The organism is Aeromonas sp. 600479, assembly GCF_049175515.1.
GTDB lineage: Bacteria > Pseudomonadota > Gammaproteobacteria > Enterobacterales > Aeromonadaceae > Aeromonas > Aeromonas veronii_A.
The window spans coordinates 287270-342031 of the sequence record NZ_JAAKVF010000003.1 but is presented as its reverse complement, the minus strand read 5'-3'; the positions used below and the strand labels follow the sequence as shown (position 1 = coordinate 342031).

Annotated in this window: 45 protein-coding genes and 2 tRNA genes (1 of these 47 running past the window's edge); 23 read left to right on the top strand and 24 right to left on the bottom strand. The window is 60.7% G+C overall.

Going from position 1 to position 54762, the window contains the following annotated elements; translation table 11 throughout:
- Positions 1-302: 302 nt before the first annotated feature.
- Positions 303-1640, bottom strand: a complete 1338-nt coding sequence (gene astB / locus G5149_RS06095) for an N-succinylarginine dihydrolase (protein ID WP_019446732.1) — start codon at positions 1638-1640, stop codon at positions 303-305.
- Positions 1641-1995: 355 nt separating this feature from the next.
- Here astB and topA point away from each other — a divergent pair, with 355 nt between their 5' ends.
- Positions 1996-4617 (top strand): type I DNA topoisomerase, encoded by a 2622-nt coding sequence (topA, locus tag G5149_RS06090; RefSeq protein WP_337072400.1) that lies wholly within the window; start codon positions 1996-1998, stop codon positions 4615-4617.
- Positions 4618-4726: 109 nt separating this feature from the next.
- Positions 4727-4891: a hypothetical protein gene (locus G5149_RS06085; RefSeq protein WP_162851498.1), complete on the top strand. Its 165-nt coding sequence runs from the start codon at positions 4727-4729 to the stop codon at positions 4889-4891.
- Between the two features lie 16 nt (positions 4892-4907).
- Here G5149_RS06085 and G5149_RS06080 read toward each other — a convergent pair whose 3' ends face one another.
- The 11 genes from G5149_RS06080 to G5149_RS06030 form a co-directional block, all read right to left on the bottom strand.
- Positions 4908-5264 carry an MGMT family protein gene (locus G5149_RS06080; RefSeq protein ID WP_337072399.1) on the bottom strand — a complete coding sequence of 119 codons (357 nt, stop codon included), beginning with the start codon at positions 5262-5264 and terminating at the stop codon, positions 4908-4910.
- Between the two features lie 66 nt (positions 5265-5330).
- A complete protein-coding gene (locus G5149_RS06075; protein ID WP_421212048.1) occupies positions 5331-6884 on the bottom strand; it encodes a methyl-accepting chemotaxis protein in 1554 nt (517 codons plus the stop codon).
- Positions 6885-7095: 211 nt separating this feature from the next.
- A complete protein-coding gene (locus G5149_RS06070; RefSeq protein ID WP_421212046.1) occupies positions 7096-8961 on the bottom strand; it encodes a beta-N-acetylhexosaminidase in 1866 nt (621 codons plus the stop codon).
- Positions 8946-9818: a BadF/BadG/BcrA/BcrD ATPase family protein gene (locus tag G5149_RS06065; protein WP_421212044.1), complete on the bottom strand. Its 873-nt coding sequence runs from the start codon at positions 9816-9818 to the stop codon at positions 8946-8948. The genes G5149_RS06070 and G5149_RS06065 overlap by 16 nt, the downstream gene beginning before the upstream one ends.
- Entirely contained in the window at positions 9811-11544 is a 1734-nt protein-coding gene (locus G5149_RS06060) for a glycoside hydrolase family 9 protein (RefSeq protein WP_421212042.1), read from the bottom strand. The genes G5149_RS06065 and G5149_RS06060 overlap by 8 nt, the downstream gene beginning before the upstream one ends.
- Before the next feature lie 114 nt (positions 11545-11658).
- A complete protein-coding gene (locus tag G5149_RS06055) occupies positions 11659-12651 on the bottom strand; it encodes an ABC transporter ATP-binding protein (protein WP_005353824.1) in 993 nt (330 codons plus the stop codon).
- 11 nt (positions 12652-12662) lie between these two features.
- Positions 12663-13682 carry an ABC transporter ATP-binding protein gene (locus tag G5149_RS06050; protein WP_005362143.1) on the bottom strand — a complete coding sequence of 340 codons (1020 nt, stop codon included), beginning with the start codon at positions 13680-13682 and terminating at the stop codon, positions 12663-12665.
- Positions 13679-14599, bottom strand: a complete 921-nt coding sequence (locus tag G5149_RS06045; protein ID WP_123172573.1) for an ABC transporter permease — start codon at positions 14597-14599, stop codon at positions 13679-13681. Before G5149_RS06045 ends, G5149_RS06050 begins: the two co-directional genes overlap by 4 nt.
- A 1-nt stretch (position 14600) precedes the next feature.
- The gene (locus G5149_RS06040; protein WP_005353818.1) at positions 14601-15584 is read right to left on the bottom strand and encodes an ABC transporter permease; all 984 of its coding nucleotides are present in this window, start codon (positions 15582-15584) and stop codon (positions 14601-14603) included.
- Between the two features lie 118 nt (positions 15585-15702).
- Positions 15703-17388 (bottom strand): ABC transporter substrate-binding protein, encoded by a 1686-nt coding sequence (locus tag G5149_RS06035; RefSeq protein ID WP_005347706.1) that lies wholly within the window; start codon positions 17386-17388, stop codon positions 15703-15705.
- A 415-nt stretch (positions 17389-17803) separates the two neighbouring features.
- Positions 17804-21241: an ATP-binding protein gene (locus G5149_RS06030; protein ID WP_421212039.1), complete on the bottom strand. Its 3438-nt coding sequence runs from the start codon at positions 21239-21241 to the stop codon at positions 17804-17806.
- A 249-nt stretch (positions 21242-21490) separates the two neighbouring features.
- Between G5149_RS06030 and G5149_RS06025 the strand changes: the two genes are divergently transcribed.
- A tRNA-Gly gene (locus G5149_RS06025) sits at positions 21491-21566 on the top strand.
- A 57-nt stretch (positions 21567-21623) separates the two neighbouring features.
- Positions 21624-21697: transfer RNA gene (locus tag G5149_RS06020), tRNA-Cys, on the top strand.
- Between the two features lie 48 nt (positions 21698-21745).
- On the opposite strand, the gene G5149_RS06015 is transcribed toward G5149_RS06020, so the two are convergent.
- Positions 21746-22039: a hypothetical protein gene (locus tag G5149_RS06015; RefSeq protein ID WP_005347702.1), complete on the bottom strand. Its 294-nt coding sequence runs from the start codon at positions 22037-22039 to the stop codon at positions 21746-21748.
- 212 nt (positions 22040-22251) lie between these two features.
- On the opposite strand from G5149_RS06015, the gene G5149_RS06010 reads away from it, so the two are divergent.
- The 5 genes from G5149_RS06010 (at position 22252) to G5149_RS05990 (ending at position 26795) form a co-directional block, all read left to right on the top strand.
- On the top strand, positions 22252-22452 hold the full coding sequence (locus tag G5149_RS06010; RefSeq protein WP_005334863.1) for a YbfA family protein: 201 nt from the start codon (positions 22252-22254) through the stop codon (positions 22450-22452).
- Positions 22453-22660: 208 nt separating this feature from the next.
- Complete coding sequence (locus G5149_RS06005) at positions 22661-23143, top strand: GNAT family N-acetyltransferase (protein ID WP_421212037.1); 483 nt, start codon at positions 22661-22663, stop codon at positions 23141-23143.
- Between the two features lie 179 nt (positions 23144-23322).
- Positions 23323-24618 carry a methyl-accepting chemotaxis protein gene (locus G5149_RS06000; protein ID WP_005347688.1) on the top strand — a complete coding sequence of 432 codons (1296 nt, stop codon included), beginning with the start codon at positions 23323-23325 and terminating at the stop codon, positions 24616-24618.
- 161 nt (positions 24619-24779) lie between these two features.
- Complete coding sequence (locus G5149_RS05995) at positions 24780-25334, top strand: DUF3332 domain-containing protein (protein WP_421212034.1); 555 nt, start codon at positions 24780-24782, stop codon at positions 25332-25334.
- 87 nt (positions 25335-25421) lie between these two features.
- Positions 25422-26795: an HD-GYP domain-containing protein gene (locus G5149_RS05990; RefSeq protein ID WP_421212033.1), complete on the top strand. Its 1374-nt coding sequence runs from the start codon at positions 25422-25424 to the stop codon at positions 26793-26795.
- A 77-nt stretch (positions 26796-26872) separates the two neighbouring features.
- Here the strand turns inward: G5149_RS05990 and G5149_RS05985 are convergent, their stop codons facing one another.
- The 6 genes from G5149_RS05985 to G5149_RS05960 all read right to left on the bottom strand — a co-directional run bounded on the left by G5149_RS05985 (position 26873) and on the right by G5149_RS05960 (position 32723).
- Positions 26873-27931 carry an FUSC family protein gene (locus G5149_RS05985; RefSeq protein ID WP_421212031.1) on the bottom strand — a complete coding sequence of 353 codons (1059 nt, stop codon included), beginning with the start codon at positions 27929-27931 and terminating at the stop codon, positions 26873-26875.
- Between the two features lie 62 nt (positions 27932-27993).
- Positions 27994-29772, bottom strand: coding sequence for a bifunctional molybdopterin-guanine dinucleotide biosynthesis adaptor protein MobB/molybdopterin molybdotransferase MoeA (locus G5149_RS05980; RefSeq protein ID WP_421212029.1), 1779 nt, complete (start codon positions 29770-29772; stop codon positions 27994-27996).
- The gene (gene mobA / locus G5149_RS05975) at positions 29769-30413 is read right to left on the bottom strand and encodes a molybdenum cofactor guanylyltransferase MobA (protein ID WP_421212027.1); all 645 of its coding nucleotides are present in this window, start codon (positions 30411-30413) and stop codon (positions 29769-29771) included. The genes G5149_RS05980 and mobA overlap by 4 nt, the downstream gene beginning before the upstream one ends.
- The gene (locus tag G5149_RS05970; RefSeq protein WP_421212025.1) at positions 30385-31080 is read right to left on the bottom strand and encodes an energy-coupling factor ABC transporter ATP-binding protein; all 696 of its coding nucleotides are present in this window, start codon (positions 31078-31080) and stop codon (positions 30385-30387) included. Before G5149_RS05970 ends, mobA begins: the two co-directional genes overlap by 29 nt.
- A 34-nt stretch (positions 31081-31114) precedes the next feature.
- The gene (locus tag G5149_RS05965; protein ID WP_005347674.1) at positions 31115-31816 is read right to left on the bottom strand and encodes an ABC transporter permease; all 702 of its coding nucleotides are present in this window, start codon (positions 31814-31816) and stop codon (positions 31115-31117) included.
- Between the two features lie 64 nt (positions 31817-31880).
- Positions 31881-32723, bottom strand: coding sequence for a substrate-binding domain-containing protein (locus G5149_RS05960; protein ID WP_337072387.1), 843 nt, complete (start codon positions 32721-32723; stop codon positions 31881-31883).
- A gap of 255 nt (positions 32724-32978) precedes the next feature.
- Here G5149_RS05960 and G5149_RS05955 point away from each other — a divergent pair, with 255 nt between their 5' ends.
- Both G5149_RS05955 and G5149_RS05950 read left to right on the top strand, forming a co-directional pair.
- On the top strand, positions 32979-34334 hold the full coding sequence (locus G5149_RS05955) for a sigma-54-dependent transcriptional regulator (protein ID WP_128815377.1): 1356 nt from the start codon (positions 32979-32981) through the stop codon (positions 34332-34334).
- Positions 34335-34359: 25 nt separating this feature from the next.
- Positions 34360-36462, top strand: coding sequence for a sensor histidine kinase (locus tag G5149_RS05950; RefSeq protein ID WP_421212022.1), 2103 nt, complete (start codon positions 34360-34362; stop codon positions 36460-36462).
- 80 nt (positions 36463-36542) lie between these two features.
- On the opposite strand, the gene G5149_RS05945 is transcribed toward G5149_RS05950, so the two are convergent.
- Positions 36543-37409, bottom strand: coding sequence for a helix-turn-helix transcriptional regulator (locus tag G5149_RS05945; RefSeq protein ID WP_013723539.1), 867 nt, complete (start codon positions 37407-37409; stop codon positions 36543-36545).
- Positions 37410-37424: 15 nt separating this feature from the next.
- On the bottom strand, positions 37425-38282 hold the full coding sequence (locus tag G5149_RS05940) for a formate dehydrogenase accessory sulfurtransferase FdhD (RefSeq protein ID WP_100645365.1): 858 nt from the start codon (positions 38280-38282) through the stop codon (positions 37425-37427).
- Between the two features lie 233 nt (positions 38283-38515).
- On the opposite strand from G5149_RS05940, the gene G5149_RS05935 reads away from it, so the two are divergent.
- The 10 genes from G5149_RS05935 to G5149_RS05890 all read left to right on the top strand — a co-directional run bounded on the left by G5149_RS05935 (position 38516) and on the right by G5149_RS05890 (position 48849).
- Positions 38516-39424, top strand: coding sequence for a hypothetical protein (locus G5149_RS05935; RefSeq protein ID WP_139742613.1), 909 nt, complete (start codon positions 38516-38518; stop codon positions 39422-39424).
- 373 nt (positions 39425-39797) lie between these two features.
- Positions 39798-40376, top strand: a complete 579-nt coding sequence (locus G5149_RS05930; protein WP_421212019.1) for a DUF3305 domain-containing protein — start codon at positions 39798-39800, stop codon at positions 40374-40376.
- Positions 40369-40962 carry a DUF3306 domain-containing protein gene (locus G5149_RS05925; protein ID WP_421212017.1) on the top strand — a complete coding sequence of 198 codons (594 nt, stop codon included), beginning with the start codon at positions 40369-40371 and terminating at the stop codon, positions 40960-40962. The genes G5149_RS05930 and G5149_RS05925 overlap by 8 nt, the downstream gene beginning before the upstream one ends.
- 118 nt (positions 40963-41080) lie before the next feature.
- Entirely contained in the window at positions 41081-42817 is a 1737-nt protein-coding gene (locus G5149_RS05920; protein WP_421212055.1) for a 4Fe-4S binding protein, read from the top strand.
- Positions 42818-42827: 10 nt separating this feature from the next.
- A complete protein-coding gene (locus G5149_RS05915) occupies positions 42828-43445 on the top strand; it encodes a TorD/DmsD family molecular chaperone (protein WP_040065378.1) in 618 nt (205 codons plus the stop codon).
- A 131-nt stretch (positions 43446-43576) separates the two neighbouring features.
- The gene (locus G5149_RS05910; RefSeq protein ID WP_043162611.1) at positions 43577-43780 is read left to right on the top strand and encodes a transcriptional initiation protein Tat; all 204 of its coding nucleotides are present in this window, start codon (positions 43577-43579) and stop codon (positions 43778-43780) included.
- Positions 43781-43803: 23 nt separating this feature from the next.
- A complete protein-coding gene (locus G5149_RS05905; RefSeq protein ID WP_005353754.1) occupies positions 43804-46680 on the top strand; it encodes a formate dehydrogenase subunit alpha in 2877 nt (958 codons plus the stop codon).
- A 4-nt stretch (positions 46681-46684) separates the two neighbouring features.
- Complete coding sequence (gene fdh3B / locus G5149_RS05900; protein ID WP_236767392.1) at positions 46685-47311, top strand: formate dehydrogenase FDH3 subunit beta; 627 nt, start codon at positions 46685-46687, stop codon at positions 47309-47311.
- Positions 47308-48279, top strand: coding sequence for a formate dehydrogenase subunit gamma (locus G5149_RS05895; protein ID WP_005334792.1), 972 nt, complete (start codon positions 47308-47310; stop codon positions 48277-48279). The genes fdh3B and G5149_RS05895 overlap by 4 nt, the downstream gene beginning before the upstream one ends.
- A gap of 159 nt (positions 48280-48438) precedes the next feature.
- A complete protein-coding gene (locus G5149_RS05890) occupies positions 48439-48849 on the top strand; it encodes a DNA breaking-rejoining protein (RefSeq protein WP_421212014.1) in 411 nt (136 codons plus the stop codon).
- Between the two features lie 87 nt (positions 48850-48936).
- Here G5149_RS05890 and G5149_RS05885 read toward each other — a convergent pair whose 3' ends face one another.
- The gene (locus tag G5149_RS05885; protein WP_421212012.1) at positions 48937-49701 is read right to left on the bottom strand and encodes a substrate-binding periplasmic protein; all 765 of its coding nucleotides are present in this window, start codon (positions 49699-49701) and stop codon (positions 48937-48939) included.
- Positions 49702-49976: 275 nt separating this feature from the next.
- Between G5149_RS05885 and G5149_RS05880 the strand changes: the two genes are divergently transcribed.
- Positions 49977-51692: an NAD-dependent malic enzyme gene (locus G5149_RS05880; protein WP_199428280.1), complete on the top strand. Its 1716-nt coding sequence runs from the start codon at positions 49977-49979 to the stop codon at positions 51690-51692.
- A gap of 87 nt (positions 51693-51779) precedes the next feature.
- On the opposite strand, the gene G5149_RS05875 is transcribed toward G5149_RS05880, so the two are convergent.
- Positions 51780-52121: an RT0821/Lpp0805 family surface protein gene (locus G5149_RS05875; RefSeq protein ID WP_421212009.1), complete on the bottom strand. Its 342-nt coding sequence runs from the start codon at positions 52119-52121 to the stop codon at positions 51780-51782.
- Entirely contained in the window at positions 52118-53557 is a 1440-nt protein-coding gene (locus tag G5149_RS05870; protein ID WP_421212008.1) for a hypothetical protein, read from the bottom strand. Before G5149_RS05870 ends, G5149_RS05875 begins: the two co-directional genes overlap by 4 nt.
- A gap of 306 nt (positions 53558-53863) precedes the next feature.
- Between G5149_RS05870 and G5149_RS05865 the strand changes: the two genes are divergently transcribed.
- Positions 53864-54762: the 5' portion of a uracil-xanthine permease family protein gene (locus tag G5149_RS05865; protein ID WP_421212006.1), read on the top strand. Its footprint extends 340 nt past the window's final position; the window shows 899 of its 1239 coding nt (coding positions 1-899); it begins with the start codon at positions 53864-53866; its stop codon lies off the right edge, out of view.

Here is a 54762-nt window from a genome sequence, read left to right as displayed (position 1 = left end):
GGAGAAGGATTCGAACCTTCGAAGGCAGAGCCGTCAGATTTACAGTCTGATCCCTTTGGCCGCTCGGGAACCCCTCCCCAAGTGCGAGGCGCATACTAACAGATCTTCGCTCTTTGTGAACCCCTTGAAGCGTTTCTGGCAGCAAAAAATGACTGTTCGTCGATTTTTTGATACATCCAGCTCAAAAATCAAGCTTATCAGCAAGTTGCATGCTGATTTTCTGCACAAAAGAGCATCCGTGCAAGGGGGTGAGGTAGATAAGAGAAGACTGCCAGTGTCGGCAGTCTTCCCGATCATCACATCTAGCGCTGGAACGGGTAGACGGAACCCAGTTTCAGGATTTGGGTCAGCTCGTCCAGCGCGCTGCGAGACTCCTGCACCAGGGTCGGATCACGCAGGTCATCGAGGGTCAGGCGGTCGCGGTAGTGGCGATCTACCCAGCCATCGAGGCGGGCAAACTGGCTGTCGTTGATAAGGCAGGCCGGATTGACCGCAGCGAGTTCCTGATCGTTCATGGCAACCCGCAGTCGCAGGCAGGCCGGGCCGCCACCATTACGCATGCTCTGTTTCACATCCATATAGTGGACCGCCTTGATCGGAGTCTCCTGCGTCAGCAGCTTGCCAAGATAGGCCGACACCGCCGGATTATCGCGGCACTCGGTGGGGGCGATAATGGCCATCTCGCCGCTCGGCAGGGTGAGGATCTGGGTGTTGAACAGGTAGGATTTCACCGCATCCAGCACGGATACCTCGGCAGTCGGCACTTCGATAAAGTGCAAATCCCCCTCGCCAAACTTGTCGCTGATCTCTGATAGCACGGCTTCGGTGTTGAGGAACGCTTGCTGGTGGAAGAAGAGCACATTCTGGTTGCCCACTGCGATCACGTCGTTGTGGAATACCCCCTGATCGATCACCTCCGGGTTTTGCTGAATAAACACCACGCTCTCCTCGCCAAGGCCATGCAGGCGGGCAATGGCCTGGCTTGCCTCCAGAGTCTGGCGGGCCGGATAGCGCTTCGGCGCCGGGCGGGAGTAGTCAAAGGCGCTGCGGCCATAGACAAACAGCTCGACCCCCGCCTCGCCGTAGGCGCGGCAGAGGCGGGTGTGGTTGGCCGCCCCCTCGTCACCGAAGTGATCATTTTCCGGCAGGTGGAGGTGGTGGCTGAAGTGGCGATCATTGTTGAACACGGCGCGCAGGATACGGCCAGTGACGTCCGGCTCCAGTGATCGGTGAAACTTGTTGGTCAGGTTGGCGGGTGTGAAGTGAATGCGGCCATCCCGGGTATCGGCACTCGGGGAGACGGTGGCGGCGTTGGCGGTCCACATGCTGGAGGCCGAATAGCAGGCGGCCAGTACGGCGGGAGCCTGTTTGGCGGCCTGTTCCAGCACCCGGGCATCGTTGCCGGTGAAGCCGAGGCGGCGCAGGGTGGCAAGATCGGGGCGCTCTTGTGGCGCCAGTACACCCTGGGTCATGCCAAGCTCGGTCAGCGCCTTCATCTTGAGCAGCCCCTGTTTGGCGGCCTCTTTCGGATTGGAAGCCTCCTGGGCATTGCTCTGGGAGGCAACGTTGCCGTAGGAGAGGCCTGCATAGTTATGAGTCGGGCCGACCAGACCGTCGAAATTGACCTCGAAGTGCTTCATTGAGTACATCCTTTCGATTTTTATGATGGGTAGCGGTTCCTTCCGCGCACAATGCGTCGGGGTTGGGCCATTATAAAGAGATTTTATGTTTTTGTAACAAGCCGGTAACCAGCAGACGTTTTTATGTCGTTTCAGATATAAAAAGAGGGGCGGTATGGCAGAAAATTGAAAAAGCGGTTGCGTCCGGCCTGTTGCCTTCGCATTAATAAATAAAGAAGCAATAAAAGAAGCCGTGTGGTTCGGGCTGGTCAGGCAAATTTGCTCACAAGATTGCTTTTTCGCGCCAAATCTCTTATACAGCCCCACAAAACCGCACACCAACCCCGTCGGGTGCAATGAGGATAATAGTTACAGCATGGGCAAATCACTGGTCATAGTGGAGTCTCCGGCCAAGGCCAAGACGATCAACAAATATCTGGGCAAGGACTACGTGGTGAAATCCAGCGTTGGTCATGTTCGCGATCTGCCCACCAGCGGCAGCGCCAGCACCGAGCCCAAGAAACCCGTCATTCGCGGTATCAAGTTGAGCGAAGCTGAAAAGGCAGCCAAGGATCGCAAGGCCCTGTTTGCCCGGATGGGTATCAATCCGACCGCTGGCTGGCAGGCTAACTACCAGATTTTGCCCGGCAAGGAGAAGGTGGTCAGCGAGTTGCAAAGTCTGGCCGAGAAAGCCGACACCATCTATCTCGCAACCGACTTGGATAGAGAAGGAGAGGCGATCGCCTGGCACCTGCGCGAGATCATTGGTGGCGACGACAGCCGCTACAAGCGCGTGGTGTTCAACGAGATCACCAAGAGCGCCATCAAGGAGGCGTTCGCCCAGCCGTCCGAACTCAATATTGACCGCGTTAATGCCCAGCAGGCTCGTCGTTTCCTCGACCGAGTGGTGGGTTATATGGTCTCTCCACTGCTGTGGAAGAAGCTGGCGCGCGGTCTTTCCGCCGGTCGAGTGCAATCCGTTGCGGTGCGTCTTATCGTCGATAAAGAGCGCGAAATCAAGGCGTTCGTACCGGTCGAGTTCTGGGATCTCAATGCCGACCTGCTGACTGCCGACAAGAGCGATCTGCGTATGGAAGTGGTCAGCCGCAACGGGGCTGACTTCAAGCCGGTGACCCAGGCCGAGACCTTTGCCGCTGTCGCAGCCTTGGAAGGGGTCGACTACAAGGTCGTTAACCGGGAAGACAAGCCGACCGGCTCCAAGCCGTCCGCGCCGTTTATCACCTCCACCCTGCAGCAGGCGGCCTCTACCCGTCTGAGCTTCGGGGTCAAGAAGACCATGATGATGGCCCAGCGTCTCTATGAAGCGGGTTACATCACCTATATGCGTACCGACTCCACCAACCTCAGCAAAGAGGCGGTTGAAGCGGTGCGTGAATATATCGGCGAGCATTATGGCGCGGCCTATCTGCCAGCCGAGCCGAATCTGTATGGCGCCAAGGCCAATGCCCAGGAAGCGCACGAAGCGATCCGTCCCTCCAACGTACAGGTGACTGCCGAGATGCTGGAAGGGATGGAGCCGGATGCCATGCGTCTGTACGATCTCATCTGGCGTCAGTTCGTTGCCTGCCAGATGACCCCCGCTCAGTACGACTCTTCCACCCTGACCGTCAAGGCGGGTGAGTTCGAGCTCAAGGCCCGTGGTCGTACCCTGCGCTTCGCCGGTTGGACCAAGGCGCTGCCGCCGATGGGTCGCAAGGGTGAAGATAGCCAGCTGCCTGCGGTCACCGTGGGCGAGGTGCTGAAACTGGTCAAGCTGGATCCGCGCCAGCACTTTACCAAGCCGCCTGCCCGTTTCACCGAAGCTGCGCTGGTGCGCGAGCTGGAAAAACGCGGCATCGGCCGTCCCTCTACCTACGCCTCCATCATCTCCACCATCGTTGATCGTGGTTATGTGCGGGTCGAGAGCCGCCGTTTCTTCGCCGAGAAGATGGGTGAGATCGTCACCGATCGTCTGGTGGAGAACTTCGTCGAGCTGATGAACTACGAGTTCACCGCCAAGATGGAAGACAAGCTCGATGGCATCGCTGAAGGGAGCCTGGAGTGGAAGAAGGTGCTGGATGCCTTCTACGCCGAGTTTACCCAGGAGCTGGAGAAGGCTGACAAGGCGCCCGAAGAGGGCGGCATGCGTGCCAACCAGATGGTGATGACTGACATCGACTGCCCGGATTGCGGCCGCAAGATGGGCATTCGTACTGCCACCACCGGTGTTTTCCTTGGCTGCTCCGGCTATGCCCTGCCGCCGAAAGAGCGCTGCAAGAAGACCATCAACCTGGTCTCTGCCGACGAGTTTGTCTCCGCCACTGACGGTGAAGAGGCGGAAACCGAAGCGCTGCGTGCCAAGCACCGTTGCGGTGTCTGTGGCACAGCGATGGATGCCTACATCATCGATGACAGCCGCAAGCTGCACGTCTGTGGTCGCAACCCGGACTGCGATGGCTACGAAATCGAGAAGGGCCAGTTCAAGCTCAAGGGCTACGAAGGGCCGAGTATCGAGTGCGACCGCTGCGGCAGCGAGATGCAGCTCAAGAACGGTCGTTTCGGCAAGTACATGGGCTGCACCAACGAGACTTGCAAGAACACCCGCAAGATCCTGAAAAACGGCGACATCGCGCCGCCGAAAGAAGATCCGGTACCGTTGCCGGAGCTCAAGTGCACCCAGTCCGATGCTCACTTTGTGCTGCGTGACGGTGCTGCCGGTCTGTTCCTGGCAGCCAGCAACTTCCCCAAATCCCGCGAGACTCGCGCGCCGCTGGTGGAAGAGCTCAAGCGCTTCAAGGATCGCATCTCCGCCAAGCACAAGTATCTGGCGGGAGCCCCGCTCACCGATCCGGACGGCAACCCCGCCATCGTGCGCTTCAGTCGAAAGACCAAGGAGCAGTACGTGATGAGCGAGGTCAACGGCAAGGCGACCGGTTGGACCGCTCACTACGACAACGGTACCTGGCAAGAGAGTTTGCCGAAGGCGAAGAAAGCCTGATGACAAAGAGGCCCCGACCAGGGGCCTCTTTGCTTATGGATAAGGGTATACTGAGACAGCTGCAAGGAGTGCAGCAGTCGTCAATCGCGAAGTAGACAAGGAGGTTGAGATGGAGATTAACGAGATCCGGCCGGGCATGAGCTGCATGACCCGGGAAGGGGCTGCCTATGTGCTGGAGGTGGACCGACAGAGCCTGCTTGTGCTGCTGCAGCGCGAGGACGAGACTATACCGGTGCAGGTGCGCAGTGAGGAGATCCTGGCACCGCTGGAGTGATCTGGCAGTGCCCCCCTCAAAACGGCAGTAGAAAAAGCAGCTCGGCCAGGTCGGGCTGCCATTGCCACTCCTTCATTCTGACCCGCCCACCAATCACGGGCACGCCCTCTTCCTGCAGCAATCCCGCCTGTCTGTCGAAGCCAGCCGACCCTTTTGGTAAGGAGATGGTGCCTGCTGCGCCCAGCACCCGATGCCACGGCAGTACCTTGTCGGTTTCCCGCAGCACCTTGCCTACCAGTCTTGCCCGTCCGGGCAACCCCGCCAGATCGGCCACCTGACCGTAACTGGCCACCTTGCCGGCAGGGATCAGGGCGATGATCGCTTCGATACGGGCTGTTTTGTTCAATGGGGATGGACTTGGTTCAATGCTCATAGACCCGATTCGTCAAAAACAACAGAAGCGCCATTGTGGCGCTTCTGTCATGGGGCTGGCAATGATTCAGCCGAAGGTCTGGCTAAGCCCCTTCAGTTGCTTGGCCCGTTCCAGCAGAGCCTGACTTGAGTGATCGACATCCAGCATCTTCTGACTGTTGGCGTGGGAGTACTCGGAGATCTGGTGGATGCTGCGGCTGATCTCCTCCACGACCGCTTGTTGCTGCTCAGCAGCGGTGGCGATCTGAGTGGAGTGTTCGGTGACCAGCTCTATCTCTGCCAGCACGGTATGGAGGCTGCTGGCGCCCTGGCGGGTCATCTCGGCACATGCGCGGGTCTGTTGCAGGTTCTCCTGCATCATCCCCTTCCAACGTCCCAGCGTGTGCTGGATCTGCTTGATGCTGCCCTGGATCTGCTCGGTCGCCTTGTGGGTGCGGGTCGATAGAGTTCGCACCTCGTCGGCCACCACTGCAAAACCACGGCCCTGCTCCCCGGCGCGAGCCGCTTCGATGGCAGCGTTGAGGGCCAGCAGGTTAGTCTGCTCGGCGATGCCCTGGATCTCGCCCATCACACTGCCAATCCGTTCGGATTCGCTGGCGAGCTCTACCGCCGAGTTGAACGCCAGCTCTGCCTGTTTGGCGAGCTGTTCGATCTGTTGTTCGGTCTGGTTCAACTGCTGGTTGGTTTGTTCACAACGATTGCGAGCTTCGTTGACCTGACCGTTGGAGTCCTGAATGTTGCGGGCGATCTCGTGAGCTGTGTTGGCCATCTGAGTCATAGCCGTAGCCATCTGCTGGGTCTGGGCATCTTGCTCGTTGATATCGAGACAGGCTTGATGAGAGGCCTGCTTCAGATTGATGGCCAGGGTTTGCAGAGGTGCCGTGGCATCATTGATCCGCCCCAACACGGTTCGGATGCGGGCCTGCAGCATCTTGATATGAAAATCGGCAATGGCGCCGGGATTGTCACCGGAGTAGACCAGCCGGGTCAGACTGTCATATTCGCGGCCCAGTTGCTGCAGATAGTGGGGCAAGGCGAAGAGCTCGCGCCAGTAGGCTCCGCCAAGAAGCAACAGGGGCAGCAGCATCAGCAGGACGGTCATGGCCCCTTGGCTGGCGAAGGCCCAGCCCATTATGCCGAGCAGCAACAGGGTAATGGCCGGGGTGCGCACTCTGGCAAGAGAGGGAAGGTTGCTGCTGTTGCCGCGCTCGGCCTTGAGCAGGGCTTGGTAGGTCTGAGCGGCGATGCGCTTGAATTGGGGCTCGGGCTTGCAGCGTACCGACTGGTAGCCGCTGATCCTGTTCCCCTCGTAGATGGGGGTGACGTAGGCATCTACCCAGTAGTAACGACCATCCTTGCAGCGATTTTTGACGATGCCGCGCCAGGGTTTCCCCTCCTTGAGGCGGGCCCAGAGATCGGCGAAGGCGGCCTTGGGCATGTCGGGATGGCGCACCAGGTTGTGATTGTGGCCAACCAGCTCGTCGGCGCTATAGCCGGCGATGGTGCAAAAGGCCGGATTGGCGTAGGTGATCACCCCGCGCAGGTCAGTGGTGGAGACCAGTTGTACGTCGGCAGGAAACTCCACTTCGCTATCCAGGGTATGGACGTCTCTGCGGGCCATAGGAATACGCTCCGATGCTCTTGTTGACAATGTTGTCGTTGTTATTGTGGCAGATCTGGAGGTGGCCGCAGGCTCGCGCCAGCAGGCGCCAGACCAGTTTCATAGGGGGCTGAATTTTGCCAATAATGGCGGATGAATGGTAGGGGGTTGTGAGATTTTGTTGGCTAATTGTAAAAAAGGCGGCCAATTGGCCGCCAAAGTAGAGACAACATTACCTCTGTGGCATCCGGTAGCGCACCTGCAACTGATCGAGGATCTGCAGCTGGCCCGGCAGGCGGGCGGTGAAGTGCTCCCAGCCCTTGTGGGCGGGCTCGCTCCAGGCCACCTCGGCCGTGGCCAGCATGCGCGGGAACAACATGTAGTCGAGACGATCGCGGCTGGTGATCAATTCTGACCACAAGGGGCTCAGTACCCCGAGGATGTTATCGTTGGCATGGAAATCGGCTGGCGCAGGATCGCAAGCATAGACCTGCTCCAGATTGAGGGTTCCCGCCCAGTAGAGGCCGGGTTCATGAATATCGGCGCTCCAGGCGAGATCGAGATAGAGGAACTGGGCGGGCGCCATCACCACCGGATAGCCGGCCGCGGCGGCGTCCAGCCCCGCCTGAAAACTGGTCCAGGCACAGACGGCAGCTTTGCGGCTCACCTTGTCGCCATGCAGGATCTCCTCCCAGCCGATCATCTGTTTGCCTCTGGCGGCCAGATAGCGCTGGCAGTGGCGCAGCAGATGGCCCTGCAGCTCGCGACAGTCGGCGTATCCCTGTTCGGCCATCAGCTGCTGGCAGGCGGGGCTGTCGGTCCAGACCCCGGTCGGCACCTCGTCACCCCCCATGTGGATCTGCGGGCCGGGGAAGAGCTCGCACACCTCGTCCAGCACGGCCTCTAGGAAGCGGTAGGTGCCGGGCAGGGCGGGGTTGAGCACGTTGTCATCGAAATGCTGAACCGAGCGGTAGCGGGAGTGATCCGCCGTTTCGATCAGCAACTCGGGCAGCGCCTTGATGGCGGCGTGGCAGTGGCCCGGGATGTCGATCTCGGGAATGACGGTGATGCCGAGCTCACTGGCATAGTTCACCAGCTCCTTCACCTCGCTCTGGGTGTAGTAGCCGCCATAGGGTTCGGCGCCGCCGCTGAGCTGGGGGCCGATCGCCAGATCGTGGCCGCGCCAGGCACCCACGTCGGTCAGTGCCGGGAAGGCTTTGATCTCGAGTCGCCACCCCTCGTCATCGGTCAGATGCCAGTGGAAGCGGTTGAACTTGTAGAGGCTCATCAGCTTGAGCAGGCGCTTGATGGTGGCCGGAGTGTGGAAGTGGCGGGCGCAGTCGAGAAAAATGCCGCGAAAGCCAAAGCGCGGGGCATCCTCCAGTGTGATGCAGGGCAGGCTCTCCCCATGTTGCAGATACCACTGGGCTAGCGTCACCAGCCCATGGCGCCAGCCCGTTTCGTCGGCGGCGGCAATTACCACCTCCTGCGGCGTGATGGTGAGTTGGTAGGCTTCAGGGGCTAGCTTGGCCTCGGTTAGCCGGATTTCTGCGTCGTGATCCTGCTCCAGTGCCAGCGACGTCAGCTCGTTGAAGTGGGCCAGCAGCTTCGGTACATCGCGGGGGGCGCTGACATGAGCCCGCTCGGCCAGCCGGAAGTTCCCCTCCAGCAGTACCAGATGGGCCGGTTGCGGCACTATGCCGGGCAGGGGCTCGACATCCGGTAGATCGGGTCGGGTTACCGGCGGGTTTTCCAGTCCAAGATCCTGAGCGGCCAGTGTCACCGGCAGCAGCTGGGCACCTGTGGTCGCCTCCGGCAAGCTGAGGAAAAAGCCCTGCGGCATGTCGGAGAGCTTCTTGATGGGCGTCTGGCGGCAGCAAAAGCGCAGCTCGCAGCTGCCAGCGTTCGGGATCAGCACCTTGTAGCTGCCGCTCTGGCGCTCCAGCTCGCCCCCTTGCAAGGAGTCGGGGTCGATATGGCGAGCTAGACAGAAGTGCAGCTTCCACCGGGTATCCGGTATGTGGGAGAGGGTGAAGGTGAACCAGACATCCTCGCCGTCACGTCGGGCGACCTGGGTGTGGATCAGGGGTGTAGACATGGAAAATCCTCTGATTGGGCAAACAGGATGGCGCCATCGAGCGCATCTGCCTGGGGGGGGATCAGGTTGAGCTGGCCGAGACGGGGAGCGAGGCGGGTGCCAATCCCCCCCAGCAGGGCGATCTGTCTGGCACCCAGCTGGGTCATCCCCTCCAGCAGGATCCGCAGTTGTTCGCAGGTTTCGTCCAGCAGCTGATTGGCGAGCTCGTCACCATCGCTGGCGGCATCGAATACCCAGGGGGCAAAGTGGCCATAGTCCGCCGGAATGGCGCGGGCGGCCCAGCGTACCACTTCAGCCTGATCCCGCTTGAAGCGGTCCATCAGGCGGATGGCGAGGGTGCTGGGGGGCAGAATGCCGTCGTGGCAGAGCAGGGATTGTTGGATGGCGCGCAGCCCCAGCCAGGCGCCGCTGCCTATGTCTGAAATGGGGGAGCCGCGGCCGGAGCAGGTGCGAATGCGCCCCTCCTGATAGACCAGCCCCACCGAGCCGGTACCGGCGATGAGGATGGCCCCCTCACGGCCGCCAAAGGCGCCGAGGCAGGCACCGAAGGCATCGGAGGTGAGTCTGACGCTGGCAAAGGGGAAGGGCATCTCGAGCAGGGCGTGATAGCAGTCGGCCAGCTCGGCGGAGGCGAGCGCAAGCCCGACCCCCATCTGCTGTTCACTTTCGATAGCGATCCCGGCGGCAAGACGGGCGCTGGCGATGGCGGCCAGCACATTGGCGTGGGCATGGGGGATGCCCAGCTCCAGATTGGAGCCGGCCGCGCGCCCCTCTCCGAGCAGCTTGCCCGCCCGATCCCGAATGCGGGCGCGGGTGTGGGTGCCCCCGCCATCGACGCCGACCCAGAACTCAATCATGGCGACCTCCCTGCTCATGTCGATCACTCTGCGCACTCTGCCAGCTGATGGCAAGGGCAAACCAGGCGGCGTGGGGGATCCACTGCTCGCCCCAGCGCCAGTTCTGATCCAGCCGCTCCCTGTACTCCTCCGGAATAAAGGCCACGTCGTTTTCGTCATCAAACCCTGAGGTGATGCCGTTGCAGATCCCCCCCTGCGCATTGGGATACCCGGCGGTATAGGCGGGGTTGTTGATGCCGTGGCCCGCCAGCATGCAGGCGTTGAAGGGGTTTTGCCCGAGGATCCAGTCGAGTTGGCGCTGGCCATAAGTGAGCAGTGGCTGGCTCTGGCGGGGGAAGTGGCGGGCGCCAGCAAAGGCCATGGCCGCCAGCGAGGCGAGGCGGGCGTTCTCCCCCTGCCACCAGTAACCGGATTCGTTGTTGTGGGGCATAAAGAAGCTGACGCGCGGCGCTTCATCCACCCCTTTGACATATTGGCGGGCGAGGGAGAAGGGGTTGCCCGCGCGGGCACAGAGCGCCAGCTCGGCGGCCAGCGCCTGCTCCACCACGGTTTGTACCCTAGCCTTGTATTCCTGATCCGGCTCTACGCCCAGATATTCCAGCAGTGCCAGCACCGGCAGACCCGCCTCAGCGGCGTGGTAGTAGGGGCGCGAGCCATCCTCGTTGGCCGACCAGTAGTGACCCAGCTCAGGATGAGGGCGCTGGCGGGCACAGAGTTTGCTGGCACGGGCTCTCGCCTCATTCAGCCACTCGGCGCCGAAAGTGCGGGTCAGCTCCACCGCTGCCAGCAGGGCGCAGTAGTCGTCGATGATGTTCTCGACCCCGTCATCGAGGTAGGCAAGGTTGTGTTCGCACAGATGCAGGTAGCCGCGTTTGGCTGCCTCGGCGTAGCGGCTGGCATCGAAGTCGCCGCTGACGCTCTCGCGGGCGGCGCGGGCCAGCGCGGCGATGGCCATGCCGCCCCCTTGGCGAAAACCCGCCTGCCAGTTGGCGGACTTGAGCCCCTGCTGGGTGGCATAGGCGCACAGCTCGCGCTGGGCGGGATCCTTGCTCCACTTGTCGAACAAAGTCATGTAGAAGAAGCCCGACTCATCCTGCATCCGGCAGAGGAAATCGGCGCCGTGCAGCGCCTCGTCATTGAGCCGCTTGCGGAGGTTCACCCCGTCGATATCGCGGCGTGGGGCCAGCAGTTCCCGGCACTTGAGCAGTGACCACACCACCATGGGGGTCTGCTGGGGGTTGAGGTAGTTGGCGTAGGAGAGGTGGCTCAGGTACTTGCTCATGTCGCCGCTGGCATCGAACCAACCGCCGTGCACATCTTTGTGCTGGTCGGTGCCAAACAGGCGGGCATTGCGGTCGGCCCGATCGAAGGTGCCGCTGGCGCGCTGCCCTTTGAAGTAGTGAATGACATCGGAGAGGCAGCGGCTGGCCAGCAGATCCTGGCCGATGGCAAAACGGGTCGAGCGGACTATGCCTTGGGCAGTGATCGCCTCCAGCCGATAGTGGCCGGGCTCCTTGAAGGCGGAGAAGTCGGCGCGCCAGTAAGCGCGCCCTTGCCAGCCTGGGACGCTGCCAGCCGGTTGCAGCGGGGTTTCAAACAGGATCTGGCCATCATCGAGGCGTTGCAGCCTGACATAGCCGCCGAGATCAGGGGCGGGGGAGGTTTGCAACAGGGCGACCTTGTGTCCGTCGCACTCGTAGCCCACCTGATTGATCAAGAGTTCCATCAAGGTATTACTCCTGTGGTTCACCGCCGGGCGGTGAGGCACATCACGGGGCTGTGGCCGCCCCGTATCGAGGCATGGCCGGACAGGGTTGTCCGGCCGGTATCGGGTTCACCTTCACTCGTAGAGGTAGCAGCGCACGAAGTGGTTGTCGGCAAGCTTGGTGATAGGGGGGAGCGCCTCCTTGCAGCGGGGCATTGCCTGATTGCAGCGCCCGGCAAAGGGGCAACCGCAGGACTCCGGCGTCCAGAGCGGGATCTCCCCCTTGCGGCCACCCTCCAACTCGGCGTGGATGCTCTTCTCCGGATCGGGCACCGCCGAGATAAGCAGCTGGGTGTAGGGGTGCTGCGGGTGGTGCAGTATCTCGTCCACCTCACCCCACTCCACCATGTGCCCTACATACATGACAGCCAGATCTTCCGCCACATAGCGGGCGGTGGCGATGTCGTGGGTGATGTAGAGCATGGAGACGCCGAGCTCATTCTTCATCTGCTCCATCAGGTTGAGGATGCCGATGCGAATGGAGACGTCGAGCATGGAAGTCGGCTCGTCCGCCAGCACCACTTCCGCCTCCACCGCCAGATTGCGGGCGATGTTGACCCGCTGGCGCTGGCCGCCGGAGAGCTGGTGCGGATACTTGGCCGCCGTTGCTTTGGCAGGGGTCAGGCCGACCTTTTCCAGTAGGGCGTAGACCATGTCGGGCAGCTCTTTTTTGTCGATCACCTTGCTGTGCAGCAGCAGGGGGCGGGCGATATGGTGATAGATGGTGTGGGTCGGGTTGAGCGAACCGAACGGATCTTGCCACACCATCTGCACGCTCTGGCGATAGTCCAGCAGGGCGGTGCCCTTGTTGAACTCCTCCAGATCGTGGCCGCGATAGAGAATGCGCCCGGCACTGAGCTTGTACATCTTGGCGATGATCTTGGCGATGGTACTCTTGCCGGAGCCCGACTCCCCGACCACCGCCAGGGCGCGGCCCCGGTGCAGGTTGAAGGTGATGTCGGAGAGTGCCCGCATCTTGCCACTCTTGATGGCATTGGAGTTGATGGGGAAGTCCTTGTAGAGGTGCTGGACTTCGATGATGGGTGCATCGGTTTTGGCGATTTGCATGACAGACATCCTTAACAGCCAGCGGCCTTGTCCAGATAGATCACGGAATCTTGTTGCAGTCCCTGCTCCTCATAGAGGTGGCAGGCGGTCTGTTGCCCGGGGCGGATCTCGGCCAATCTGGTGTACTCCTGACGGCAGCGATCGTGCACCTTGCCGCAGCGGGCCTGAAAACGGCAGCCGACCGGTACCTCCAGCAGGTTGAGCGGGGTGCCCGGGATCCCCTCCAGCACCTTCTTCGGTCCGTGCAGGGGCGGGAAGGAGTTGCCGAGCCCTCTGGTATAGGGGTGTAGCGGCGCGGTCAGGATCGCCTTGGAAGGAGCCACCTCCACCAGCTCACCGGCATACATGATGCCGATGCGATCGCAGAACTCCACCATCAGGGAGAGGTCGTGGGTGATGAACAGAATGGAGAAGTTGAACTTCTCTTTCAGGGCATAGACCTTCTGCAGGATCTCCCGCTGCACCACCACATCGAGCGCCGTGGTTGGCTCATCCATGATCAGGAGTTCGGGGTTGAGCGCCATGGCGATGGCGATCACCAGCCGCTGGCGCATGCCGCCGGAGAACTGGTGCGGGTAGTCCTTGAGCCGGCTCGGGTGGATATCGACGATGGTGAGCAGCTCCTGGGCGCGCTTGATCGCCTCGTAACGGGTCATGCCGGGGTTGTGGGCCAGCAGCACGTCGCAGAACTGCTCCTCCATCCGCAACACAGGGTTCAGGGCGTTCATGGCGGACTGGAACACCACCGACACCTGTTGCCAGCGGTAGGAGCGCAGCCGCTCGTCACCGTAATGGAGGATGTTCTCCCCTTTGAACAGGATCTCGCCACCGCTGATGTAGGCGGGCGGCTTGTGCAGCCGGGCCACCGAGAAGGCGACGGTGGATTTGCCGCAGCCCGACTCACCGGCGAGACCGAAGATCTCGCCCTGTCTGATATCGAAGCTCACCGAGTTGACGGCGCGCACGTCGCCATTTTCGGTGATGTAGTCGACGCAAAGATTGCGTACTGACAGCAGGGGATGCTTGTTCATGCTGTCTTCTCCTGTGCGGCAGAGAGTGGTGTGGCGACCGGGGTGGCAAGTTTCTTCCAGCGGCTCAACCCTTTGTGGGAGCGCAGCTGCGGGTTGGCAATCTCGTCGATGGCGAAGTTGAGCAGGGCCAGACCGGCACCCAGGGTGGCGATGGCAAAGCAGGGCGCCAGGATCTCCCACCAGGCGCCGACCAGAATGGCGCTGGAGGTCTGGGCGTTGTAGAGCATGATGCCCCAGCTCACCACGGTCGGGTCGCCGAGACCCAGGAACTCCAGGGTCGCTTCGGTGACGATGGCGTAGATGATGGAGCCGATAAAGCTCACCCCGATGATGGAGATGAGGTTGGGCAGGATCTCCACCAGAATGATGCGCCAGGCCGGCTCCCCCAGCACTTCGGCGGCGATGACGAACTCCTTCTCGCGCAGGGCCAGGGTCTGGGCGCGGATGACCCGCGCGCCATAGGCCCACGAGGTCAACCCTATTATCACGGCAATCACCGCCGGTGACGCCTCCCCGATAAAGCTCGCCAGCACCAGTAGCAAGGGAAGGTTGGGGATCACCAGCACCACGTTCATCAGGAAGGTGAGGCATTCATCCACCAGACCACCGAAGTAACCGGCGGTGATGCCGATGGCGACGGCCAGGGTGCAGACCAGCAGGCCTGCGCTGAAGCCCACCAGCAGCGAGATACGGGCGCCGTTGGTGAACTGGGCCCAGATATCGTGGCCCATGCGGGTGGAACCCATCACGAACTCGGCACTGGGTGGCTGGTGCGGGCGAGCCACCCGTTTGGTCGGCTCGTTGCTGGCCAGAATGGGGGCAAAGATGGCCATCAGTACGAAGGCAACCACGATGGCGAGGCCACAGGCAGCCTTCTTGTTGCCCAGCAGGATTTTGAGAATGGTCGGCATACGCATCTTATTTGCCTCCTGTACGCAGACGGGGATCCAGGAAGACGTAGAGCACGTCGGCCAGGAAGTTGAAGCTGAGCATGGTGATGGTCATGATGAGCAGCTGCCCCTGAATGAGCGGGTAGTCGCGGGCCAGAATGCCCTGATAGAGGGTCAGGCCCAGGCCGGGATAGTTGAAGATCACTTCGGTGATGAGGGAGCCACCGATGACGAAGCCGAGCGCCATGGAGAGGGCGGTGACGCTGGGCAGAATGGCGTTGCGGGCGCCGTAGTTGAAGATCACCCGGTTGCTGGAGAGCCCCTTGGCCTTGGCCATGGTGATGTAATCCTCGCCCAGCAGGTTGATCATGTTGTTGCGCATGGTGATGAGAAAGCCCCCCACCTGCACCACGGCCAGGGTCAGCACCGGCATGATGGCGTGGGTCATGATGCTCTTGATGTGCTCCCAACCCCAGTCAGCCTTGATCTCCGGGCTGTAGGCGTAGCCGATGGGCAGCCACTCGAGGCTGACCCCGAACAGGAACAGGGCGAGCAGGGAGACCACCACCGGCGGAATGGCCTGCATCACCAGGGTGAGCGGGGAGAGAATGCTGTCCATCCGGCCGCCGCGATACCAGGCGGCGAAGATGCCGACGATGGAACCGATGGAGAAGCTCAGGATGGTGGAGGTGCCGACCAGAAACAGGGTCCAGCCGATGGCACGGCCCAGCACGTCAGAGACCTGCTGCGGGTAGAAGCGCACCGAGGTGCCGAGATCCCAGGTGAAGACACTCTTCACATAGGTGAGAAACTGGGTGCCGATGGGGCCGTCGACAAAGCCGAAGGTGGCTTTGAGGGCTTCTAGGGCGGCGGGTTCCATCATGGCGCCAGCGCGGGCAAACATCACGGAGACAGGATCCCCTGGCATGGCACGGGGTAACAGGAAGTTGATGGTGGCGGCTACCAGAAAGGCAACCAGGTAGAAGGAAAAGCGTCTCAGTATGAATCCCATGATAGTACCTTTTACTGCAAGTCTGCCCCGCGTCGGGTATAGCTACCCCAACCCCGGCAAAGTCGGGCAAGAAGGGGATTAACGGGGAAGATGGCCCCCCGCAGGGGGCCGGGATTGTTTAGCTGTTTGGCTTGAGGGACAACACGTGCAGCAGACGCTCAGGGGTGTCCGGGTGGAGCTGAGGTTTGGCTACCGGGTTATCAGCACTGAACCAGCCGTTGAAGCGCTTGGTGCTGTACTCGTACCAGGTCGGGTTGTTGAAGACCGGAATGATGGTCTGGTTGGCACCAACACGATCCTGGATGGCGAACATGATCTCCTTCTGCTTGGCCGCATCGGCGGTCTGGGTGAAGTCATCGATCAGCTTGTCGAGCTCGGGGTCCTTGTAACGGGGCGCGGCGAAGCGGTTGCCACGCTCACCCATGTTGCGGGAGTGGAACGCGGTCTCGAAGTACTTGTGCGGGTTGGCACCGGCAAAGTAACCCTGCAGGGCTACGTCGAAGTCACCGGTGATCAGGTTCTCGGTCCAGACGGTTGCTTCCGGGGTGGCGGTCTTGGCGTTCAGGCCCAGTGCCTGCAGCCCTTCTACACCGATCTGTACTGTGTTGACCCAGTCGGTCCAGCCGTTCGGTACCAGTACCTTGAACTCGATCTTTTTGCAGCTCGGGGTGTCGAGGAACTTGTCGCCGTCACAATCCTTGTAGCCTGCCTCTTTCAGCAGGGCCTTGGCCCCTTCCAGATCGAACTTGTTGTACTTGCCGTACTTCTTGTCCACTTCCGGGTTGTTCCAGGAGTCAAAGGCTTTGCCCAGACCTGACGGGTACTCGTTGACGGTGGGGTAGCCGTAGCCCGCGATATCCACCATGGACTGGCGGTCCATCGCCATGGAGAAGGCGCGGCGGAAGTTGATGTCGTTGAAGGCTTCGTGGTTGCCCGGGTTCTTGGTCTGGAAGTTGACGTTGAACGCCACGGTACCGGAGGCCGGGAACCAGTATTTGTTGTTCTTCGGATCGTTGCCGACGTAGAGGCGCTCGATATCCGGCACGAAGGAGCCGAACCAGTCGATGTCACCCTTCATGACAGCAGCCAGCACCTGATCGTTGGTGGCCATTTGCGGCATGCGGATACAGTCGATGGCGAGGTTGGCGTTATCCCAGTAGTGCGGGTTGCGGCACTGGGTATAGAGCTGGGCGGAGAAGTTGTCCACTTCGGTGAAGGGGCCAGTACCAACCGGCTTGTCGTTGGTGAAGGCAACCGGATCTTTCACCGATTTCCACTGATGCTCCGGCACGATAGGTACCAGCACCAGATCGTTCACCACGTTGGTGTTGACCTCGGTTAGGTCGAATTTGACCTTGTTGGGGGCCAGCTTCTCGACGCTCTTGATCTGGGTCCAGATTGAGCGCTCATCCAGCGCCTTGTTGGCCTTGACCAGATTGAAGGAGAAGATGATGTCATCGGCATCAAAGGCTTCGCCGTCAGACCACTTCACGCCGTCACGCAGATCGAAGGTGACGGATTTCAGGTCATCGCTGAACGCATAGTTGGTGGCCAGACGATAGACGGGTTTGCCCCCTTGCATATCGTTGAAGATCACCAGCGGTTCATAGATGAAGTGACGGGTGGTGTGCAGCAAGCCCGCTTGCAGGAAGGGGTTGAAGTTCTTGACCCAGGCGGTTTCCTGCTGTGCGACCATGGTCAGCACGGTTTTGTTTTCTGCGGCCATGGCGTTACCGGCGGCACCGGCAAGCATCATGGTTCCCAGCATTACAGCGGTAGAGATTTTGGATACTTTGGCAAGCATATGTTTTCCTTTCTTATTTTTTGGCATTCCCGAGGGTTCGCCTTGTTTTGTGTGAGCACCGGTTTCGCATGCTGATGAAATCGGCCCTCTGTGTTGGTCAGGTGTCTAACCTTTGTCGTTCTGTTTTCCAACGCCCTAAGCAAACCAGAATTAACAGGAAAACAACAACTATTGATTTCGTTGTTTTCGTAAAAATTAACGGTGTTACGTCAATCTCGTCAAAATCGATTTTTATCTGTTTAAAATCATTGGTTTGCGTTATTTGCTCTCGCGTAAAAAGTGGCTGTGAAAATGGCGTATATGACAAATTTGTGAATTGGATCTGCTCTCGGTTTCGGGATCGGGCGGGGCTTTGTTTTGCATAAAAAGAAACCAGATGGCCAATTGTGATCCGGCGCCCGTTTAGGGCGCCGTGTCACGGTTTGCGGTTGGCGAGTTGACGCAGGGTCTGTGCGCTGTGCTGCAACTGCTGGCGCTGGTGGTCATTGAGCGGGCAGTGGCCCAGCACATACTCGGTGGTGGCCACCACCGTCTTCCAGCGTGGTGACTTGGGCAGGGTGTCCAGACTCAGGTATTTGTCGAGGGTACGGGTCTGCGGGCTGGATCTGTCCATATAGACCCGCCACAGCTTGCTCTTCTCTGCCAGCACAATTTTGCCCTTGCCGGTCCCCTGCTGCCAGGCATCCAGGGTGAGCTGCATGGTCTCTACCAGCGCCCGGCGCAGCGGCTCGTCATCCTGCTGGCGAATGAGGTCGTCGGCCAGCGAACGGAACTCGCCACCCAGGCGGCTCAGCTCGCCCAGCAGCTGTTCATCTTCGATGATGGCTTGCCGCGAGAGGTTCTTGAGGGCGTTCTCCAGCGCCATTACCCGGTTCTCATCCTGACGCAGCTCGGTACTCAGAGTGAGGGCGAAAGCGGCCTGTCCTCCGAGCGTGATAGGCAGAGCGCGGGCGTTGAGCACATCTTTTTGCCCGGCCACCAGAAACTCCAGATTGTGTTCCCGCTCGCTGGCAAGGTCGGGCCACTGCTGTTGCAGCGGGGTGGCGAGCCACTCATTGAGGGGCTGCCCCTCCATGGCTTCCGGCTCCTGCCCCAGCAGGCGCGCCAGCACCCGAGAGGCAAACAGCACTGTGCCCTGCTCGTCGATAAAGATCATGGGGTCGGCCCCTTCGCCGAGCAGGGCCAGCAGCCGCTGCTGATCCTGATGCAGTCGATCCTGCAGGGTGAGGCGATGTTCGATCTCCTGCTTCAATAGCCGGTTCTCTACCAGCGAGGCGCGTCCGGCCTTGGCCTCGAGCAGTGCCTTGACCCGGGCAAACAGCTCTTCTTTGCAGAAGGGTTTGACCAGATAGTCGTTGGCACCGGCCCCGAAGCCCTCCTCGATATCCTTGGGCTGGTTGAGGGCGGTGAGCAGCAGCACCGGCAGCATATCTTTCGGGTGTTGCTGGCGCAGGCGACGGCAGACGTCAAAACCGGAAAGGGTCGGCATCATCACATCGAGCAGGATGAGGTCCACCGGCTCCTCGGCCAGCTTGGCCAGCGCATCGTGGCCGTCACTGCTGGGCAGGATGCGGTAGCCGCAGGGCTGCAGCAGATGGCGCAGGATGTGCAGGTTGATGGGCTCGTCATCCACCACCAGAATGAGCGGCGCATCCTCGGGGGGAGGGGGCAGATCGTCGCTCTCCCAGTCCGGCAGGATCAGCGGTTGCTGGCGCACCAGCTGATGCTCGATCTGGCGGCTGTCGAGGGTCAGATTGGCCGCTTTGCCGGTGGCAAGGGGCAGGGTAAAGGCGAAGGTAGAGCCAACGCTCGGCTCGCTCTCGACAAACAGCTCGCCCCCCATCAGGTGCACCAGCTGGCGGGTGATGGAGAGGCCAAGGCCGGCCCCCTGCTTGCTCACCTCCGGGCTCATCTGCACCAGCGGCTCGAAGATGTGCTCCAGATGATCGGGGGCGATGCCGATGCCGGTGTCGGTGACCTTGATGCGCAGGAAGTTGTTCTCGACGATGGCACTGAGCACCACCTTGCCCTGCGGCGTGTACTTGATGGCGTTACCCACCAGGTTGTAGAGCACCTGTTCGAGCCGCTGCTCGTCGGCCAGCACCGGCGGCAGTTCGGCCGGGCTGATATCCACCAGAGTGAGGGGTTTGGCCTGCACAAGATGCTGGCAGAGGTCCAGCACCAGCCGGATAACCCCCTTGGATGAGACGGGCTGGGAGTGGATCTCCAGCTGGCCGTAGCGCATCTGGTGGTAGTCCAGCAGATCGTCCACCAGACGGGCCAGGCCGTCGGCGCTCTTGATGATGAGCCCGAGCTGCTTTTGCTGCCCTTCGGTCAAATCCTGCTGGCTGGCGAGCATGGACTCGGCCATTCCCTTGATACCGTGAATGGGGGTGCGCAGCTCGTGGGAGGTGTTGGCCAGCAGTTCATCCTTGAGCTTGTCCGCCTGCTGCAGGCTGAGGTTCTGCCTGTGGGTCAGCTTGACCTGCTGTTGCAGCTCCTGGGTCTGCTGTTCGATCAGTTCGATCTTGTCCTTCACCGAGCGCTGCATATGGCGAAACGCCTCGGCCAGCCGGTCGATATCATCGCCGGTGCGCTCGATGGCGATGGGGTGATCCAGCGCGCCGTCGGCCACCTGCTCGGCTGCTTCGGTCAGCGATCGCAGCGGCGCCGTGATGGAGTGGGAGAGCCAGCGGGAGAAGAGGATCAGCAGCAGTACCGAGCCCGCTCCCAGCACAATCACTAGGGTTTCCAGCTGGCGGATCGGGGCATAGGCTTCCCGGGTAGAGATCTCGGCGATAAAGGCCCACTCGGTATCGAACACCTTCACCTGGGTGTAGGCGGCCAGCACCTCGTCATCCTGATAGGAGTGGAACAGCCCGACCCCCTGCTCGCCGGAGAGCGTCTTGGTGATGAGGGGCGTTTGCAGTGGACGGAAGTTGGGGCTGAAGCTGTTCTCTACGCTGAACTCCGGTGCCAGCCAGGCATCGGCGCGCATCCGCTTGTCAGGGCCGATCAGGATGGTCTCGCCGGTCTCGCCCAGCCCCTCCCGCTCCGCCATGATCTGGTTGAGCTTGTCCGGCAGCAGCTCGAAAATCACCACACCGCGCACATAGTCGTACTGCATCACGGGGGCGGCCATGTAGGCGACCACCTGCCCGGTCAGCTCGTTGCGGCCAAAATCGGTGAATTCGAAGATCTGCTGCGGCTTCTGGCCGCCATCGAGGCGCCGCTTGATCTTGGCAAAGGTCTGGCCCAGACCGCTTGACTGATAGGGGCCGGAGAGCAGATTGGTGGCAAAGTTAGGGTGCTTGGTGACCGAATAGACCACATCGCCGTTGAGGTCCACCAGAAAGATGTCGCTGTAGTTGGACTTGCGCACCATGTCGGCATAGCCGCGATGAAAGCGCTGGTGCACCCGGCCATACATCTCGTCGGCGAGGATAAGCGCCGTGATGGAGGGTTCGATCTCTACTTGGCTGTCCGGTTTGCGCAGTTGATCCCAGGAGCCGGGCAGATAGCGGGCCTGGGCGCGGCTGCGGGCCTCCTGTGGCGTGGTACCCAGCTTCTCGAAGGCGCCGGTAAAGCCATAGAAACGGCCGATACTGTTGCCGGCAAAATCCTGCTGGGAGAAGTTGATGATCTGCTCTTTGAGGTTGTTGAAGTAATCCTCGAGCTGACTCTTCTTGATATTACGAACGGAGACCAGATGGTTGGAGGTCTGGGTGGTGAGATCCTTGCCGTGGCTGTATAGGAAGAAGAGGGTGATGACCAAAAAGGGCACCATGCCCAACATGAAAAAAGCCAGCATTAACTGCGGCCTGAGCCCACGAAGCGTGAAGATCCATTTCATCTTGTGATTTTCAATTGAGAATCCGGTTATTAAGCCGCTCAAGTCTCGAACGAAAGCGTAATCATTTCAACGACTTTATCCCAAATTCGCTTGGTGGGTCACAGCTGGCTGGAGAAAAATGCAGCAAGGCGTTTAAACCCTGAGCAAACAGTTTGCATCAGGGCTTAAATTGCGAAAAAGGGGTTGTGCTGGCGCTCGTGGTACGTATAATGCGCCTCGTTGTCAGGCAACTGGCACGAAAGCAGTAACGCGGGAATAGCTCAGTTGGTAGAGCACGACCTTGCCAAGGTCGGGGTCGCGAGTTCGAGTCTCGTTTCCCGCTCCAATTTTCCATCACACCAACGATGGAACTCACTTTCAAGACTATCAGTCTTGTCAGCATGGCGCGTTAGCAAAGCGGTTATGCAGCGGATTGCAAATCCGTTTAGTCCGGTTCGACTCCGGAACGTGCCTCCATCTTTTCTCTATTTATCTCAATCATTACTCTTCGAGTCTGAGCCTTGGTCAGTATCCTTGCTGTACCAGTAACTGTTCGCAGCCAGCCTGTTTCCACTCGCGCTCGAGATAGTGGCTCACATCCGCCATGTTTTGCCCCCGATATTGAAACTGCACCTCGGCACTGTGCTGGTTGAGATCCGCAATCCGTTGCTTCAGTGTGCCGCATTGCCACAGGCTGACGGTGGGCACGCCCCGTTCGGCCAGCACAATGGCATCTTCCCGATTCAGTTGCCACTCCTCCAGTTGTGCCCGTGTCAGGGCAACCATCAGCACCAGCAGTGCCACTTCCGGCAGTTTCATGCGTGTCTCCCTACTGCATGTTTTTCCCCTGATAACTGTGGCAAAGCGCACGATTTTCGCAAGTTTGTTAACTGTTGGTTAATGACGTAACCCGTTTTCAGTATTTCCCGTTTTTCACCATTTTTTTATAAAAAAATGCGTTGGTGATGTAGTAATCCTACATGGAGTGGGGTAATCTTTGCTCAGTGGTCTTACCAGTAAGGAGTTACATCATGTTTCATCCCTTTTCCCTGACTCAGATTATTCTTCGTCGCATTTATGTATTGCTGGTGGGCATTCTGGCTTTCCCCGTGATGCTGTTTCGCAGCGATCGCGCCCGCTTCTACAGCTATCTGCACCGGATCTGGAACAAAACCAGTACCAAACCTGTCTGGCTCAAAATGAGCGAGCGTGGCGAGCGGATCTTCTACTAATCCGCAATGTGATTTCGATGAAAAAGACAGCTTCGGCTGTCTTTTTTTATATGTTTAAAAACACATAGTTAATTATGTGCTCTGCTATTATCCGCATTCCGGTTACATGGTCGGCATCGATAGTTCCTGTGTCGTGCAGATTTGCCGAGCAGGTCCACTTCCCTTTGCCCCCCCTCTCTCGACGTGCTCTGTGATGCAAGGAGATGCGATGATCATTCGTCAGGCAAGGACCGCGGATATTCCCGCGCTGGTGGCTCTGCGCATGCAGCTGTTTTGCGAGGTGGGTGAGCTGGCGACGCCGCAGGCTGACCCGGCCTTGTGGCAGGCAACGGTTGACTACTTTACCCGGGCGATGAGTGAAGAGGGGGCTTTATCCTGGCTGGCCGAGGCCGATAAGCAGGAGGGCGGCAAGCAGATCGTGGCTGCGGGAACGCTGGCGCTGTTTGTGCGGCCACCCTATCCCGGCAATCTGGCGGGTGTGGAGGGGTATTTGCTCAATATGTATACGCGGCCGCAATGGCGCCTGCAGGGGATCGCCACGGCGCTGCTCGACACCATTGCAGCCTTCGCCATAGCGCGTCAGCTGGGCAAGGTGTGGCTCCATGCCAGCGAGCAGGGGCGCCCTATCTATGAGCGGATCGGCTTTGTTGCCAATCCGGCCCAACTGGAGTGGCTACCGGCTGTGGAATAAGGGTTGCAACTCTGCACGAGTGGCGCCTGGTCGGTGAATTTGATTTATAGCAATAAATATGGCGTCAGATGGGAGCGCGACAACGCGGCCAACTATGCTGATGGAGCACGCCACCATTATCTTATTGATCCACAGCGTGGTTTGGCCATGGTGGGTGCCAGTCTGGAGGATAAGTTTCGATGTTCAATAGCAAACTGAAAGCCGAGTTGCAGCAGTGCCAGGATCAACTTCTGGAACAGCAGGGATTTTTTGACGCTGTGCACGGCAGCGTAGCGACCATCACCTTTACGCCAGATGGCACTGTGCTGGCCGCCAATGATCTCTTTCTCAACGTGGTGGGTTTCAGTGCGCCAGAGGTTATCGGTCAGCATCACCGCCTCTTCTGCGACAAGCAGTATGCCCAGAGCAGCGCTTACCAGCAGTTTTGGGCAGATTTGAAGCAGGGGCGTTCCCGCACCGGTGTGTTTCAGCGCTTCACCAAACGGGGGGAGGCGATCTGGCTGGAGGCGACCTATTTTCCTGTCAAGTTGCGGGGCGTGGTGACCAAGGTGATCAAGATTGCGGCCGACATCACCGAGCATCATCTGCAACTGCTTAGCCAGCAAGCGGTGGTAAAGGCCCTTGATCGTTCTTTGGCCGTCATCGAATTCACGCCGACCGGTGAAGTGCTCACTGCCAACGGCAACTTCCTTCATACCATGGGCTATACCCTGGCGCAGGTGCAGGGCAAGCATCACCGTATCTTCTGCGACGATCAGTTCTATCGCGAACATCCCCACTTCTGGGATGAGCTGGGGCGCGGCCAGTACAAATCCGGTCTCTTCTGCCGTCAAAATAGCCACGGCAGCAAGGTGTGGCTGGAGGCAACCTACAACCCGATCCTTGATGAGAATCGCAAGGTGGTGAAGGTGATCAAGTTCGCCAGCGACATCACCGAGCGGATTAACAAGAGCAATGCGGTACGCGAAGCGGCCATGCTGGCTCACGACGCGGCGCGGGAGACCCTGAACTGCGCCGAGCGCGGCGCGGGTCTGCTCTCCTCGGTGGTCGATACCTCCAGCCTGATTGCCAGCCAGCTGACTCACAGCATTAGTCTTATCAACCAGTTGAACGAGCAGTCGCGCAGCATAGAGGCGATTGTCTCCACCATCAGCAGTATCGCCGACCAGACTAACTTGCTAGCTCTCAACGCGGCCATCGAGGCGGCGCGGGCGGGGGATCAGGGGCGGGGTTTTGCTGTAGTGGCCGACGAGGTTCGCCAGCTGGCAGCCCGCACTTCCCTCTCTACCGACGAGATCGCCAAGGTGGTGCAGAACAACCGGGAGCTGACCGCCAAGGTCACCTCCGAGATGTCCGATGTCGCCAGCAGCGCCGAGCTGGGTAAACAGCAGGTGGGCGAGGTGAACGAGGTGATGAGCGACATCCGCCGGGAGGCGAACAACGTCTCCAGCACCGTCTCTGATCTGGCAATCTGAACCCCCTGACTTCCTGTCATGCCGGGGCATTGACTCATCTTTGAGCAGTCAGTGCCCCAATCTGAACCCCTCCTGTATCGTCCCGCCATTGTGAATTGTCCCCACCCCCTCTCTTGCTTAGGCTTGCCGCCTTATTTATTTCAGAGCAGGAACAGAACAAGATGGCATTACAACAGAAGGGGCGGGCAATGGCCCTGCTGGTTATGGTCGCGAGTATGGGGCTGGGTGGCTGTATGGGGCAGATGGGGCTTTCCGGCATGGTCACCAAGGGCAACCTGAGCGTGGTGGATAACCGCTACGCTCGTGCCGGGGTCTTTATGTTGCTCTCTCCTGTTTACGGTCTGGCCGCGACCGCTGACCTGTTCGTCTTCAATACCATCGAGTTCTGGTCTGGCAAAAACCCCATCACTGGCAAATCTCCGGCAGTGGTGGACATGAAAGCCGATCCGGTAATCAAGGTGAACCAGCATCTGGATCCGGCCCTCAAGACGGTGCCGTTGGCCATGCTGCCACAAGGGGTGCGTGAGGTGGAGATCAGCTACCCGGACGAGCATACCGCCCAGATGGAGGTGCACTATCTGGATGGTCGCCGCAGCATGATGCGTGGCGAGAAGCGTGGCGAGCTGATGGATATCTACTTCGATGGCCGCTTGGTTTCTACCCTGAGCCGCGCAGAGCTGGAAGAGCGGGCAAATCAGGGCAAGGCTGCTGCCTAAATTCAACTGAATCCAGATCGATCCAGCTTCAGATGGGGTATACCTAATCTGCTGGCAAAATCGCCATGATGTCTAAGGGAGTAGACTATGACGGTGAATGGATTGCGATTGGCGGAGTTGATTGGTTCCCTCAGTCATGCGCTCGATATGACTGAGGGGCAACCAAGAGGACACTGCATTCGCTGCTGCTGGATAGGTTCCCGCCTGGGAGAGCGGTTGGGACTGGACGCCCGGTTGCGCCATGATCTCTACTACACACTCCTGCTTAAGGATCTTGGGTGCAGCAGCAATGCCGCCCGCATCTGCGAGCTCTATCTTACCGACGATCTTCACTTCAAACGCGATTTCAAACTGGTGGATGGCTCCCTCTCCGAGGTAGTCAACTTTGTGCTGGGACACACCGGCTTGCAGGCGGATCTGCTGGGACGTTTTCGCAGCCTGTTTCATATCTTTCGCAACGGCGACCAGATTGCCAACGAACTGATCCAGACTCGTTGTCATCGGGGGGCGGATATCGCTCGCCAGCTCCGTTTCAGTGACGAGGTGGCTGATGGCATCCTCTCCCTTGATGAACACTGGAATGGCAAAGGTCGGCCCCTGCAACTGGCTGGCGAGGCAATCCCGCTCTTCTCGCGCATTGCCCTGCTCTGTCAGGTGGTGGATGTGTTTCACGCAGCCGCAGGCCCGAATGCGGCGCTCAAGGAGCTGCGCGAGCGCAGTGGCAGCTGGTTTGATCCGGCGCTGGTTCGGGAATTTGAAGCGCTGGCCGACGAGGAGTTCTGGCAAGGGCTGGCCGATCCCCGACTGACCGAGTGGGTCCTGGTCCAACCGGCCGGACAGGGCGAGGTGGCGCTGGATGAGGATTATCTTGACGAAATCGCGGCGGCCTTCGGGCAGGTGGTGGACTCCAAAAGTCCCTACACCGCGGGTCACAGCGGCAGGGTTGCGCTCTATACCGACATTCTTGCCACCCAGATGGGCTTGTCCGAGCCGCGTCGACGCTGGCTCAAGCGGGGCGCCCTGCTCCATGATGTGGGCAAGCTCGGGGTGAGCAACGCCATTCTCGACAAGCCGGGCAAACTCGATGCGCAGGAGTGGGCGGCGGTGCAGATGCATGCCGCCTATACCGAGGAGATCCTGAGCCGTATCGGCGCCTTCGAGGAGCTGGCACAAGTGGCGGGCGCCCACCATGAGCGGCTCGATGGCAAGGGCTACCCCAAGGGGCTGAAAGGGGACGAGATTACCCTTGAGACGCGCATCATCACCACAGCCGACATCTTCGATGCCATCACCGCCAAGCGCCCCTACCGCGGCGCTATCCCTGTGCCGCAGGCGCTGGAGATGATGGCGGAGAATCTGGGTACCGCGATAGACCCCGACTGTTTTGCCGCCCTGCAGGCGGGTATTCAGGATTTCTCCCTCTACCTCACCACCGAGCAGCCGCTGGCCAATGCCAGTTAAGATTTGCTGCCTTCATGGCCCAAACGGCCAGTCAGACAGCAAAACGCCCCGCCACTGCGGGGCGTTTTGCATTGGGTCTAGTCCGGCTGCTTGCGATGGGGCGGGGTGAGGATCAGCCCCAGCAGGCGGCGCAGGTGGGTGAGCTGCTCGGTCAGCTGCACGTTGAGCCAGAGGTAACCATTGATGGCTGCCTCTGCGTTGGGCGGCAGCGATACCTGGGTCGCCACCTCGTGCAGGCGGGCGATGGCGGCATCTGCGCCGCGACCGTCGCCGGTTTGCATCATCAGGGCAAGCTGGTTGATCGCCTCCTCGGTGGCCAGATGGCAGGCTTGCAGCGCAGCCGTGCTCTGCATCAGGAAGTGGCTCTCCCGATCGTTCCAGTAGGTGTTGGCCAGCATCTCAAGAGTGCAGAGGGTATTGCGCATGGTGACCTGCACTGCATCAAACAGGGCGACGCTGTGGCGTGTCTCCTTGGCCGCAGGGGCCAGCAGGGCCCGCAGTTTGCCGGTCTGGGCCAGCAGTTGGGAGAGATTGTGCTTGAGGCGCGGGCGCTCCAGCACATTGGGGGAGAGGTGAGTGTGATAGAGCCTCCCCGACTGCTGCAGGATCTGGTGCAACTGCAGGCGCCAGTGGCTGTAGGCCCGCTGGGGATAGATGCTGCAAAAGAGCAGCGCAAGCAGGGAGCCCACTATCACGTCGGCACTGCGCCACAGCGCCGTCTTTATATCTCCCGGCATGGCCCCCATGGTGACTCCCAGGGTGATGCCGATCAGCAACCCCACATAGGGGCGCTTGCCGAGGGCCAGATAGCCGCAGAGAAACATGATGCACCCGCACCAGATCAGGGTGAGTGGCAGCGAGTAGATCTCGAGATAAAGTGCCACCACCCCGCAACTGGCGCCGAAGATGGTGCCCACCACCCGCTGCAGGGCGCGGGAGAGCACATTGCCCCAAAACGAGATGGGGCCCATCACCACCACCAAGGTTATCAGCGGCCAGGTGCTCTCCGGCAGTTTCAGCTCGCGGGTCAGCAGAAAGGTGAGCATAAAGGCGAGTGCAATGCGCAGGCCATGGACGATCCGGTAGCGGCCATAGACCAGCAGATCGAGTCGGGAGAGGGGGGCATCAAGACGCACGGTCTGCCTCCTGTCAGGTGGGGGACGGGGCGCCGTGCATCCGGCCGACGCCCCGTCGGGATTTAGGCCAGTCGTCCCTGCAGGGGGTGGATCCAGACCCGCTCGCCAACGTCGATCCCGGGTTGATCCGGTACGATTTCAATCAGGCAGTTGGCATCGGCCATGGAGCTGAGAATGCCCGAGCCCTGCGGCCCCGTGGTGCGCACCCGCAGCTGGCCGTTACGGTCCTGATGGAAGATGCCGCGCAGAAACTCGGTGCGCCCCGGGCGGCTCTTCATCTTCTCGTCCGCCAGTGCCGAGAGGCGCAGCGGCTGCCACCGCTTGCCCTGTAGGCGGGCGATGGCGGGCTCGACAAACTGCAGCACGCAGATCATCGCCGCCACCGGATTGCCCGGCAGGCCGAAGAAGGGGGTCTGTCCCAGCTTGCCAAAGGCGAGCGGGCGGCCCGGGCGCATCTGGATGCGCCAGAAATCGATCTGGCCGAGCTCTGCCAGCACCAGCTTGATAAAGTCGGCGTTGCCTACCGAGACCCCGCCGGAGCTCAGCACCAGATCGGCGCTGGCGGCGGCCTGCTCCAGCTGCTGGCGCAGAATGGTCTTGTCATCGGGAATGATGCCAAGGTCCATCACCTCGCAACCGGCGGCGCGGATAAGGGCCATCAGGGTGAAGCGGTTGCTGTCGAAGATATGGCCGGGGGCGAGCTGCTCGCCCGGCGCCTGCACCTCGTCACCGGTACTGAACAGCGCCACTTTCAGCGGGGTGCGCACTGTGAGACTGGCTTGACCGAGTGATGCCGCCAGCCCCAGCTGGGGGGCACCCAGCCAGGTACCGGCCGGGATGGCGACCGCCCCCTTGGCGAGATCTTCACCGGCCAGGCGCACATTCTGTCCTGCGCGGATCGGTGCGGTGACGGTGACCCACTCACCTTCAATATGCGTCTCTTCCCGCATCACCACAGTATCCACTCCGGGGGGCAGCGGGGCGCCGGTCATGATCTGCACCGTCTGACCGGCCAGCACAGGCTCGTGGCGCTGCTGGCCCGCCAGCACTTCCCCCACCAGTTGCCAGCGACCGGCGGCGAGATCGTCGCTGCGAAGGCCAATACCATCCATCGCCGAGTTGGCATGGGGCGGCACATTGATGGGGCTTATCAAATCGGCGGCCAGCACGGCGCCGTGGCATTGGGCCAACGGTTTGTCGCTGCAGGCCGTGCTCGGGGTGAGGGCCGCCAGAATGGCGTTGCGGGCCGCCTCGACCGACAAAAAGCCGTTGCCAGCCTCCTGCTCGCGACTCTGGCAGCCGTCAAGCCAGCTACAGACGAAGTCGGCGATAGCCGCCAGATCGTTGATATCGAGGCGGGGCAGGCTTGTCTGCTGTTGTTCGCCACTCTGTTGGGGCTGATCGCTGGCCAGCGCGATGATGTCGCTGTCTTCGGGGAAGAGCAGCGGCTTGCCAATCTCGGCGCGGTGCAGCTCGATTTTCGGGAAGTGCTCGTGCTTGAACCCCTCGACCAAGAGCAGATCGAGCTCTGTCTGATCGAAGCTGGCCAGCAACTGGCGAAAATCGGCTTCGGCCAGCTCGGTCTCGCCGTGCGTTGTTTCAGTAATGCGAGCATGACGACGGCGGGAGGCAACCATCATCTGCTGGGCACCCGCCTTGCGCAGGCGGTAGCTGTCTTTGCCCGGCTGGTCGATATCAAAGTCGTGGTGGGCGTGCTTGAGCACCCCGATGCGCAGGCCGCGATCCACCAGCAGGGGGATCAACTGCTCCAGCAAGGTGGTCTTGCCGGTGCCGCTCCAGGCGGCGAAGCCGAGCAGGGGAAGAGTGGGGGCCGGGGTCATGAGGTGACTCCTTGTTGGGGGTCGATAGCCGTGGCGAGCAGACGGGCCTCGTAGGCGGCCAGCTCGGCAGGGCTGTTGAGATTGATAAAGGCATCCGGCTGATCGGCAAAGCTCACCACCGCCATATTGTGGCGGGCAAACCAGATATCGATTTTGCGCTCCCCCTCTGCCAGTGCGGCGGTGAGGGAGGGGAGCAGGGATTTGTGCAGCAGGGCCACCACGGGTTGCAGCCAGTCGCCGTCGTGGGCCACTACCAGCTCGGTCTGTGGGGTCAGGGCGGCACGAAAGCGGCTCAGCAGATCCAGCGGCAGGGCGGGGCCGTCGCAGGGGACAAACAGCACCCAGTCGTGACGGGCGGCAGCAAGGCCCGCCTGCATGCCCGCCAGCGGGCCGAGATAGTCGTTGTTGTCATCGCTGATGACCGGAGCCAGCGTCTGATAGCGGGCCTGGCTGCGGTTGGCGTTGATCAGCACCTCATCCACCTGGGGGCGCAGGCGCGCCAAAACATGGTCGATAAGAGGGCGTCCTGCCAGCTCCACCCATCCCTTGTCTTCGCCCCCCATCCGGGTGGCGCGGCCGCCGGCGAGGATCACTGCCGACACGGGAAAAGGGCTAGAGGGGGATTCGCTTTTTGAAGTCATGTCGCTCGATGATTTTTAAAGGGGTCGTCTCTTGCAGCTGGCCACGGGCGAGGGTCCATTGCCGCTCGCACAGGGAGGTCAATGCGTTGCTCTGGTGGCTGATGACGACCAGGCCGCTGCCATGTTCCCGCAGATCTTGCGCCAATGCGGCCATCAGGGCAACCGAATGTGTGTCGAGATTGGCGGTGGGCTCATCCATCAGCAGAAAGGCCGGTTGCAGCGCCCAGGCGCGGGCCATCGCCAGCCGTTGCCGTTCGCCACCGGACAAAATGCTGATGTGCTCCCGCGCCAGCCCCTCCAGCTCGACCCGGCGCAGCGCCTCGAACACCCGGATCTCGCTGCCGAGTTGTTTATCGAGCGCCCAGGCCACGTTGTCGTGCACCGTGCGATCGAACAGATAGGGGGTCTGGTGCAGATAGGTGACCCGGCCCGGCCCCAGATCCCGCTTGAGCAGCCGGTTGAGCCGCTGTTGCCAGCGTCCCGGCAGATTGGTGTGGCCGCGGGTAGGTGCCAGCAGCCCCGCCAGGATCTTGAGCAGAGTGGTCTTGCCCACCCCGTTGGCTCCATGCAGCCAGATGGCATCCCCTGGTGCGATGGCGAGCCGGTCAATCTCGAACAGCTGGCGCTCGCCAAAGCGCATCGTCAGCTGGTGGGCGGTCAGAGCCATGGGGTACTCCTGTTGATACGCAGTGGGGGCATGGTCAGTTCTTCAGATAGCTGTGGCCGCGACACGCCGTCAGCAGCAGGTTGAGCAAGAGGGCGAGGGTGAGCAGCACTATGCCGAGCGCCACTCCTTGGGTGAAGGCCCCTTTCTGGGTCTCCAGTGCGATGGCGGTGGGGATATTGCGGGTAAAGTGCAGGATATTGCCCCCCACCATCATGGAGCAGCCCACCTCGGTGACGATGCGGCTAAAGGCGCCGATGATGGCGGCCAGCAGGCCAAAGCGGCACTCGTGCATCAGGCCGATCAGCGCCTTGGGCCAGGAGACCCCCAGGGTCAGGGCTGTCTCCCAGGCACGCCGGTCGCTCTGGACAAACGCCGCGTGGGCCATGGTGGCGATCACCGGGAAGGCGATCAGCATCTGCCCCACCACCATCGCCTGCTGAGTAAAGAGCAGCTTCCAGTCGCCAAAAGGGCCGGCCCGCGACAGCAGCATGTAGAGCAAGAGGCCAATCACCACGGTCGGCACCGATTGCAGGGTATTGATGCAGGAGAGCCAGAGCCAGCGGCCGGGCAGCGGCAGATAGGCCAGCGCAAAGCCCAGCAGCAAGGCGGGCAGCAGCACCAGCAGCAGAGCGATGCAGGAGACGGAGAAGGAGACCCCCACCACCTGCCACAGTTCAGTGTCACCACTGAACAGCAGGGCGAGGGCAGCCAACGTAGTGTCGAGCAGGGTCGGCATCAGGCACCTCCCTCAGCGAACCGGGGGAGGGCCAGCAAGGTCATCGCAGGGGTCAGGGTTGCCATTATTTCCCGTTGGCATCCGCTACAAACAGCGCCTGACCCGCCACCTTGAAGTCACCGATCAGCTTCTGGCCATGCTCGGAGACCAGCCAGTTTTTCAGGGTGCGGGCCCCTTCGGTGTTGAGATCCGGGTATCGCTTGGGGTTGACCAGGATCACCTGATAGGGGTTGAACAGGCGCTTGTCACCCTCCAGCAGCACGGCGAGATCCAGCTTGCTCTGGTAGGCGAGCCAGGTGCCGCGGTCGGTCAGGGTGTAGGCACCCAGCTCCGAGGCCATGGTCAGGGTTGGCCCCATCCCCTGGCCGATGGACTTGTAACCGGCAAACTCGGGTTTGACGTCAGCCGCCTGCCACAGGGTCTTCTCTTTGATGTGGGTGCCGGACTCGTCACCGCGGGAGATAAAGGTCTGGCCCTGCTCCTTGATGGCTTGCAGCCCCTTGGCCGCGTCGTGCAATTTGGCCAGACCCGCCGGGTCGTTGGCCGGGCCGACGATAACGAAGTCGTTGTACATCAGGTGCACCGGCTCGATGCCAAAGCCTGCGTCGACAAACTTCTTCTCGGCAGAGGGGGCGTGGGTCATCACCAGATCCGCGTCGCCGTTCTCACCCATCTTCAGGCTCTGGCCGGTACCGGCCGCCATTACCTGCACCGGATAACCAGTCTCCTTGGTGAACTGGGGCAGCAGCCAGCCCAGCAGACCGGACTGCTCGGTGCTGGTGGTGGTGGCGAGGCGGATCGGCGCTTTTGTGGCATTAGTATCCGCTTCGGCGTGGGCCGCACCGGCGATCAGCAGGCTGGTGGCGAGGGAGAGGGCAAAACGTTTGAGGCTGGTTTTTATCGTCATCGTGATGCAACTTTTTTCAGGGTGGCTGAGGAGAGGGCAAGAGTAAGCAAGCAGGGTGCCAAACTGTTCCTTTGCCGCTGCATTCACGGTTTGCCGTTTAAAAACAGAAGCTTATTAGAATCAATTAGGTGAGCTTGTTATCGCTTTTAATAATTGGTGTTGGTGCTTTTGATACGGTAAGGACAAAATGTCCCACTAAGGTTCCGGTTATCGGGACATTCACCGACCGTACGTGCATCCGAGGTACTTTTTTCCATGACACTTCCTCCCAGCCGCTGGTCTGCCCTCTCCCTGCTTATCGTTGACGATGAGCCCGGCATGCGCAGCTTTCTGGCCAAGGCGCTGGCCAAGCGGTTTGCCCAGATTGAGACTGCCGCCAGCGTGGAGGAGGCGGAAGCCCTGCGCTGCCGCCTCCATTTTGATCTCATCATCGCCGATATCCGGCTGCCTGGGCGCTCCGGCATCGAGTGGCACGAGGCCATCGACCCGGCCACCCGCCGCAGCGACATCATCTTCATGACCGGTTTTGGCGATATGGAGACCGCCCTCAAGGCGCTGCGCCTCGGCGCCAGCGACTTTATCCTCAAGCCCTTCAACCTCGATCAGATGGTGCAGGCGGTGGACAGAGTCATCGAGCGCCGCCAGATGGAGCGGGAGAACCTGCTGCTGCGCCGGGAGGTGAGCAAGCTGTTCCCGCCCACCCTGATTGGCGACAGTGCCAAGACCCGCGAGCTCAAGACGCTCATCGCCAGAGTAGCGCCCTCCAATGCCGCCGTATTGGTGGAGGGGGAGTCCGGTACCGGCAAGGAGCTGGTGGCCCGTGCCCTGCATCAACTTTCCGGCCGGATGGGGGCCTTTGTGCCTCTCAACTGCGCCTCCATTGCCCCCGAACTGCTGGAAAGCGAGCTATTTGGCCATGTGCAGGGGGCCTTTACCGGCGCCCGCAAGGGGCGCGACGGCCTGTTCCGGGTCGCCCATCAGGGCACCCTGTTTCTCGACGAGATCGGCGAGATGCCGCTCGCCATGCAGGCCTCATTGCTACGGGCGCTGGAGCAGAAGGCCATCCGCCCGGTCGGTGCCGAGCGCGAATTGGCGGTGGATGTGCGCATCGTCGCCGCCACCAACCGCAACCTCAAGGCCGAGGTGGAGGCGGGCCGCTTTCGCGAAGATCTCTTCTATCGCCTCAACGTAGTAGCACTGCCGGTCGCCCCCTTGCGGGAGCGGATCGACGATATCCCCGCGCTGGTACATCACTTCACCCGCCAGCTTACCGCCGAGATGGGGATGGGCTCCTTGAGCTGGACCCACGAGGATGTGGTAGCGATGCAGGCCTATCCCTGGCCCGGCAACGTGCGGGAGCTGCGCAACCTCATCGAGCGCTGCCTGCTGCTGGGCAAGCCCCCGGCGGATTACTGGCAGAGCAGCAAGCCCACCGAGCAGGGGGCGAGCGAGGAGGGCTACCCGCTGGCATGGCCGCTGGCGGAGGTGGAAAAAGCCCACATTCTGCAGGTGGTGGCGAGCCATGATGGCAACAAGTCGGCCGCCTCCCGGGTGCTCGGGGTGGCGCGCAAGACGCTGGATCGCAAGTTCAAGGAGTGGGCCATCGAATGAGGAAGGCTGACTGGATGGGGTGGCGATGAAACTGACCCTGATCTCCCGCTGCATGCGCGCCCTGTTGCCCCGTTGCGTGCGCACCAAAGTGCGCTGGCGCCTGCTGCTGCTCACCTCGGTACCCATCATGCTCACTCTGGTGGGCATGATCGCGCTCACCCTCTACTGGACCCTCACCTACAGCTGGCAGAACCTGCTCACCACGGTGCGCAGCGATCTCGGGGTGGCCCACCACGCCATCACGGTGCAGCAACAGCGCCAGACCGAGCATCTGGAGCATCTGCGCGATGCCTGGGCCTTTCAGCTGCGGCTGCGGGAATCGCCGGATCAGCTGCATGACTGGGTGATGCCGCAGGCGGCCAACTATGGTCTCGATTTTCTGCGCTTGCGCCGCGGCCCCGAGCTGGATCAGCTGACGGCGCAGGAGCGCGCCGCCCTCACGGCCGGGCGCAGCGTCAGTCACTTCGTGGTCTGGTCGCAGCAGGAGATGCTCGCCCTCTCCCCGCAACTGGCCAAGCGGGCTGTGTTGTGGCAGCGGGATGGCACCAGGGTGGTGGAGGACAGGGGGCTGATCAGCCTGTCACTGACCCCTGTGATGGGCCGCGACGGCTCCCTTTGGGCCGTGCTGGAGGGGGGCGAGCTTGTCAACGGCAGCACCCGGCTGGTGGATGAGCTCAAGGGTCAGGTGTTTGCCAAAAATACCCTGCCGGATGGCAGCGTTGGCACCGTCACCCTGTTTCTCGATGATCTGCGGGTGAGCACCAACGTGCCGGTCAGCAGCAGCCGTCAGGTGGGCCGGGCGGTGGGCACCCGGGTCTCGCCGCCAGTGCGCGAACAGGTGCTGGGGCGAGGGGAGATGTGGGTTGACCGCGCCTTCGTTCACGACGCCTGGTATGTCTCGGGTTACGAGCCGCTGCTGGGAGCCAGGGGCGAGCGGCTCGGCATGCTCTACGTGGGCTTTCTCGAGTGGCCCATTATCCGCACCTACCTCACCAATCTGGTGGAGCTGGGCTCCGGCGTAGTGCTGCTGTTGCTGCTCTCTGGCCTGCTGGTCTATCGCGGCGCGCGGGATCTCTTCTCCCCTATCGAGCGGATGCACAAGGTGGTGCGGCAGGTACAGGCCGGGGAGTCGGCCCGCATCGGTCCGCTGGCCCTAGACCCCGACCACGAGCTGGCCCAGCTCGGTCGCCAGTTTGACGCCATGCTGGACAGGCAAGAAGCGCATCAGCAGCAGATGGCCCGCAGCGCCGACGAGCTGGAGCAGAAGGTGGCCGAGCGTACCCAAAGCCTCGAGCTCAAGACTGCCGAGCTGGAAGATCATATCCATATGCTGACCGAGGCGCGCCAGCAGCTGCTGATCAGCGAGAAGCTGGCGGCCCTTGGCGAGCTCTCCGCCGGGGTGGCCCACGAGATCAATAACCCGCTGGCGGTGATCCTCGGCAATGTGGAGCTGATGAAGCTGGAGCTGGGGGAGGCGGCCGAGCCGGTCAGCGAGGAGCTGGCGCTGGTGCTGGCCCAGATCGAGCGCATTCGTGCCATCACCCGCAGCTTGCTGCAATACTCTCGCCCCGGCGATTACGAGACAGAGCCTGTGTGGCAGCACCTCAACCCCATCATCGAGGAGAGCCTGACGCTGGTGCGCTCCGCCCTGCGCCAGCAGCAGGTGGAGCTGGTGGCCGATCTCAGGGCCCAGCAGCCCATCGAGGCGGATCGCCAGCAGCTGTTGCAGGTGCTGATCAACCTCCTGGTCAATGCCAGCCACGCGCTGGGAGAGCAGGGGGAGATCCGGGTCGAGAGTCGCGACTGGGTCGATGAACTGGGTCAGCTGCGCGGGGCCGAGGTGCGGGTGATCGACAACGGTAGCGGCATAGACGCCGCCATCATGGACAAGATCTTCGACCCCTTCTTCACCACCCGCGCCACAGGCACCGGTCTGGGGCTGGCCCTGAGCCACCGCATCATCAGTCGCTGGGGTGGGGAGCTCTTGGTGGACTCCACCCCGGGGCAGGGGAGCTGCTTTACCGTGCGGCTGCGCAGCCATGCCCTGCTGCCCAGCGGCAGCGAGCCCGCGAAACTGGAAGGGTGGCGTATTGCGCTCAATGCCGAGGGGCGTGAGACAAGCGATTGATGCTGCTTAAAAAAGGCCCGTTATAAAAACAGCCCGTCAACATGGTTGACGGGCTGTTTTGTCGGTGGATGAGTGGTTATTTACTGCGGGCTCCACACCAGCTTGCCGCTCTGGGTCAGGTCATAGCCGCCGAGGCGAGCCGCCAGCTCGCGCCCCTCGGGGGATTGCAGCCAGCCGATCAGCTGTTGTAGCAGGGTGCGAAAGAAGACCCCCTGCGGCATCACCAGATCGAAACACTCCTGCGACAGCGGCATAAAGCCGAGGCCAAACTCGGTGGCGGTGCTCTGGGCGCCGGGCCCGACGTCCGCATCGCCACGGCTGATGGCGGCGGCCAGCTCCCGCTCGCTGTTGACCTCGAGAGTGCGCTCCAGTCGGGTCAGCGACTCCCCCTGGGTTTGCAGCCACTCCTGCAGGGCGCGCTGGCTGCCAGCGCCTTCCTGACGCATGGCCCAGCGCCAGTCGAGCGCCTCTTTCGCCTCCTTGGGTTGCAGCCCTTGCCGCAGCACCAGCCCCTGCACCCGCCTGAATCCATGAACGATCACCCATTGCCGGTGGCCCTGATACTGCTGCACCAGCGCCGGGTGGCGCAGGTGCGCCTCCTCGGCCTGCCCCCAGTGGATGGCGCAGAGATCCACATGGCCGCGCGCCAGCATCGCCAGCCCCTGACGGGTGCCGCACGGGGTGTAGCCCACCAGTGCCTGGGTGCCGAGCTGCTGTGCCAAGCGGCTGCTGGCGTAGTGCAGCAGCACATCGTCCGAGCCAGCCAGCAGCAGCCGGTCGTTCATTACCCCCTCGTGGCAACTGCCGAGCAGCCAGCGATCGAGCAGGGAGCGGGGAAACAGCCACTTGCCGGTCGCCTTGGTGGCGGGGATGCGCGCCTCGTTGGCGAGCTGGTAGACCTTCTTCTCGTTGAGATCGAGGTATTCCGCCACCTGCTTGACGTTCATAAACTCGTTCATGGTTTAATCCCGCATCCCGCGACCAGCCGGACTGGGCGCCAGCACCGGCGGCTTCTCGTCCAGCACGATATGGTCGTGGCCGCTGAATACCTCGAAATGGCGCCCCTTGGCGCGGGCAATCATGGTGATGCCGAGCTGGCGGGCCAGATCCAGCCCCATCTGGGTGACGCCGGAGCGCGAAAGCAGCACCGGAATGCCCATCTGCGCCACCTTGATCACCATCTCCGAGGTGAGCCGCCCCGTGGTGTAGAAGATCTTGTCGTGGCCAGCCTCGCCGCGCATCCAGAGCTCGCCCGCCAGGGTATCCACCGCATTGTGGCGCCCCACATCCTCGACAAAGGAGAGGATTTCGCTACCGCGACAGATGGCGCAGCCATGCACGGCCCCCGCCATCTTGTAGGTTTCGTTATGGGCCGACAGCGCCTTGAGCAGGGAGTAAAGAGTGCTCTGTTTAAGCTCGGGCGCCGCCAAAACCACCCCTTCGAGCTTCTTCATCACGCTGCCATACATGGTGCCCTGACCGCAGCCGGAGGTGACCGTCTTCTTCTCCAAGGATTTGTCGAGATCGGCGGCCTGCTGGCTGCTCACCACGGCGGCGGCCTCGCTCTCCCAGTCGACGATCACCGACTCGATGGCCGAAATATCCTCGATAAAGCCCTGATTTTTCAGATAACCCAGCACCAGCGCCTCGGGGCGGGCCCCCAGCGTCATCAGGGTCACTATCTCCTTCCAGTTGAGGTAGACAGTCAGTGGCCGTTCACAGGCGATTTGGCGGGTGTTCATTGTGCCCTGTTCATCCATCACCTCGACGGCCATGGTGAGCTGGGCGGCAGCATTGCTTTTGATAAAGGTCGGTGTCATGGGCCCCTCGCGACCGGTTGCCGGGATCTAAGGGGAGGGATACAGCAAGTTTTGTTCCATATTCATGTAGATATGAGCATAGAAAATGTCGGTGCCAAACAGTATTGATGCAGTGGACGAAAGTTGGACATTATTTTGAATGCCATTAGTTTATTTGTTTGTTAGCATGATGGTAGTGTCATATTAATGATGTGCTTTTAAATAATATGGTGTTTTTATTTTAGGGGGAACGATTGATAACATTGATTTTTGGTGCTGGTGCAAGTTATGGTTCTGGTAGAACTATTCCATATAATCCTCCATTAGGAAATTATCTTTTTGACAATCTGGTGTCTTTAAATAGAGCATTTGCCGCATTACCACAAGATATTAAAAATGTTTTTATTGAGCGTGGCTTTGAAGAAGGTATGGCATACATAGCCAACGACAGCAGAAAGATTAATCCATTGCAAAAAGAAATTGCCTGCTATCTTTCTAAATTTAAAATAACGCCAGAGAATGCATATGCGAGGCTTTTCAATAAGCTTCGTAGATATATGAGTGAGATTAATATTGTTACATTAAATTATGATACATTAATTGAGCAGGCTTTGGGGTTGACTGGTTACCCATCGGATTATAACTGTTCAGGTCAAGGGGTTAACGTATTAAAGCCTCATGGTTCATCAAACTTTCTACCTAGAATCCCAAACGGTTGTAGTTTTAGTGGTAATACCATGATCGGTTGTGGAACTTTCTTTGAGGGTTTGCAAACCGATGCTGTATCTACACATGAGGAAGTTGTTAGCTGGTGCGGTGATCCTAGAAATAGTGACCTTAGCCCTGTACTTTCTCTATACGAAAAAGGCAAAAGGGTAGTAATCAACTCGGCATTAATTAATAAAGTTAAAGAAGATTATAAGGGTGTTATCTCGACATCAGATCTAATAGTTTTAGTTGGTATAAAATATATCGAACATGACTCTCATATTTGGCAGCCATTAGAGGAGTCTCACGCTGATTTATTAGTTGTAGATCCTTACCCTCAAGACACAAATGAATGGTTAAAAAGAACAAAGAAAGACAGTGCAGAGGTCATCTGTAATGGTTTTGAGGATTCAGTGTTGAGTATTGCAAGAACAGTAAAAAGATATGTTATTTAATAAGAGATCTTGAATGTTGGGCTGAATCGTAGGTTGGCGCTGAACGAAGTGAAGCCCCACTTTTTATCAAGGCAATAATCGGATAATTCGGAGTTATTCGATTATTGCCATCCCTCTTGATTAGCTATGGCTGATTGGTTTTACGCCGCATGTTGGGCTTCGCTGCGCTCTGCACCAACCTACGCCTGTGCCAACTCATATCCCGCATGACGACCCAACCCGCATCAAACTCCCATCGGCCACCAGACCGGCCTTGGCCCCACTCTTGCTATGTCTTATCCCATTGATGGCCGTGGCCGCCATAAATCTCCTGCTCTGATCCGCCCCGAACGAGGTGGTGCACAGGGGAGGGCGGCCCGGCAGAGACCTTCTGATGGGAGCCGTGACAGTGCAAGAGACAACCAATACCTTGCCCCCGCAGCGCTGGCTGCAACTGGAGTTAAAGGCCATCGACAGCCAGGTTGGCCGCTGGCAGAGCCGCCGTTTCGAGATTGCGGCGCTCTATCCCGCCGAACCCGAGGCTGCCGGTGCCTTGCCCCTTACCCTGTTTCGTGATGAGCGGGGGGATTATCGCTTCAATTTGAGCTCCGGTTCGCCCCGCCTCTTTGTCACCGGAAGCCGCGTGGACAATGGCTTTGTGGCCGATGGCCTCACCCTGAGCCAGACCGTGGCCGCCGCCTATATGGATGGCGAGCGGCAGGTGCTCTCCTGCCCACTGCCCGAGGCGCTGCAAGCCTGGGTGGAGGCCTTTATCGGTCGTCACGGCGAGCTGCTGGAGGCCCGTCGCAAGGGCAAGAAGGGCAAGGGGCGGGCGCAGGATCAGCTGGGTGTCGATAGCCAGGATCAAGCCAGCTGCGGCGCCGTTAAAGCCACCTACCCCGATGGCCGCGAGCGTGGCAGTGACGCCGTAACCTGTGCCGTAAACAAGGCCGGAAACAGCGCCCATGAGTGAGTTCCTCAAGCGCTGGTCGTCACGCAAGAGTGAGGCGCGCAAGCATCAGGCATTGCAGCCAAGGGAAGAGGCCATTCCCGAGGCGGTTGCCGCCCCCATCGAAGGCAGTGGCGAAGCTGAAACTCCAGATACCTCGCTGGATAGCCCCGTAGTCAGCACTGACAAGGGGAGTAGTGAACCCCTTGCCGTTGAGGAGGCTGGGAGTGGCGAACCGCCGCTAATAACAGCCCAGCCGGGCAAGGCAAAACTCCCCGACAAGGAGGCGCTGCGGGCCATGTTTCGCAGCCATAAACCGGATGGGCTCGACGACTACACCCAGGATTTCAGCCAGCCCGAATTGCTGCCCGCGGCCCTGACTGCCGGGCTGCGCAACTGGCTGGTAGATCAGGTAACCGCCCCGGAGAGCGAATCGGCCAATCCGGCCAGCGGGTCTGCTGAACCGGTGGCGCTTGTCAGCGAACCTGCCGCCGACGAGCTGGCTGATAACCATTCTCAAACCCACATCGACGATCGGGACATTTTGGTTTCCTCTGGTGGACAAAATGTCCCAACCAAAGGTGGGGGAATGGAACACTCAGGATCCTGACTCCCTGTCAGTCACTTTTTTTCCGGGGGAGTTGGCTCGCCTCTTGCTCTCTCGGCTTACCAACAAGCGCCCATCCCATGAGGTGGCGCGCACAGGAGCGTATGTGAGCACTGAACAAATGTTGCCAAATCTGACCCCAAATCTGGCCTCCAATCTTGCCCATGGGGCGGGGGCGGCCGAGCATAACGCGCGAGCTCGCGCCTATGCCCTGCAGCATACGGTCAAGACCGACAACCTAATCCCGGCCACTGTCTCTTACCAGAGTCAGGGGCGCCTGCTGCTGGTCGGCCCGGAAGATCGCATTCGCCGCGCCGCCAGCCTGCTGCCTGCCGGGGTGAAGTCCACCCTGCTGGTGACCGAAGCGGTCCACGATGCCGAGGCGGCCGATCTCGAAGCCATCTTTGATGCCACCGCATCCCTCGCGGCCCTGACCCTGCGCGAACCGGGCCTGACAGGGTATCTGGGGCAGTTCCAGCTCATTGGCCTCAATGGGCAGGGGGAGCGGGTTAATCTGGCTGGGCTTTGCTTCCCACAACAAGCGACTGTTGTCAGTGAACAGCCACGCGAGCCGCGCTTTGATCTGGTGGCCGATCTGGGCCGCGCCCCGCTCTTTGCGCTGGAGCGTCCGCCGGTTGGCTATCTGCATCTGGCTGATGACACAGACTTGGCTGAACAGCTCGCCGAGCTCTGTGCGCTGACCGGTATTTTCGACAAGCCGCGCTATTTTCGCCTCGACCCCGAGGCCTGCGCCTTTACCGCCCGCGGCGTGCCCGGTTGCAGCCGCTGCCTCGATGTCTGCCCGACCGATGCCCTCAAGCCCATCAATGGTCGCATCCAGATCGATCCTCATCTCTGTCAGGGCTTTGGCAGCTGTGCTTCGGCCTGTCCGACCGGGGCGATTGCCTATCATCAGCCCGATGCCAACACCAGCGGCGACTACCTGTTCCGATTGCTCAAGCATTATCGGGAGGCGGGCGGCGAAGCGCCTCGACTGCTGATCGCCGGTGAAAACGAGCGCGAATGGGTGGAAGACGAACTCACCCGCTTGCCTGCCAACTGGCTGCCAGTCTGGGTGGAGGAGAGCGCGAGTTTGGGTATCGAGAGCTGGTTCGCCGCCCTTGCCTATGGCGCCAGCGCGGTGCGCATCGCGCTGGGCGACGATGCCCCCGCAAGCGTCCGTGCGCTGGTTGAGCGGGAGCTGGCGAGCGCCGCCGTGCTCTTGGCGGGCGCTGGGCTTGCTACCGATCGCATCGCTCTGTTTGACATAGATGCTGGTGAGCCTGTTTCCGGCCAGCCAACCGTTGCCCTGCTGGAGAAGCCGCTCAAAGGGGACAAACGGGAAAACCTGTTTGCCGCCTTCGATGCCCTCTGGCAGGCCAACGAAGGGCGCCGCGAGCCGCTGGCGGTGCCCCACGGGGCCCCATACGGCAGTGTGGAACTCAAAGAGTCTGACTGCTCCCTCTGCATGGGCTGCGTGGCGGTCTGCCCGAGCCGCGCCCTGCATGCGGTTGGTTACACGCCCGGCCTCAACTTCATCGAGCAGGACTGCATCCAGTGCGGCATGTGCGAAAAAGCCTGCCCCGAGCGGGCCATCGTACTGGTGCCCCGCCTGCAACCCGTGCCCGAGGCGCGCCGCGCCGTGCAGAGCCTCAAAGCCGAAGAGGCGGCCTGCTGCATTCGCTGCTCCAAGCCGTTCGCGCCTGCCTCGATGATCCGCCGTATCCAGCAAAAACTGGCCGGTCACTCCCACTTCCAGAACGAGGCCGCCCTGCGGCTGCTGATGTGTGAGGACTGTCGGGTCAAGGATGTGTTTGCGGCGCTGGCGGCGGATCCCGTCTCCCAGCTCAAGGTGTGAGGGGCCAGTGATGAGTGAACAACATAACGAAAAGGCTGGCGAACTGACCATGACCGAACTGGAACAGAGCAGCGCCGATCTCTACGCCCTGCTGGCAAGCCTCTGGCGCGCCGCTCCCCGTGGCGAACAGCTCGCCTGGCTGCAAGGGTTGCAGGCTATGCCGGGCCCCTTTGCCAGAGGGCTGGGGCTGGTGCAGCTGGCGGCCAGCAGCCACCACGAAAACGAGCTTGCCGAGGAGTATCAGGATCTCTTTATCGGGCTGGGGCGCGGGGAGATCGTGCCGTTTGCCTCCTGGTATCTCACTGGCTCCCTGATGGAGCTGCCGCTGGCGGTGCTGCGGGCAGATCTGCAGTCCCTCGGTTTCGAGCGCCAGAGCGGAGTGTGCGAGCCGGAAGATCATCTCGCCGCCCTCTGTGAGGTGATGGCGGTACTGATTGGCGAGCAGCATCCGGAGCGCAACCGCTTCTATGAGCGCCACCTTGCCCCCTGGGTACTCGCCTGCTGCCGCGATCAGCAACAGGCGAAAGGTGGCAGCTTCTACCGGGCGGTCGGCGCCCTTGCCGAAGATTTCTTCAAGCTGGAAAACGAATTGCGCCTGCCGTTTGGCGCCTGCGTGGTGAAGGGCTGAACGCCCTTATCTGTGCATAACACGCTGTGCATAACAAGTTCTGCGCATAACAAAACGAGCAGACGAGATATCCCATTGGACGCGAAGCTGGCGCACAGGCGCCGGCAAGAACAACAACAGAGGTCACAAGAATGAGCGATGAACAGCTGAAAGACCCGTCCCGCCGCAATCTGATCAAGGGAGTTGGCGTGGTCGCCACCATAGGCGTGCTGGCCGGTGCCACCGGTCGGGTGGTGAGCAAAGAGGCGCTGACCCACGATACCAAGCCTGATCAGGGCTATCGGGAGACCCCCCATGTTCACGACTTTTATCGCACCCTGCGCGGCACTGACTGAGCCGGATCAGTGAAGGAGAACTCATGAAACTGACAAAACGTGCCGAGCAGCCCCAGGCGGGCGAGCAGGGCAATGAGGCCATTCGCGGTCAGGGGCTGACCCGCCGCGCCTTTATGGTCAACTCGGGTCTGGTAGCCGGTGGCGCCGTGGCCGCCGGTTGGCTGGCCCCTGCCATGATGCAGCGGGCCGAGGCCAAAACCGTGGCGGCCGGGGTGCCGGTCGAGGTGAAGCGCACCATCTGTTCCCACTGCTCGGTGGGCTGCGGCGTCTATGCCGAGGTGCAGAACGGCGTCTGGACCGGTCAGGAGCCGGCCTTTGATCACCCCTTCAACCTTGGCGGTCACTGCGCCAAGGGGGCGGCCCTGCGCGAGCACGGCCACGGTGAGCGTCGCCTCAAGTACCCGATGAAGCTGGTGGGCGGCAAGTGGCAGCGCATCAGTTGGGATCAGGCTATCGAAGAGGTGGGCAACGAGGTGCTGCGCCTGCGCAAGGAGTCCGGCCCGGACAGCGTCTACTGGCTCGGCTCCGCCAAGCACTCCAACGAGCAGGCCTACCTGTTTCGCAAGATGGCGTCCCTGTGGGGCACCAACAACGTGGATCATCAGGCGCGGATCTGCCACTCCACCACGGTCGCAGGTGTCGCCAACACCTGGGGCTACGGCGCCATGACCAACAGCCTGAACGACATGCACAACAGCAAGTCGATCATGTTTATCGGCTCCAACCCGGCGGAGGCCCACCCGGTCGCCATGCAGCACATCCTGCTGGCGAAAGAGCGCAACGGCTGCAAGATCCTGGTGGTCGACCCGCGCCGCACCCGCACCGCCGCCAAGGCGGACATGTACCTCTCCCTGCGTCCGGGCACCGACGTCGCCTTTATCTGGGGCATGCTCTGGCACATCTTCAAGAACGGCTGGGAAGACAAAGAGTTCATCCGCACCCGCGTCTATGGCATGGACGAGGTGCAAAAAGAGGTGGCGCGCTGGACTCCGGCCGAAGTAGAGCGGGTGACCGGCCTCAACGAGCAGCAGGTCTATGGCGCTGCCAAGCTGCTGGCCGACAACCGCCCCGGCTGTGTGGTCTGGTGCATGGGCGGTACCCAGCACACCACAGGCAACAACAACACACGCGCTTACTGCATCCTCGAACTGGCCCTCGGCAACGTGGGCAAGAGCGGGGCGGGCACCAACATCTTCCGCGGTCACGACAACGTGCAGGGCGCCACCGACTTTGGCGTCACCTCCGACTCCCTGCCTGGTTACTACGGGCTGGAAGAGGGCTCCTGGAAGCACTGGGCCCGGGTGTGGGATGTGGATTACGAGTGGATCAAGGCGCGCTTCGACAACAAGGCCTACAACGGCAAGCTGCCGATGAATAACAACGGCATTCCGGTCTCCCGCTGGGTGGACGGGGTGCTGGAGAATGCCGATCTCATCGAGCAGGGCTCCAATATTCGCGCCATGTTCTACTGGGGCCATGCGGTCAACTCTCAGACCCGCGGCCCCGAGATGAAGAAGGCGATGCAAAAGCTCGACATGATGGTGATTGTCGATCCGTACCCCACCGTCGCTTCGGTGATGAACGATCGCACCGACGGCGTCTACCTGCTGCCGGCTACCACCCAGTTCGAAACCTATGGTTCCGTCACCGCCACCAACCGCTCCATGCAGTGGCGTGACAAGGTGATTGAGCCCCTGTTCGAATCCAAGGTCGACCACGAGATCATGTATCTCTTGAGCAAGAAGCTCGGTTTTGCCGACCAGCTGTTCAAGCACATCAAGGTGGAGAACAACCAGCCACTGCTGGAAGACATCACCCGCGAATACAACCGCGGCATGTGGAGTGTGGGTTACACCGGCCAGAGCCCGGAGCGGCTCAAGGCGCACCAGCAGAACTGGCACACCTTCCACAAGACCAACCTCAAGGCCGAGGGCGGCCCGGTCAGTGGCGAAGTGTACGGTCTGCCGTGGCCCTGCTGGGGCACCCCTGAGATGAAACACCCCGGCAGCCACATCCTCTACGACACCAGCATTCCGGTATCGGAAGGGGGCGGTGGTTTCCGCGCCCGCTTCGGCATCGAGTATCAGGGCGTCTCGCTGCTCGCCGAAGACTCCTGGCCGAAGGGGAGTGAGGTGGAAGACGGCTATCCCGAGATCACCGCCGACCTGATGAAGCAGCTCGGCTGGTGGGATGAGCTGACCGAAGCCGAGAAGAAAGAGGCCGAGGGCAAGAACTGGAAGACTGACCTCTCCGGCGGCATCCAGCGGGTCGCCATCAAGCACGGCTTCGTCCCTTACGGTAACGCCAAGGCACGCTGCGTGGTGTGGACCTTCCCGGATCAGGTGCCCAAGCACCGCGAGCCGCTCTACACCCCGCGCCGCGACTTGCTGGCTGACTACGCCACCTGGCCTGATTCGAAGAGCCTGTGGCGCCTGCCGACCCAGTACGCCTCGGTGCAGGAGAAGGATGTCAGCAAGGAGTTCCCCATCATCCTCACCTCCGGCCGTCTGGTCGAATACGAGGGGGGCGGCGACGAGACCCGCTCCAACCCCTGGCTGGCTGAATTGCAGCAGGAGATGTTCGTCGAGATGAACCCGGCGGATGCCAACGACGTCGGGGTGCGCGACGGTCAGGATGTGTGGGTCGAGGGGCCGGAAGGGGGCCGGGTCAAGGTGAAGGCACTGGTGACTCCGCGGGTCAAACCGGGGCTCGCCTTTATGCCGTTCCACTTCGGCGGCCACTTCGAGGGCAAGGATCTGCGATCCAAATATCCGGAAGGGTCTGACCCCTATGTGCTGGGGGAGTCGGTCAACATAGTCACCACCTATGGTTATGACCCGGTCACCCAGATGCAGGAGACCAAGGTCACCCTGTGCCGTTTTCGCAAAGTAGGAGCCTGATCCCATGGCCAGAATGAAATTCATGTGTGACACCAAGCGCTGCATCGAGTGCAACGGCTGTGTGACGGCGTGCAAGAACGAGAACGACGATGCCCTGGAGTGGGGCATCCAGCGCCGCCGGGTGGTGACTCTCAACGACGGCCTGCCGGGTGAGACCTCCATCTCGGTCGCCTGCATGCACTGCACCGACGCCCCCTGCATGGCGGTCTGCCCGGCCGACTGCTTCTATCACACCGACGACGGCATCGTGCTGCACAACAAGGATCTCTGCATCGGTTGCGGCTACTGCCTGTTTGCCTGCCCGTTCGGGGCGCCCCAGTTCCCGAAGACCGCCGCCTTTGGCGATCGGGGCAAGATGGACAAGTGCACCTTCTGTGCCGGCGGCCCGGAAGAGGATCACAGCGAGGCGGAGCGCCAGAAGTACGGTGCCAACCGTATCGCCGAGGGCAAGCTGCCCATGTGTGCCGAACTCTGCTCCACCAAGGCACTGCTGGCAGGGGATGCGCAGGTGATCTCCGATATCTTCCGCGAGCGTGTTGCCTATCGTGGCGCTAAGGAAGCGGGCTGGGGCAGCGGTGAAGAGCTGTTCCATGACGCCAGCAAACTGAACAAGCAGGGAGGGGCGGCATGAAAACCTGGCTAATGGCCCTGTTTGCTGCCCTGCTGCTGGTGAGTACCGCAAGTTTCGCCGACGCCGAGAAAGAGGCGGTCGGCTTTGCCGGCGCCGACTACTGGCGGGCGGTGAAGGATGGGCAGGAGGGGGTCACCACCTCCCGCTCACCGGAGCACGGGGTGCTGATCTCGGTGCCGGGCCAGCTCTGGTTCGAGGTGAAGACCAAGTGGGTGTCGCCGCTCGGCGCCATCGCTATTTTCGGGTCGCTCGCCATGTGTGGCCTGATGTACCTGGTGGTGGGGCAGACCAAGCTCTCCAAACCGCGCACCGGGCGCAAGCTCAAGCGCTGGAGCCGGCTGGATCGGGCGCTGCACTGGACCACGGCGGCCATGTTCCTGACCCTGTCCGGATCGGGGCTGGCCATCATCTACGGTAAGTACTTCATCAAGCCGGTGGTGAGTCTTGGGGTGTGGGAGAACTGGATCTGGTTTGCCAAGGTGTTCCACAACTATGTGGGGCCGCTCTTCTTCCTCTGCCTGATGGGGGTGCTCATCAAGTGGTTCCGCCACAACATCGTCAACATGGTGGATGTGCAGTGGTTCATGAAGTTTGGCGGCATGCTCGGCAAGCACAAGGGAAGCCACCCCTCGGCGGGCTTCTCCAACGGCGGCGAGAAGGCGATCTTCTGGCTGTTGATCTGGTTTGGCGGCATTGTGGTGGCGACCGGGCTGTTCCTCGACTTCCCCATCTTCGGCCAGCTGCGCCGCCAGATGGAGTGGGCCAGTTTTATCCATATCGTAGGCGCCTTGATCCTTATCTGCGGCTTTATCTTCCATATCTACATGGGCCTGTTCCAGCTGGAAGGGGCGCTGGAGGGGATGGTGACCGGCGAGGTGGACGAGACCTGGGCCAAGGAGCACCACGACCTCTGGTATGAAGAGGTGAAGCACACTCTCGATGAGCCCAAGGCGGGCAAATCAAGCTGATGGTCGACAAAGAGTAAAGAGAAGGGGCGCTGCGGCGCCCCTTTTGATGGCGGGTCGATCGTGATGGCAAATTGATTGAGCGATGCCGCAAACGGCGATGGTTTTTTGGGCCACCTTGAGCAACAGTAACAAGGGCTCCATTCACACAAGGGATGACAAATGATGAGAAAAGCATGGCTGGCAGCGGTATGTGCATCTGCACTCTTCGGTGGTATTGCGGGCGTGGCGCAGGCGGCTGACGGGATCAAGACCCAGCAGGTGCAGTTCAAGAAGGGGGAGTCAGGGGCAACCATCAACAGTACCATTCAGGGTAGCCAGACCCTCGATTACAAGCTGACGGCCAACAAGGGCCAGAGTATGGTGGTGATCCTGACCGGCAAGCCCTACTTCAATATTCTGCCGCCGGGCAGCAAGGGGGAGGCGATCTTTGTTGGCTCTCGTGACGGGAACAACTTTGAGGCGACCCTGCCCGCCAAGGGCACTTATACTATTCGGGTCTACCAGATGGGGGTGGCCGAGAGCAGCAAGGCCAAGACGCCGTTCAAGCTGGAGGTGGGCATCAGCGGCTAATGCCAGCCGCTGACAAACATCACAGAGGTGGCGGCCACAAAGGGCCGCCACCGTTGTTTTATCCCCTCTGTTTTTGCCTCGCCAAGGTCAATATTCACCCCGGGCCAGTCGCTCGAAGTAGCGCTGATAACGTCCGCTGGCGATGGCCTGCTGCAACTGCTGATTGAACTGATCCCGCAGTTTGGCTGAATCCGGCATCTTGCGCGGGAACATCACGAAGCTGTCGTTGCGCAGAAAAGGGGTCTGACTGTGGGTGATGAGTGCCGCGCTGGCGGGGTCGAGCTGGCTCTGCAACTCGGCCAGACCGACTCGCAGCTCTTGCGGATAGAGGTCGATCCGTCCGCGCAGCAGCTTGCCGAAATTCTGTTTCACGTCGGTGACTTTCTGTTGGGTTACCTTGCCTTCGGCCACCATCTTGTCCAGCTCGGGCCCGTAGCTATAGGCGATATCGCCCCCCAACCGCATGCCGATGATCTGCTCAAGGCGCTCGGCCTGCAGCTGCCGTGATTTGAGGGAGAAGAAGACAAACTGCTCCTGCAGCACCGCTTCGCTAAACAGAAAATCCTGCTCCCGCTCCGGTTTGTGCATCCAGACGGCGGTGGCGTCGTAGAGCTGGCTGTTGGCCGCCAGCGAATAGACCCGACCCCAGGGGGCGAAGTGGAACTTCACCTCATAGCCCGCCTCCTTGAACAGATCGCTGATGAGGTGGGCCACTGGACCGTGCTGTTTTGATTGCTCGGAGACAAAAGGGGGCCATTCACCCACGATGATGTTGAGTTCTCTCCCCTGTGCGGCGAGAGCCGACTGGCAGGCAAGCAGTTGTGACAGGGCAAGGAGCAGTATCAGACGCATGGCGAGAGGAGGCAAAAGCTGGCTGAAAAAGTCGAGGGCATCAGGTCACTCCCGGCTGCGGCATGGTGAAACGTTGCGGAATTGATCGCAATGCTAGCATGAGTCTCATTCCTCTCCGTGGATATTTATCACTCGGGGAGTGAGATGAGCGGATTTTGGCCACAGGGTATGCCCAAGCTCACAAAACCGATCGAGTAAACGTCATATGATTGATTTCATTATGAGTCTTGCTCTCCTGCCGAACGGCAATTTCACGTAAATCAAAGAGAATGACTATGGCTACCGGACAATATCTGCTGTGGAAAGATGCACAGGGACAGGATTTTCGCCCCGTTGCACTGACCGGCACTGATCTGCTTAACAATCGATACCTCAACAAGGGCACGGCCTTTACCGAACAGGAGCGGGCCGATTTTGATCTCGATGGTTTGCTGCCGCCTCAGGTACAAACCTTTGAAGCCCAGCTCGAGCGAGTGTATGAGGGGTTCAAGAGCGCTTGCAGCGATATCGAGAAGTACCAGAACCTGCGTGCCCTGCAGGATCGCAACGAAACTCTGTTTTATGCCCTGTTGTCACGCCATGTGGAGGAGATGACTCCCTACATCTATACCCCGACCGTGGGCAAGGCGTGCCAGGAGTTCAGCCACCGCTTCCAGAAGCCGCGCGGCCTCTACATCACCCCTGACAACGTGGATGACATGGGCAGTCAGGCCCGTCACTTCGATGCCAAATCGATCCGCATCATAGTCGTCACCGACAGCCAGGGCATTCTGGGGATCGGCGATCAGGGCGTCGGCGGCATGGGCATCCCCATCGGCAAGCTGGCGCTCTATACCCTGGGGGCCGGTATTCACCCCGCCTGCTGCATGCCCATCGCGCTGGATGTGGGCACCGACAACCAGAAACTGCTCGATGATCCCATGTATCTGGGCCGCCCCCACAAGCGTATTCGTGGCAAGGAGTACGAAGAGTTCATCGACAAGTTCGTGCAGGGGGTCAAGCGCCACTTCCCCAACGCCGTGCTGCAGTGGGAAGACTTCAGCAAATCCAATGCCTTCAACAATCTGGCCCGCTACCAGCAGGCACTGCCGTCATTCAACGATGATATTCAGGGCACCGGTGCCGTGGTGCTGGCCGGTATTATCGGCGCGGTCAAGGTCAAGGGGGAGACCCTGGGCCAGCAGAACTATCTGGTCTATGGAGCTGGCGCCGGCGGGGTTGGTGTCGCGGATCAGATCTGCGCGGGGATGATCCGCGAGGGGATGGATCCGCAGGCGGCCCGCGATCGCATCTACATTCTGGATACCCAGGGGCTGGTGTGCGACAACCGGGACGGGCTCGACGAGTACAAGCGACGTTACGCCAAGCCGGGGCTGCTGCTGGCGGGCTGGGATACCGAGGTGCCCGGCAAGGCCAATCTGGCCGATGTGCTGCGTCATGTGCCCATTACCGTGTTGCTGGGTACCAGCGGCTCGGGCGGGGCCTTCCAGGAAGAGCATATCCAGCTGATGCTGCAGCATTGCGAGCGCCCCATGGTGTTCCCGCTCTCCAACCCGACCGCCAACTGTGAAGCGCTGCCGGAAGATATCTACCGTTGGAGCAATGGCAAAGCCATCGTTGCAACCGGTAGTCCGTTCAAGGATGTGAGCTACGAGGGGCAGGAGTTCCGGGTCGGGCAGGGCAATAACGTCTTTATCTTCCCCGGTGTAGGTCTGGCGGCCATCGTCAGCCAGCTCCGCGAGATCACACCCGATGTCTTCACTACTGCCGCCTTTGCGCTGGCTGAGTGCGTGAGTGAGGTGGACCTGGCGAAAGGGGCCGTCTATCCTCGCATTCGCGAGCTGCGCAGCATCTCGGTGCATGTGGCCACCGCAGTGCTCAAGGATATCGTGCGCCGGGATCCCTCCCACCCGCTGATCGGTCAGGATCTGCAGCAGCATATCCTCAACCACATGTGGGAGCCGGTTTACCTGCCCTATCGTCGGGTATAACCGCGTATTCACCGCTCGGATAACGGGTCGGTAAAGATGAAAAGGGGGTAGCGCTGCTACCCCCTTTCGTTTACCCCGTGGCATTCACTAAGTTCGCAATGGCCGCCAGCGCCCTTCCTGATTGCGACAGGCGGTATCCTGCCACTGCTGGCTGGCCTTGCCGATATAGAGTTGCTCGCGATAGTCGCGACACCACTCCCCGCTGGTATGGCGGAAGGTGCGTAGCGGGGTGACGCTACCCGAGTGACGGTTGGCTGGATTGAGCCAGGTGAGGCTCTGCCCTTTGGGGCGGGTTTCCAGCGCCTTGGCAAGGGCCTGATTGGCCAGTTGAACATCTGCCTTATCCATCTGATGGTAAAGCGGCGGAGTGTCGACCGTGGCGCAGCCAGCGAGGCCGAGCAGGAAGAGTGGTAGCAGATAACGCATCATGGTTGCCCCTGTTGGCGAAAACCGTTGTTGAGCAGCGCCCGCTCCTGCTCATCGGTAAGCACTTGCTGGCGATCATCGACCGTGCCATCACCCCTGAGCTTGTTGCCATTGGCATCGACAGCATCTACGCCGTTGTCATCGATGGTTCCATCACCCCTGAGTTTGTTGCCGTTGGCATCGACGGCATCCACACCGTTGTCATCGATGGTGCCATCACCCCTGAGCTTGTTGCCATTGGCATCGACGGCATCCACACCGTTGTCATCGATGGTGCCATCACCCCTGAGCTTGTTGCCATTGGCATCGACGGCATCCACGCCGTTGTCATCGATGGTGCCGTCACCTCTGAGCTTGTTGCCATTGGCATCGACGGCATCTACACCGTTGTCATCAACGCCATTGCCAAATCCGCGGCCACCCCCATGGCGTTCTCCCCCTGCATGTTTTTCTCCACCAGCATGCCGTTCACCTCCACCATGCTGCTCTCCGCCGGCATGCTCGCCTTGGCCGCCACTGTCATCGCTGCCCCCATCGCTGTCGCTGCCACCACCGCTGTCGCTGCCACCGCCGCTGTTGCTGCCACCGCCGCTGTTGCTGCCACCGCCGCTGTTGCTGCCTCCGCCGCCGCTGTCGCTGCCTCCGCCGCTGTTGCTGCCACCACCGCTGTTGCTGCCACCACCGCTGTTGCTGCCACCGCCGCTGTTGCTGCCACCGCCGCTGTTGCTGCCTCCACCGCTGTCGCTGCCTCCGCCGCTGTTGCTGCCTCCGCCGCTGTTGCTGCCTCCGCCGCTGTTGCTGCCTCCACCACTGCTGCCACCATCGCCATCTTTGTTGTGAACGATCAGCTCATTGGCGATGTAGCTGTGGCTGCCATCGAGCAGCAGATTGAAGAGTGCGGTAGTGGGAGGTGCCTCTATCCAGCAGAGTGACTCAACCAGCAGTAATGCCGGCTGGGGTTGCAGGGCCAGATTGCCCGTCACCATGACAGGTGCCGGGCGACACATTATCTGCATGCCGGTAAATAGCGGCACTACCGCCAGTTGCGGGTTTTCGGTTCGGGTCATGGCCGGTGAGATAGCTGCCCAGCCCCGAGTGGTCAGCAGAGGGTGTTCAGCGGTAAAGAACGGGGGCAGATCATTGATCCCGTAGAGTCTGCGCTTGCCCAGTATGACCCGTTCGACCGCCAGGATCCGGTTACTGCCGCCGTGTTGATCCAGCACCCGTTCACCGACCCGCAGCGTCTCTATGGGGCGGGTGGAACCATCGGCCATCGTGATGCGAGTGCCGGCGATAAAGCAGGACTTGGCATAGGCCTGATTCATTTGCCACTCATTGTGGGCGAAATCATAACTGAACGGGTTCGCAAACAGGGCGAGAGCGATGGCCGAGCCGATAAGCAATCTGCGCTGGCTGGCTTTGAATGGGGGCTGTGACATGGGGACTCCTTGTCCATCTTGATTCACAGGATCCATTATAGAGCGCGCCCCTGGCGGCGGCATTTTTGACCATGAACACAATAAACATGATGGAAAAACGATTGGCGTTCGTCACAATAATGCGTAAAATCGCATACTCGATGCTTGTAGCAACGAATCCCGCCTAAAAAGCCAGTTTCATGCCCTTCCCAAGCAGTAAAAGGCAACAAGTGACGAATTTGTGTTCATTTTGTGCCTTGGAAAAGTCTTGTGATAACTGAAAAGTGATAAATATCCCCATCAGTTATCAAAAAATTAAGGACATCCATGTTTTCCTTAGTCAAGCAAAGTGTCGCCGGGCTGCAAATCCTGTTTGTCGCCTTCGGTGCCATGGTTCTGGTGCCCCTGCTCACCGGACTGAACCCCTCCATGGCCCTGCTTGGCGCCGGTGTAGGCACCCTGTTGTTCCAGCTCTGCACCCGCCGCCAGGTCCCGATTTTCCTCGGTTCCAGCTTTGCCTTCATCGCCCCTATCATCTACGCCACCCAGACCTGGGGATTGCCATCCACCATGTTTGGCCTGTTTGCCGCCGGTTTCATGTATTTCATTCTGGCTGCGCTGATCCGGGCAAAAGGGATGGGCTTTGTGCACAAATTGCTGCCGCCCGTGGTGATTGGCCCGGTGATCATGGTCATCGGTCTTTCTGTGGCGCAGGTTGCCTGCAACATGGCGATGGGCCGCGCCGGTGGTGAGCAGGTGGTTCCTGCGGGGATTGCGCTGACGCTGGCCGGTATCTCGCTGGCGGTCACCCTGATTGCAGCTGTGTTCTGCAAGGGGTGGATCAAGCTGATCCCCATCCTGTGCGGTGTGATTGCCGGTTATGTCTCGGCGGTCTTCATGGACCAGGTGAGTTTCGATGGCATGGTGAACGCCCCCTGGCTGGCGCTGCCCCACTTCGAAACCCCGGAGATCAACTGGGCTGCTGCGTTGTTCATGTTGCCGGTAGCCATCGCCCCCTGTATCGAGCATATCGGTGGCGTGTTGGCGATTGGTGGCGTGACTGGCAAGGATTACACCAAGGATCCGGGTTTGCACCGTACGCTGGCCGGTGACGGTATCGGAGTCTGCTTCGCCGGTTTCATCGGTGGCCCACCCGTGACCACCTACGCCGAAGTGACCGGTGCCGTGATGATCACTCGCAACTTCAATCCGGTCACCATGACCTG

Excerpts from the sequence above, each read along its gene's own strand:
- astB (WP_019446732.1), bottom strand. The coding sequence starts at position 1,640 with ATGAAGCACTTCGAGGTCAATTTCGACGGTCTGGTCGGCCCGACTCAT.
- topA (WP_337072400.1), top strand. The coding sequence starts at position 1,996 with ATGGGCAAATCACTGGTCATAGTGGAGTCTCCGGCCAAGGCCAAGACG.
- G5149_RS06085 (WP_162851498.1), top strand. The coding sequence starts at position 4,727 with ATGGAGATTAACGAGATCCGGCCGGGCATGAGCTGCATGACCCGGGAA.
- G5149_RS06080 (WP_337072399.1), bottom strand. The coding sequence starts at position 5,264 with ATGAGCATTGAACCAAGTCCATCCCCATTGAACAAAACAGCCCGTATC.
- G5149_RS06075 (WP_421212048.1), bottom strand. The coding sequence starts at position 6,884 with ATGGCCCGCAGAGACGTCCATACCCTGGATAGCGAAGTGGAGTTTCCT.
- G5149_RS06070 (WP_421212046.1), bottom strand. The coding sequence starts at position 8,961 with ATGTCTACACCCCTGATCCACACCCAGGTCGCCCGACGTGACGGCGAG.
- G5149_RS06065 (WP_421212044.1), bottom strand. The coding sequence starts at position 9,818 with ATGATTGAGTTCTGGGTCGGCGTCGATGGCGGGGGCACCCACACCCGC.
- G5149_RS06060 (WP_421212042.1), bottom strand. The coding sequence starts at position 11,544 with ATGGAACTCTTGATCAATCAGGTGGGCTACGAGTGCGACGGACACAAG.
- G5149_RS06055 (WP_005353824.1), bottom strand. The coding sequence starts at position 12,651 with ATGCAAATCGCCAAAACCGATGCACCCATCATCGAAGTCCAGCACCTC.
- G5149_RS06050 (WP_005362143.1), bottom strand. The coding sequence starts at position 13,682 with ATGAACAAGCATCCCCTGCTGTCAGTACGCAATCTTTGCGTCGACTAC.
- G5149_RS06045 (WP_123172573.1), bottom strand. The coding sequence starts at position 14,599 with ATGCGTATGCCGACCATTCTCAAAATCCTGCTGGGCAACAAGAAGGCT.
- G5149_RS06040 (WP_005353818.1), bottom strand. The coding sequence starts at position 15,584 with ATGGGATTCATACTGAGACGCTTTTCCTTCTACCTGGTTGCCTTTCTG.
- G5149_RS06035 (WP_005347706.1), bottom strand. The coding sequence starts at position 17,388 with ATGCTTGCCAAAGTATCCAAAATCTCTACCGCTGTAATGCTGGGAACC.
- G5149_RS06030 (WP_421212039.1), bottom strand. The coding sequence starts at position 21,241 with ATGAAATGGATCTTCACGCTTCGTGGGCTCAGGCCGCAGTTAATGCTG.
- G5149_RS06015 (WP_005347702.1), bottom strand. The coding sequence starts at position 22,039 with ATGAAACTGCCGGAAGTGGCACTGCTGGTGCTGATGGTTGCCCTGACA.
- G5149_RS06010 (WP_005334863.1), top strand. The coding sequence starts at position 22,252 with ATGTTTCATCCCTTTTCCCTGACTCAGATTATTCTTCGTCGCATTTAT.
- G5149_RS06005 (WP_421212037.1), top strand. The coding sequence starts at position 22,661 with ATGATCATTCGTCAGGCAAGGACCGCGGATATTCCCGCGCTGGTGGCT.
- G5149_RS06000 (WP_005347688.1), top strand. The coding sequence starts at position 23,323 with ATGTTCAATAGCAAACTGAAAGCCGAGTTGCAGCAGTGCCAGGATCAA.
- G5149_RS05995 (WP_421212034.1), top strand. The coding sequence starts at position 24,780 with ATGGCATTACAACAGAAGGGGCGGGCAATGGCCCTGCTGGTTATGGTC.
- G5149_RS05990 (WP_421212033.1), top strand. The coding sequence starts at position 25,422 with ATGACGGTGAATGGATTGCGATTGGCGGAGTTGATTGGTTCCCTCAGT.
- G5149_RS05980 (WP_421212029.1), bottom strand. The coding sequence starts at position 29,772 with ATGACCCCGGCCCCCACTCTTCCCCTGCTCGGCTTCGCCGCCTGGAGC.
- mobA (WP_421212027.1), bottom strand. The coding sequence starts at position 30,413 with ATGACTTCAAAAAGCGAATCCCCCTCTAGCCCTTTTCCCGTGTCGGCA.
- G5149_RS05970 (WP_421212025.1), bottom strand. The coding sequence starts at position 31,080 with ATGGCTCTGACCGCCCACCAGCTGACGATGCGCTTTGGCGAGCGCCAG.
- G5149_RS05965 (WP_005347674.1), bottom strand. The coding sequence starts at position 31,816 with ATGCCGACCCTGCTCGACACTACGTTGGCTGCCCTCGCCCTGCTGTTC.
- G5149_RS05960 (WP_337072387.1), bottom strand. The coding sequence starts at position 32,723 with ATGACGATAAAAACCAGCCTCAAACGTTTTGCCCTCTCCCTCGCCACC.
- G5149_RS05955 (WP_128815377.1), top strand. The coding sequence starts at position 32,979 with ATGACACTTCCTCCCAGCCGCTGGTCTGCCCTCTCCCTGCTTATCGTT.
- G5149_RS05950 (WP_421212022.1), top strand. The coding sequence starts at position 34,360 with ATGAAACTGACCCTGATCTCCCGCTGCATGCGCGCCCTGTTGCCCCGT.
- G5149_RS05945 (WP_013723539.1), bottom strand. The coding sequence starts at position 37,409 with ATGAACGTCAAGCAGGTGGCGGAATACCTCGATCTCAACGAGAAGAAG.
- G5149_RS05940 (WP_100645365.1), bottom strand. The coding sequence starts at position 38,282 with ATGACACCGACCTTTATCAAAAGCAATGCTGCCGCCCAGCTCACCATG.
- G5149_RS05930 (WP_421212019.1), top strand. The coding sequence starts at position 39,798 with ATGGGAGCCGTGACAGTGCAAGAGACAACCAATACCTTGCCCCCGCAG.
- G5149_RS05925 (WP_421212017.1), top strand. The coding sequence starts at position 40,369 with ATGAGTGAGTTCCTCAAGCGCTGGTCGTCACGCAAGAGTGAGGCGCGC.
- G5149_RS05920 (WP_421212055.1), top strand. The coding sequence starts at position 41,081 with ATGTTGCCAAATCTGACCCCAAATCTGGCCTCCAATCTTGCCCATGGG.
- G5149_RS05915 (WP_040065378.1), top strand. The coding sequence starts at position 42,828 with ATGAGTGAACAACATAACGAAAAGGCTGGCGAACTGACCATGACCGAA.
- G5149_RS05910 (WP_043162611.1), top strand. The coding sequence starts at position 43,577 with ATGAGCGATGAACAGCTGAAAGACCCGTCCCGCCGCAATCTGATCAAG.
- G5149_RS05905 (WP_005353754.1), top strand. The coding sequence starts at position 43,804 with ATGAAACTGACAAAACGTGCCGAGCAGCCCCAGGCGGGCGAGCAGGGC.
- fdh3B (WP_236767392.1), top strand. The coding sequence starts at position 46,685 with ATGGCCAGAATGAAATTCATGTGTGACACCAAGCGCTGCATCGAGTGC.
- G5149_RS05895 (WP_005334792.1), top strand. The coding sequence starts at position 47,308 with ATGAAAACCTGGCTAATGGCCCTGTTTGCTGCCCTGCTGCTGGTGAGT.
- G5149_RS05890 (WP_421212014.1), top strand. The coding sequence starts at position 48,439 with ATGATGAGAAAAGCATGGCTGGCAGCGGTATGTGCATCTGCACTCTTC.
- G5149_RS05885 (WP_421212012.1), bottom strand. The coding sequence starts at position 49,701 with ATGCGTCTGATACTGCTCCTTGCCCTGTCACAACTGCTTGCCTGCCAG.
- G5149_RS05880 (WP_199428280.1), top strand. The coding sequence starts at position 49,977 with ATGGCTACCGGACAATATCTGCTGTGGAAAGATGCACAGGGACAGGAT.
- G5149_RS05875 (WP_421212009.1), bottom strand. The coding sequence starts at position 52,121 with ATGATGCGTTATCTGCTACCACTCTTCCTGCTCGGCCTCGCTGGCTGC.
- G5149_RS05870 (WP_421212008.1), bottom strand. The coding sequence starts at position 53,557 with ATGTCACAGCCCCCATTCAAAGCCAGCCAGCGCAGATTGCTTATCGGC.